Origin of the sequence: Anthropogastromicrobium aceti (assembly GCF_020687335.1) — a bacterium.
Classification (GTDB): domain Bacteria; phylum Bacillota; class Clostridia; order Lachnospirales; family Lachnospiraceae; genus Anthropogastromicrobium; species Anthropogastromicrobium aceti.
Genome location: NZ_JAJEQN010000009.1, coordinates 1 through 57,671, shown reverse-complemented (window position 1 = coordinate 57,671; position 57,671 = coordinate 1). Strand labels below are relative to the sequence as shown.

52 protein-coding genes and 1 CRISPR repeat array (1 of these 53 running past the window's edge) are annotated in these 57,671 nt (G+C 41.1%); of the genes, 4 read left to right on the top strand and 48 right to left on the bottom strand.

The features are described 5' to 3' along the window. The 6 genes in view from LKD48_RS05130 to LKD48_RS05105 are tightly spaced (at most 36 nt apart) and all read right to left on the bottom strand, a layout consistent with a single transcriptional unit that may run on beyond the window. Positions 1-219 carry the start of a stage III sporulation protein AF gene (locus tag LKD48_RS05130; protein WP_308731415.1) on the bottom strand. Its footprint begins 300 nt before the window's first position, so only the first 219 of its 519 coding nucleotides appear in the window; its start codon is at positions 217-219; the stop codon falls past the left edge of the window. Positions 220-245: 26 nt separating this feature from the next. Further along, positions 246-1,436 carry a stage III sporulation protein AE gene (locus tag LKD48_RS05125; protein ID WP_118612914.1) on the bottom strand — a complete coding sequence of 397 codons (1,191 nt, stop codon included), beginning with the start codon at positions 1,434-1,436 and terminating at the stop codon, positions 246-248. 36 nt (positions 1,437-1,472) lie between these two features. Beyond that, a complete protein-coding gene (locus LKD48_RS05120) occupies positions 1,473-1,850 on the bottom strand; it encodes a SpoIIIAC/SpoIIIAD family protein (protein WP_118612913.1) in 378 nt (125 codons plus the stop codon). Between the two features lie 8 nt (positions 1,851-1,858). Further along, on the bottom strand, positions 1,859-2,053 hold the full coding sequence (gene spoIIIAC / locus LKD48_RS05115) for a stage III sporulation protein AC (RefSeq protein ID WP_066558867.1): 195 nt from the start codon (positions 2,051-2,053) through the stop codon (positions 1,859-1,861). A 15-nt stretch (positions 2,054-2,068) separates the two neighbouring features. Beyond that, complete coding sequence (locus LKD48_RS05110; RefSeq protein ID WP_308731414.1) at positions 2,069-2,578, bottom strand: stage III sporulation protein AB; 510 nt, start codon at positions 2,576-2,578, stop codon at positions 2,069-2,071. Further along, positions 2,575-3,534 (bottom strand): AAA ATPase domain-containing protein, encoded by a 960-nt coding sequence (locus tag LKD48_RS05105; RefSeq protein ID WP_308731413.1) that lies wholly within the window; start codon positions 3,532-3,534, stop codon positions 2,575-2,577. The genes LKD48_RS05110 and LKD48_RS05105 overlap by 4 nt, the downstream gene beginning before the upstream one ends. 156 nt (positions 3,535-3,690) lie before the next feature. Between LKD48_RS05105 and LKD48_RS05100 the strand changes: the two genes are divergently transcribed. Further along, positions 3,691-5,055, top strand: coding sequence for an MATE family efflux transporter (locus LKD48_RS05100; RefSeq protein ID WP_308731412.1), 1,365 nt, complete (start codon positions 3,691-3,693; stop codon positions 5,053-5,055). On the opposite strand, the gene LKD48_RS05095 is transcribed toward LKD48_RS05100, so the two are convergent. Continuing rightward, complete coding sequence (locus tag LKD48_RS05095) at positions 5,052-6,005, bottom strand: AraC family transcriptional regulator (RefSeq protein ID WP_308731411.1); 954 nt, start codon at positions 6,003-6,005, stop codon at positions 5,052-5,054. The two genes, LKD48_RS05100 and LKD48_RS05095, sit on opposite strands and share 4 nt — an antisense overlap. A 215-nt stretch (positions 6,006-6,220) precedes the next feature. Here LKD48_RS05095 and LKD48_RS05090 point away from each other — a divergent pair, with 215 nt between their 5' ends. Beyond that, complete coding sequence (locus tag LKD48_RS05090) at positions 6,221-7,738, top strand: serine hydrolase (RefSeq protein WP_308731410.1); 1,518 nt, start codon at positions 6,221-6,223, stop codon at positions 7,736-7,738. A 5-nt stretch (positions 7,739-7,743) separates the two neighbouring features. Here the strand turns inward: LKD48_RS05090 and rlmH are convergent, their stop codons facing one another. From rlmH to LKD48_RS05015, 15 genes are all read right to left on the bottom strand, one after another. Further along, positions 7,744-8,223 (bottom strand): 23S rRNA (pseudouridine(1915)-N(3))-methyltransferase RlmH, encoded by a 480-nt coding sequence (gene rlmH, locus LKD48_RS05085; protein ID WP_308731409.1) that lies wholly within the window; start codon positions 8,221-8,223, stop codon positions 7,744-7,746. A gap of 56 nt (positions 8,224-8,279) precedes the next feature. After that, positions 8,280-8,876, bottom strand: coding sequence for a 5-formyltetrahydrofolate cyclo-ligase (locus tag LKD48_RS05080; protein ID WP_308731408.1), 597 nt, complete (start codon positions 8,874-8,876; stop codon positions 8,280-8,282). Positions 8,877-9,020: 144 nt separating this feature from the next. Next, positions 9,021-10,604 (bottom strand): NAD(P)/FAD-dependent oxidoreductase, encoded by a 1,584-nt coding sequence (locus tag LKD48_RS05075; RefSeq protein WP_308731407.1) that lies wholly within the window; start codon positions 10,602-10,604, stop codon positions 9,021-9,023. Beyond that, a complete protein-coding gene (locus LKD48_RS05070) occupies positions 10,601-11,842 on the bottom strand; it encodes an aminoacetone oxidase family FAD-binding enzyme (protein ID WP_308731406.1) in 1,242 nt (413 codons plus the stop codon). The genes LKD48_RS05075 and LKD48_RS05070 overlap by 4 nt, the downstream gene beginning before the upstream one ends. After that, positions 11,748-12,272, bottom strand: a complete 525-nt coding sequence (locus LKD48_RS05065) for a hypothetical protein (RefSeq protein ID WP_262535728.1) — start codon at positions 12,270-12,272, stop codon at positions 11,748-11,750. The genes LKD48_RS05070 and LKD48_RS05065 overlap by 95 nt, the downstream gene beginning before the upstream one ends. A 74-nt stretch (positions 12,273-12,346) precedes the next feature. Next, a complete protein-coding gene (locus tag LKD48_RS05060) occupies positions 12,347-13,984 on the bottom strand; it encodes a putative polysaccharide biosynthesis protein (protein ID WP_308731405.1) in 1,638 nt (545 codons plus the stop codon). A gap of 42 nt (positions 13,985-14,026) precedes the next feature. Beyond that, on the bottom strand, positions 14,027-14,524 hold the full coding sequence (gene ybeY, locus LKD48_RS05055) for an rRNA maturation RNase YbeY (RefSeq protein WP_118612955.1): 498 nt from the start codon (positions 14,522-14,524) through the stop codon (positions 14,027-14,029). A gap of 10 nt (positions 14,525-14,534) precedes the next feature. Next, positions 14,535-15,548, bottom strand: a complete 1,014-nt coding sequence (locus LKD48_RS05050) for a PhoH family protein (protein WP_308731404.1) — start codon at positions 15,546-15,548, stop codon at positions 14,535-14,537. A 16-nt stretch (positions 15,549-15,564) separates the two neighbouring features. Continuing rightward, positions 15,565-16,770 (bottom strand): sporulation protein YqfD, encoded by a 1,206-nt coding sequence (locus tag LKD48_RS05045; RefSeq protein ID WP_308731403.1) that lies wholly within the window; start codon positions 16,768-16,770, stop codon positions 15,565-15,567. A gap of 35 nt (positions 16,771-16,805) precedes the next feature. Further along, positions 16,806-17,135 (bottom strand): YabP/YqfC family sporulation protein, encoded by a 330-nt coding sequence (locus LKD48_RS05040; protein ID WP_308731402.1) that lies wholly within the window; start codon positions 17,133-17,135, stop codon positions 16,806-16,808. 114 nt (positions 17,136-17,249) lie between these two features. Further along, positions 17,250-19,142: a beta-N-acetylhexosaminidase gene (locus LKD48_RS05035; protein ID WP_308731401.1), complete on the bottom strand. Its 1,893-nt coding sequence runs from the start codon at positions 19,140-19,142 to the stop codon at positions 17,250-17,252. A gap of 47 nt (positions 19,143-19,189) precedes the next feature. Beyond that, entirely contained in the window at positions 19,190-20,179 is a 990-nt protein-coding gene (locus LKD48_RS05030) for a glycoside hydrolase family 130 protein (protein ID WP_118612896.1), read from the bottom strand. A gap of 44 nt (positions 20,180-20,223) precedes the next feature. Next, entirely contained in the window at positions 20,224-23,346 is a 3,123-nt protein-coding gene (locus tag LKD48_RS05025; protein WP_308731400.1) for an alpha-mannosidase, read from the bottom strand. Positions 23,347-23,638: 292 nt separating this feature from the next. Continuing rightward, positions 23,639-25,963 carry a glycoside hydrolase family 3 N-terminal domain-containing protein gene (locus LKD48_RS05020; RefSeq protein WP_308731399.1) on the bottom strand — a complete coding sequence of 775 codons (2,325 nt, stop codon included), beginning with the start codon at positions 25,961-25,963 and terminating at the stop codon, positions 23,639-23,641. Positions 25,964-25,990: 27 nt separating this feature from the next. Beyond that, positions 25,991-27,319, bottom strand: a complete 1,329-nt coding sequence (locus tag LKD48_RS05015) for a glycoside hydrolase family 125 protein (RefSeq protein ID WP_308731398.1) — start codon at positions 27,317-27,319, stop codon at positions 25,991-25,993. 289 nt (positions 27,320-27,608) lie between these two features. Here LKD48_RS05015 and LKD48_RS05010 point away from each other — a divergent pair, with 289 nt between their 5' ends. Continuing rightward, positions 27,609-28,658, top strand: a complete 1,050-nt coding sequence (locus tag LKD48_RS05010; RefSeq protein WP_308731397.1) for a substrate-binding domain-containing protein — start codon at positions 27,609-27,611, stop codon at positions 28,656-28,658. Between the two features lie 41 nt (positions 28,659-28,699). Here LKD48_RS05010 and LKD48_RS05005 read toward each other — a convergent pair whose 3' ends face one another. The 9 genes from LKD48_RS05005 to LKD48_RS04965 form a co-directional block, all read right to left on the bottom strand. Next, positions 28,700-29,338: a cytidylate kinase-like family protein gene (locus LKD48_RS05005; protein ID WP_262535724.1), complete on the bottom strand. Its 639-nt coding sequence runs from the start codon at positions 29,336-29,338 to the stop codon at positions 28,700-28,702. A 98-nt stretch (positions 29,339-29,436) separates the two neighbouring features. Further along, positions 29,437-30,108: a phosphatase PAP2 family protein gene (locus LKD48_RS05000; protein ID WP_308731396.1), complete on the bottom strand. Its 672-nt coding sequence runs from the start codon at positions 30,106-30,108 to the stop codon at positions 29,437-29,439. Positions 30,109-30,128: 20 nt separating this feature from the next. Next, on the bottom strand, positions 30,129-31,055 hold the full coding sequence (locus LKD48_RS04995) for an RluA family pseudouridine synthase (protein ID WP_308731395.1): 927 nt from the start codon (positions 31,053-31,055) through the stop codon (positions 30,129-30,131). After that, complete coding sequence (gene lspA, locus LKD48_RS04990; RefSeq protein ID WP_227099871.1) at positions 31,048-31,563, bottom strand: signal peptidase II; 516 nt, start codon at positions 31,561-31,563, stop codon at positions 31,048-31,050. Before lspA ends, LKD48_RS04995 begins: the two co-directional genes overlap by 8 nt. A gap of 9 nt (positions 31,564-31,572) precedes the next feature. Continuing rightward, positions 31,573-32,670, bottom strand: coding sequence for a 3-dehydroquinate synthase (gene aroB, locus LKD48_RS04985; protein WP_308731394.1), 1,098 nt, complete (start codon positions 32,668-32,670; stop codon positions 31,573-31,575). Positions 32,671-32,686: 16 nt separating this feature from the next. Beyond that, on the bottom strand, positions 32,687-33,445 hold the full coding sequence (locus LKD48_RS04980; protein ID WP_308731393.1) for a YlmH family RNA-binding protein: 759 nt from the start codon (positions 33,443-33,445) through the stop codon (positions 32,687-32,689). A gap of 4 nt (positions 33,446-33,449) precedes the next feature. Further along, entirely contained in the window at positions 33,450-34,007 is a 558-nt protein-coding gene (locus LKD48_RS04975) for a cell division protein SepF (protein WP_118612886.1), read from the bottom strand. A gap of 19 nt (positions 34,008-34,026) precedes the next feature. After that, a complete protein-coding gene (locus tag LKD48_RS04970; protein ID WP_118612885.1) occupies positions 34,027-34,707 on the bottom strand; it encodes a YggS family pyridoxal phosphate-dependent enzyme in 681 nt (226 codons plus the stop codon). A 15-nt stretch (positions 34,708-34,722) separates the two neighbouring features. Further along, positions 34,723-36,153, bottom strand: a complete 1,431-nt coding sequence (locus tag LKD48_RS04965; RefSeq protein ID WP_308731392.1) for a biotin/lipoyl attachment domain-containing protein — start codon at positions 36,151-36,153, stop codon at positions 34,723-34,725. Positions 36,154-36,319: 166 nt separating this feature from the next. Between LKD48_RS04965 and LKD48_RS04960 the strand changes: the two genes are divergently transcribed. After that, entirely contained in the window at positions 36,320-36,532 is a 213-nt protein-coding gene (locus LKD48_RS04960; RefSeq protein ID WP_118612883.1) for a DUF378 domain-containing protein, read from the top strand. A 97-nt stretch (positions 36,533-36,629) separates the two neighbouring features. On the opposite strand, the gene LKD48_RS04955 is transcribed toward LKD48_RS04960, so the two are convergent. The 17 genes from LKD48_RS04955 to LKD48_RS04875 form a co-directional block, all read right to left on the bottom strand. Beyond that, positions 36,630-37,049 (bottom strand): twitching motility protein PilT, encoded by a 420-nt coding sequence (locus LKD48_RS04955; protein ID WP_118612882.1) that lies wholly within the window; start codon positions 37,047-37,049, stop codon positions 36,630-36,632. Between the two features lie 121 nt (positions 37,050-37,170). Next, positions 37,171-38,145, bottom strand: coding sequence for a D-alanyl-D-alanine carboxypeptidase family protein (locus LKD48_RS04950; protein WP_308731391.1), 975 nt, complete (start codon positions 38,143-38,145; stop codon positions 37,171-37,173). After that, positions 38,142-38,543: a methylglyoxal synthase gene (locus LKD48_RS04945; RefSeq protein WP_066564330.1), complete on the bottom strand. Its 402-nt coding sequence runs from the start codon at positions 38,541-38,543 to the stop codon at positions 38,142-38,144. The genes LKD48_RS04950 and LKD48_RS04945 overlap by 4 nt, the downstream gene beginning before the upstream one ends. A gap of 39 nt (positions 38,544-38,582) precedes the next feature. Next, complete coding sequence (locus LKD48_RS04940) at positions 38,583-39,764, bottom strand: FtsW/RodA/SpoVE family cell cycle protein (RefSeq protein WP_308731390.1); 1,182 nt, start codon at positions 39,762-39,764, stop codon at positions 38,583-38,585. A 27-nt stretch (positions 39,765-39,791) separates the two neighbouring features. After that, complete coding sequence (locus tag LKD48_RS04935) at positions 39,792-40,049, bottom strand: cell division topological specificity factor MinE (protein ID WP_308731389.1); 258 nt, start codon at positions 40,047-40,049, stop codon at positions 39,792-39,794. 6 nt (positions 40,050-40,055) lie between these two features. Continuing rightward, positions 40,056-40,853: a septum site-determining protein MinD gene (gene minD, locus LKD48_RS04930; protein WP_118612876.1), complete on the bottom strand. Its 798-nt coding sequence runs from the start codon at positions 40,851-40,853 to the stop codon at positions 40,056-40,058. Between the two features lie 55 nt (positions 40,854-40,908). After that, entirely contained in the window at positions 40,909-43,782 is a 2,874-nt protein-coding gene (locus LKD48_RS04925) for a penicillin-binding transpeptidase domain-containing protein (protein ID WP_308731388.1), read from the bottom strand. Then, positions 43,775-44,305: a rod shape-determining protein MreD gene (gene mreD, locus LKD48_RS04920; protein WP_118612873.1), complete on the bottom strand. Its 531-nt coding sequence runs from the start codon at positions 44,303-44,305 to the stop codon at positions 43,775-43,777. Before mreD ends, LKD48_RS04925 begins: the two co-directional genes overlap by 8 nt. A gap of 23 nt (positions 44,306-44,328) precedes the next feature. Beyond that, positions 44,329-45,204 (bottom strand): rod shape-determining protein MreC, encoded by an 876-nt coding sequence (mreC, locus tag LKD48_RS04915; RefSeq protein WP_118612872.1) that lies wholly within the window; start codon positions 45,202-45,204, stop codon positions 44,329-44,331. Then, a complete protein-coding gene (radC, locus tag LKD48_RS04910; RefSeq protein ID WP_118612871.1) occupies positions 45,201-45,881 on the bottom strand; it encodes a RadC family protein in 681 nt (226 codons plus the stop codon). Before radC ends, mreC begins: the two co-directional genes overlap by 4 nt. 143 nt (positions 45,882-46,024) lie before the next feature. Then, positions 46,025-47,299 (bottom strand): methionine gamma-lyase family protein, encoded by a 1,275-nt coding sequence (locus LKD48_RS04905; RefSeq protein WP_308731441.1) that lies wholly within the window; start codon positions 47,297-47,299, stop codon positions 46,025-46,027. Between the two features lie 29 nt (positions 47,300-47,328). Then, on the bottom strand, positions 47,329-48,291 hold the full coding sequence (gene miaA / locus LKD48_RS04900) for a tRNA (adenosine(37)-N6)-dimethylallyltransferase MiaA (RefSeq protein WP_308731387.1): 963 nt from the start codon (positions 48,289-48,291) through the stop codon (positions 47,329-47,331). Between the two features lie 58 nt (positions 48,292-48,349). Beyond that, complete coding sequence (gene mutL / locus LKD48_RS04895) at positions 48,350-50,356, bottom strand: DNA mismatch repair endonuclease MutL (protein ID WP_308731386.1); 2,007 nt, start codon at positions 50,354-50,356, stop codon at positions 48,350-48,352. Positions 50,357-50,378: 22 nt separating this feature from the next. After that, on the bottom strand, positions 50,379-50,594 hold the full coding sequence (locus tag LKD48_RS04890; RefSeq protein WP_308731385.1) for a hypothetical protein: 216 nt from the start codon (positions 50,592-50,594) through the stop codon (positions 50,379-50,381). Between the two features lie 80 nt (positions 50,595-50,674). Continuing rightward, complete coding sequence (gene mutS, locus LKD48_RS04885) at positions 50,675-53,335, bottom strand: DNA mismatch repair protein MutS (protein ID WP_308731384.1); 2,661 nt, start codon at positions 53,333-53,335, stop codon at positions 50,675-50,677. 109 nt (positions 53,336-53,444) lie between these two features. Further along, positions 53,445-54,926 (bottom strand): tRNA (N6-isopentenyl adenosine(37)-C2)-methylthiotransferase MiaB, encoded by a 1,482-nt coding sequence (miaB, locus tag LKD48_RS04880; RefSeq protein WP_331466797.1) that lies wholly within the window; start codon positions 54,924-54,926, stop codon positions 53,445-53,447. A gap of 193 nt (positions 54,927-55,119) precedes the next feature. Next, positions 55,120-55,386, bottom strand: a complete 267-nt coding sequence (locus tag LKD48_RS04875; protein WP_308731383.1) for a hypothetical protein — start codon at positions 55,384-55,386, stop codon at positions 55,120-55,122. Positions 55,387-55,500: 114 nt separating this feature from the next. Beyond that, positions 55,501-57,664: direct repeats of the CRISPR family, unit length 32 nt; unit sequence ATTTCAATTCACGCCTCTACATGAGAGGCAAC. Positions 57,665-57,671: the final 7 nt, after the last annotated feature.

Sequence of the window (57,671 nt, the reverse complement as noted above, 5' to 3'; positions counted from 1 at the left end):
AGTTCCTTCTGAGAAAAAAGCTCCAGCCTCTAACCAAGTCTGACCAACCCGCTCAGCTGAAATGGACAAAATCGGAGAAACAAACAGCAATACTAAAAGAAGATTTAAAAACAAGCGAATATATGGACCATATTCTTTTTTTGCAACAAGATTTTCTACTAACACTGATAAAATAAGATAACCCGCGATCTGACGCAGATAATCACGAATTGCGGTCATAATAATCCTCCTCTGATAAGCTTTTCTTACAGCACACGATTCGTAAATGCGCATATTACTGCAATTGTAATCAGGAATAGAAAAATCGCCATACAAAGCGTTTTTAACAGCATACGATTCGTAAATGAGACTGCCTGAAGTGCTGTGATCATACGCTTATCTGAGATAGGACTGGCAACTGCTGCAATCCCATAATAAATCAGAACAATAGCTGCCATCTGCAAAATCGGATATATGCTTACAAGTATTAAAACAATACACCCTGCCATACCAATTCCATTTTTAATCAGCGTACCTGTTCCTATTATTATTTCAGCTGTACTCTTTATACCACTTCCAATTCCAGGTATGGAGCCAATCAGCTTCTGAGCAAATGCCGGTCCTGCACTAGAGGCAAGCGGTACAATCAATCCCTGAATCACCTGCAGACCAACAATTACAGCACAAAGTGTTTTCATTGACCACTCATAGATCATCTTTATCAGCTCCTCCATCCCGGCAAAACGATCTTCCCCTGTAAGCCCGTTTAAAATTGATACGCCAAAATACAGCTTAATAATAGGTATCATTGCATAAACAAGAACTGCATCTATCAGTCCAATCATGCCAAATGTTGCCTGATAATACAAACTTGATGATGCCGCACCTGTTATACAAACCATTGACAAGCAAAAGGCAGGCAAAAGCATTTTCATAAATGTAATCATAAGATTAAGACAATTCGTCACAAGACGACAACTCTGAACAAATCCTGCAAGTGCAGAGGCTGTAATCATCAAAAATACAACAAACCATGCTTGTCCCGCGATCTGATCACTGTCAAAAACAGATGCTATGCTGCTAAGAACTGCAGAGCAAACCACAAGCAGCAAAATAGAAACTGCCTGTGTACGATTTTCCTGCACCTCTCCAATTAAAACTGACGCGATATCTGATAAAAGCTTTGAAAATGATATTGGCCTGTCTGCATGAATCAAATTCCTAACAAGCTCACCAAAACCTATATGTGTCTTTGAAAGATTATCAGATACAAACTGCTCCAAATCAGATAAATCAAGCTCTGACAGTGCCTCATCCATGTCTTCTGCAAAGTCGCTTTCTTCTGATTTCTCCTGTAATAACTCTGCATGCACCAACTTGCAAAAACTGCCTTCTGCTATAATAAACCACAATGTCACAAATAATACGATACAAAGCTGCCTGCATCTTTTTGCCATATGCTCCCTTCTATCCACAACACATTTTTGTTATGTTCACATCAGCTTAGAAACATTTTTTAAAACAGCCAGCACAATCGGCATGCTAAAACCAAGAATTGTAAGTCGTGCCGCCATTGAAATCTGACGTCCAAGTGCCTCTTGTCCGCAGTCTTTACAAAAATCACATGTAAATTCGCCCAAACATGTAATTCCTATCATTTTAAGAATGCTTTCCATATAAATGTTGTCAATTGAAAGATACTGGCGAAGCTGATTCATGCTCTGAATTAAATAGCGAATCTGTTCAAGAAGATAATAGCCAAAAAACAATCCTGCAGCTAACATCAGATAAGTACGATACTCTTCTTTTATCTGTTTCAGGCAAACCGCTAACAATGTAAACGCAATACCTGCTGCCGCAATCTTCCACATGCGCCCTCCTACAGTGCAAATAGATTTCGAATACTGTCAAACAATTCACTGATATAAGGAATCAGCCAAAACAGTACAAGAATCAAACCAGACAAGGATACCAAAAATGCCTGCTCGTCACGGCCGCTTTGCTTTAATACCTGCTGTATGATTGTTACCAGGATTCCGACAGCCGCGATCTTAAAAATCAGATTGACATCCATTCTGGTATCCCCCTTTTACCATAGCAAAATAAGAAGAAAAGCTGCCGCGCAAAAACTAAGAACGCGGCATAGCTTACACTCATTTCCAAGCTTCGTTATCCGCTTTTCATACAGCTGTGAAAGCTGATTTGCATCAAAGAAAAGCTGCTCTTTTACCATTTTTCTTTCAAATAAGAGAAAATCAGATGCACAATGAAGAATCAATTCCTCTTCCTGCTCATTCCAACCCATTTTCCTATATACTTCGTTTACAGCATGGCTCCACTCCTGCAAAAAATCGCCGCCTTCTGCCATACGTTTCGCCATCCTGCTTACTAGTTCTTTTGTCGCCCCTTGCGTGATTGATGATGCTTTTGTAAAAACATCCTCCAATATGCTGCCTCTTATTTCAATCTCCTGTCCGGCAAAGAGAAGGAAACGAATCAATTCCTGCAGCTGTTTTGCCGTCTCCTTTCGTGATGTTTCCATACAAAATCCAATGGACAACAAAGTTCCAGCTATTATAACAGCTGCTGCAAGTTTCATTCATAACTCCTTTCAATTTCTACAGTCGTCATAAGTTGCCTATTCTGATCATAAATCAAAACATTTCTGGAACAGTCATTGTCTATTTGAATTTCTATGTACCGCGAAAATAATCCAGAAATCTTTTGATCAAAAAGATGCTGCTTTATTGTTCCGTGCGCTGTCGTTAAAAGCGCTGTTCCCCACTTTTTTGCCTGTATGAATATCTTTATGTCCTCTTCTCCTCCAGCCTCATCTGCAGCTAACACCTGCGGTGCCATTGTACGAAGAAGCATTATCATCGTATCTGTCTTACTTCCGCCATCCATAACATCTGTGTTTTGTCCAACATCATTTTGCGGAATACCGCTTATACAGGCGGCCACTTCTCCTCTCTCATCTGCCAAACTAGTGGTAAGAGGACGATGAATACCTGTTCCATCTGAAATCAGACGAACAAGGTCGCGAAGAAGAGTTGTCTTTCCAAGCCCTGGCGGTGATACTATCAGCGTATCTAAAAATCGCTCTTTCTCCCACAGCCATGGATAGATTTCTCTGGCACAGCCGCGTACTTCCCTAGCCATTCGAATATTATACGAGCTGATCTTACGTATTCCCTGGAGCTTTCCATCACTAAGTATTACCTCTCCACAAATTCCAATGCGGTGTCCCCCCTGAATAGTCAAATAGCCCTGACGAATCTGTTCTTCGGCTGCATATACAGAAAAACGACTTGCATTTAATAAAATCTGCTCCATCTCTGCCTTTGACGAAATAACGAGTGACATTTCTGGTGATAGAGTTTTTGTAAGACTCCCGTTTTGATTCAAATAAAAAAGATTCATTTTTCTTCGCACCGATACAGGCCTCTGTGTACGGATACGTATTTCTTCAAATGAATCAAGTGAAATGCCTCCTTTTTTTAATGCCTCTTTTATAGATTGTGGCAAAATCTGCCAGATGGCATCTGTCTGCATTGACATCACCTCTAACACAACTATATGCAAGTCCATAATCTTTATGCAAAAAGTCGCTAATTTACAAATTATCTCTCTGTGTTCCATTCTCTTTTTTATCTGTTGATTTATAATAACAGTAAATGCATACTTAAAAATCGGGAAGGAGCAATTAAAATGTTGTTTTCTTATGACAAAACTCTTGGAACTGTTGAAACCTCTCAGGGTACAATGACACTTACGAAGGTATTCATTCCGTTTTTTCTTGAAATGTTTTTGATGAATTTCATGCAGACGGTCAATACCTTTATGCTCTCTTATTTTTCGGATAATGCTGTTGCCGCCGTGGGTGCTGCCGGTCAGTTTTCCAGCATGATCTATACTTTTTACTCCGTCATTGGAACGGGTGTCTCCATTGTTTTATGCCATCATCTTGGCGCAGGAAAAAAAGAACAGACCTCAGAAGCTGTATTTTCAGCGCTTGTCTTTGGTGCTACCCTAAGTGCAGTTATTAGTATTTTAATGTCTATATTTGCTCGTCCATGTATGACACTTCTTAATATAAAGGGAGATGTTTTAGATGATGCTGCAAAATATTTTTCGATCTGCATGCAGTTTTCATTTCTGCCAGCACTTTTTGTAATTATATCCTCAATCTTTAAAAGCTACGGTTTTCCTCAGATTTCCGTTGGCATTTCTCTTGGTATGAATATCTTAAATGCTGCACTGAATTATCTCGTTATTTTCCAACCATTCCCATTCTTTCTTAAAGGCGTATCGGGAATTGCATGGTGCAGCAATATAAGCCGTGGTGTTGCTCTTATCTGCATTATAATTTGTCTGTTTCGTCTTCCGCTGCAGCTTGATTTTCACAAGATGAGGCCAAAGAGCTTGTTAAAGATTAAGGAAATTCTGCGTGTTGGTCTTCCAGGCGGAATCAGCTCACTCTCCTACAATGTATCGCAGACTGTAACTACATCTGTTATTGCACTAGTTGGCGTCTCCGCGATTTCAACTAAAATATATGTCTCCAATCTTGTTTTTTATGTTTATGTGCTTGGCCTTTCCCTTGGAATGTCAACATCACTTTTGATTGGATGGCTATGCGGTGCCAAGAAATACGATCAAGCATATAAGCTGAATCTGCAAAATTTAAAGGTCACGATTTTACTAAATGCTACGCTGTCGATTTTACTGTTTCTATTTGGCCGTCCGCTTCTTTCTCTTTTTACAAAAGACCCTGATATTCTTAAGGTTGGCTGTGCACTTTTGTTTTGGGATATTTTCGTTGAGATTTTCCGCGGTTTTAACCATATCGAAGAGAACTCTCTGCGCGGTGCCGGTGATGTAGTCTTTCCAATGATTGTCTCTATCTGTTCTTGTTGGGCAATGAGCGTACTATTTTCTTACATACTAGGCGTAAAGCTCGGACTTGGACTGACAGGCTGTTGGATCGCCTTTGCCATGGACGAAGCCTTCCGCGGAATTAACTACTTCTTCCGTTGGAAATCAAAAAAATGGATGAAGAAGACAGTTGTTTAATTGTGTTGTGCTATTTCCTGTGTTTTGGCATAATCTGCAGGTGAAACGCCTGTCTGCTTCTTAAAAACTTTACTGAAATAGCTTTCATCAGCAAAGCCAACACACTCACTGACCTCCATTATACGCATGGAGGTCGTTGTTAGCAGCTGCTTAGCATGCGCGATGCGAATGTCACGCAAATACTGAAATACCGTTTTTTTCATATTCTTTCTAAATAGACGGTTCAGATAATCAAAATTGATATCAAATTTTTCTTCCAGATAATCGCCCGTGAGCGGTTCCTTGTAGGCTTCATGCAAAAAACTTTGCACTTCAAGAACTTTCTTATAGCCACGGGCGGTTATCATTTTATTTTCCTGCAACGCAAATGTCAGACTGGCACGTGAAAGCTGAATTAAAAATGCTAGAAATTGCGCGCCGCTCAAATCCTTATAATATTCCATATGGTCGGAATTTGCCGATACCACTTGCTGAATTTGCTGAATCAGCGCTCCCCAAACTGTCTCATCCTGAATATTGCAATACTTAGGAAGCATAAGCTGATGGCTCTTTTCATTAGGTGCTTCGCTTGAATCACTCTGCATTGCTGCACAACGAAGCTGAAGCATTTGTTCGTGCATTTTGGACTCGTCTATTTCATTATTTTCGCTTTCTTCCAACATTGGATGAGTCATCAGATGAATCATATCATGCTGAAAATGAATGTAATAATATTCGCAGTAAGTAATCTGCTTTCCCTCATGATATTTATCAGGATCCAAAAGAATAAAATCGCCTGGGTGCAGATGATATGTAATTCCATCCTCTGCCAAATAAAGCTCTCCCTTTTGAATCAAGTACGCTATATATTCATGCGGTACACGCTTTTTATGCGCACACGGCGGTTTTAATATCCAATAATCAGCCAGATGTATCTGCGGTACGATTCTGCTGTCCATCACATAATACATATTTTCACTCCATTCCGAATAATAATTCATTATAATGCCAAAATGGATGAAATGTCAATATTAGCACATCTGTCTATCTTTTTCTTGTAAAAAATGAGTAAAAAAGTTTTGAGGAGAAATTTTACCAATGAAAGAAATCTCCATTTTCTTGACAAGATAATATGGTATACTATTATCAATATATACATAGCAACTTTTTAAATGGAGGTAACGATATGTCAGATTTTGATTTATGTAAAGAAACTCTTGTAGGAAAAAGAATTATTTTTCTTGGCAGTTCAGTCACTTATGGAGCCTGTGCCATGGGGCAATCATTTATCGAGGCTTTAGAAGAAAAAGATGGAATTATTGCCATAAAGGAAGCTGTAAGCGGAACGCTTCTTGTTGATGAGGATGTTGCTGATGGCAAATCGTACATTGCCCGACTAGCGACCATTGATACAAACATAAAAGCAGATGCGTTTGTCTGCCAGCTGTCTACAAATGATGCCTCGCACAACAAGCCGCTTGGAATAATTTCTGATTCATATGCAAAGGAAAATTTTGATACTAAAACCATAGCAGGTGCTATTGAATTTATTATTGCATATGCTAAGCAGACATGGCATTGCCCTGTAATTTTTTACACTGGAACTAAGTATGACAGTGATCTTTACAAAAAAATGGTTGAACTGCTGCTTTCAATACAAAAAAAATGGCAGATTGACGTGATTGATTTATGGAATGATATAGAAATGAATCAAGTTTCACCAGAAAATTACAAACGTTACATGTCTGACCCAATTCACCCATTAAGAGATGGTTATCGCGAATGGTGGCTTCCAAAATTTGAGGAAGGTATCACGCTTGCTTTGACTAAAAAACATACAATTGAAATCTCAAGTTTTGTTGAGAAAGCTAAGACTCTTGGCGTTCTTGGTGTAAAGGTTACTCAGCATAATGAGTTAAAAGCAGAGTGGTTAAGTGAAGGTGAATGCCGCAGAAATATTTATTCGGCGACAAAAAGTTTTACGTCTTGTGCGATGGGATTTGCCGTACAGGAAGGACTAATTTCGCTTGATGAAAAGCTTACCGATGCATTCGCAGACGATATTCCAGAAAATCCAGATGAGAATCTGAAAAAAGCAACAGTCCGTGATCTTTTGACGATGTGTCTTGGACAGGAATCTGGTCATTTAATGGGAGATCAGAGACCGCTCTATAAGGAAGACGATTGGGTTAAGATGGTTCTTTCTATTCCATTTGTCTATGAGCCTGGAACACATTTTGTCTACAATAATGTAGGTCCATATCTGGCAGGCATCCTTGTTCAGAGACGCTCTGGAACCGATCTTGTATCTTATCTTATGCCGCGACTTTTTAAACATCTTGAAATTAAGCGGCCAACCTGGGAAATTGATCCTCTTGGCAATACATTTGGTGCGGGCGGACTGTTCCTTACTCTTTCTGAGCTTCACAAATTTGGTCTGTTCTATTTGAATAAAGGAAAATGGAATGGAAAACAGCTGTTAAATGCTGCATGGATTGAGGAAAGCACAAAGCCATCAGACACAGAACAGTATGGTTATCTGTTCTGGCGTGGAAAATATAATTCCTACCGTGCCGATGGCAAATATTCTCAGCTTTCCATTGTACTGCCTGACGCAGATGCCGTCGTATCCCTTGTCGCAGAATGCCGCAACGGAGAAGAACTGACGCAGGCAATAAATGACCTTATCTGCGCACAGTTATAATTCTGTTACTTGTGATATGGCTCATTTTTCTGAATGCGAAAACAGCGATATATCTGCTCAAGTAAAATCACACGCATCATTTGATGTGGAAATGTCAGTGCCGAGAAGCTAAGCTTCTCATCGGCACGGGCAAGTACCTTTTTACTAAGACCAAGGGAGCCTCCAATCACAAAAACAAGATGTGACCGCCCTGTCACTGTAAGTTTTTCTAAATGCTTTGATAATGCAACTGAATCATACTGTTTTCCATCAATAGCTAACGCGATCACATATCCATCCTTCGGACAGCGGGCAAGCAGACGATCTCCTTCTTTATCTTTGATTTGCTCACAGAGAAGATCGCTTGCCTGATCCAAAGTTTTTTCATCCTCGACCTCAACAAGCTCAAGCTTCGTATACAGTCCGAGTCGCTTTGAATATTCCGCAATGGCCTGCTTCCAGTAGCTTTCCTTTAATTTTCCAACGGTTAATATCGTAATTTTCAACTTCTGTACCTTTCTTTCTGTCATGTTTTAATTGATGACCATGTTTTTGATTTGGTCTACATTCTGCTGTACTCTGCTTCATAGCAATCTTTCTGCGTCACAACAAAATCAAGCCGTCTGTCATGTGCTTCACTTGGAATTGCATCGAAAAGCTGTTCCTCAAATGCATAGCCAACTGTAACTGCTTCCTTATACATTTGCAGGTAGCGGTCATAGTAACCGCCGCCGTAACCCATGCGCAGCCCATCTCGTGTGAATGCACATCCTGGTACAAGAATCAAGCTATTCTCGTCTGCCCGAACTACCTGGCAGTCTTTTTTTGGCTCTAAAATGCCATATGTCCCTTTTACACAATCATCTAATGACATAATACGGCAAAACACCATCTTGCCGCTTCCCTGCTCTCCATCCAAAAGGACTACCCTTGGAACAGCAACACATTTTTGTTCAGCAAATGCATGCTCAATGACAGGCATTGTATCTGCCTCGCTGCGATATGCCATATAGGCAAAGATCATGCTGGCATTTTTGTAAGCTTTCGTATCAAATAAATTTTTCGCAATCTGCGCGGATTTTTCCTCTCTATTCGTAATTTCAGCACGTTTTTTTAACGCAGATTTTCGAAATAAGCGTTTTTCTTCTTCTATTGTCATATGAAGCTCCTTCTTGCAACTTCTTTTTGTTTCTTCACACCTTCGCCTGACTCCGAGAGCAGACACTTACAACCGCAATGCCGTAAAGCGAAGCGGTCAGGCTTGCGGTGTAAGTTGTCTGTCGAGGAGTCTCGCAACATAGTATCACGGACAGAAACGTGCCGCAATCCACTCTGCTGCACGAATGCCATCCATCGCTGCTGATGTGATGCCGCCTGCATAGCCTGCGCCTTCACCGCACGGATATAGTCCACGCACATTGCTCTCTCCATTTTCATCACGTACCATACGAAGCGGTGATGAGGTACGACTCTCCACACCAAGCAAAAGCGCATCCTCTCTTGCAAAGCCATGAATTTTGCGGTCAAATGCTGGAATAGCTTCGCAAAGTGCCTCAGTAAGCGGCTTTGGAAGCACCTGATTTAAATCGGCAAATGCATATGCACCCTTTGTGCATGGCTTGACTTCTCCGAGGCCAGTTGAGATACGTCCTTCTTTAAAATCACCAAACAGCTGAAGCGGAATTTTGCTGTTTCCTGCGCGGTATGCTGCCTGCTCAAGTCTTCGCTGGAAGGCTACGCCGCCCATATAAGACGCATCAGGAAAATCCTGCGGTGTAACAGTGACAATAAGTGCTGAATTTGCATTCTTACTGTCACGCGCATGGTAGCTCATTCCGTTTACGGCAAGACCGCCCTTCTCACTTGATGCATTGACCACAAAGCCTCCTGGACACATGCAAAAACTGTACACACCACGACCGTTTTCTGCCTGATGCGTCAGCTTGTAACTGGCTGCGCCAAGTGACGAAACATGTGCGGCTCCATATTGTGAGAAATTGATCATCTCCTGCGGATGCTCAATACGCACACCGACAGCAAATGATTTAGGTTCCATATGAATATGCTTTCCAAGCATGGCAAATGTATCGCGCGCACTATGTCCTGTTGCAAGGACGAGTGTCTCACATGCAATATACTCGGTCTGATTGACCCATATTCCAGCTAGTATGCCATCTCTTACATCAAGATCTGTCATACAGCTGTCAAAACGTACTTCTCCGCCATACTCTAGGATGCTCTTTCTCATACTTACAATTACATTCTTTAACACATCAGTTCCAATGTGAGGCTTTTGCTGATATAAAATTTCTTCCGGTGCACCATGCTCAACAAAAATTTCTAACACCTTGCGATTTCTCATAAGCTTATCTTTGACAAGTGTGTTTAACTTTCCATCTGAGAATGTACCTGCGCCACCTTCTCCAAATGAAACATTTGTCTTCTCATCAAGCTCTCCTGTTTCCCAGAAATGCTCAACTTTTTTAGAACGATTATCTACATCAGCGCCCCGCTCCAAAAGAATAGGACGATATCCGTGCTGCGCGAGCAGATAGCCACAGAAAAGTCCTGCCGGTCCTGTTCCTATGATTACAGGGCGATGTTTTTGCTGCAGTACTCCTTCCTTTGGAAATGTATAGGTCTGCCCAGAGGCAATCACAATTGACGGATTATGCAGCTTTTTTACAATTGTCCGTTCATTGTCCACCTCTGCCTCGATAAGATAGACAAAGAAAAGCTCTGGCTTTTTTCTTGCATCAATAGACTGGCGCAGAATCTTCCAGCTCTTTAAATGACTGCGTGATATTTTAAGCTGCTTACATATTTTTTCTTCCAGCTCTTCTTTACTGTGACCGCATGGAAGCTTTAATGAATTGATCTGTATCATCTATTTTTCCTCTGTTTTCCAATTTTATTTGCCGCTGCTTTTCCGGCAAGTGTGCCTGTCGCCCATGCCCAGTGCAAATTGTAACCGCCGCAGATTCCATCCACATCAAGAACTTCTCCTGTCAAATATAACCCCGGCACATTCACACATTCCATTGTTGACGGATCAATTTCTCTAAGGTCAACGCCGCCAGCACATACCTGTGACTGACTTACTGGGTTAGTTTTCGTAATTGTAATGCGATATTCTTTTGCAAGCGCTGCCAGGTTATCGCAGTCTGCCAGCCTCATTGGTCTGTCAATTGCAATTCTTGCCTTTTTGCAAAGTGCATGTACAAGCTTTGAGTTCCATAATCCACAAAGCTGTCCCTGTGCACTTCGCTCTGTAAAGCCTGCACGCACACGAAGCTCCTCTAACAGCTCATTTCTTGTCATGGATGGCATAAAATCAATAACCGCTTCTGTCTTTTTCCTTTTTAACAATGAATATGATGCATAGCGGCTAACCTGAAAGACCGGGATTCCCGAAATGCCATAATCTGTCAGTTGTACTTCTCCCTTATCCTTACTCATACACTTTCCATCAGAAATAAGTGACACAGCTGCCTGCACGCGCACACCGCTCCAAATCTTCCCAATCGGATCTTTTTCCTGAACAAGTGCCGTGAGCGCCGGAACTGTTGGCTGTACTTTTAAGCCAAGCGTGCGGCAAAAACCTTGGGGATCAACAAGCTTTCCTTCCTTCATTCCGGCAAGACTTCCTGCCGCAATTATCAATACACGGCTCTCAAAATGCTCTCCCTGTGACGTAGCGGCTATAAATTCGTTATTTTTATTTTTTACCTGCGTAACAGGTGAATCTATATGTATCACAATACCAAGCCGCTTTGCTTCCATCAAAAGACATTCTGCAACTGATGCTGCCTGTCCAGATGACGGATAATAATAGCCATCGCGTTCACTTGGCCAAATGCCAAGCTCCTTCAAATAGGTAATCGCAGCAGACGGCGGATACTGTGAAAGCACCTCTTCTGCCTGACTGATAAAGGCACTTCTATAACAGGAAAGTGCCATTTTTTCATTTGTATAATTACATTTTCCATTTCCTGTCGCCAAGATTTTTTTTGCCGGGCGATCCTGTGCCTCAAGAATATGCACCTTGCATCCGCCGCGAGCGGCATATATCGCAGCCGTCAATCCTGACGCGCCCGCTCCAATGACAAGCACCTGTGTTTTCATTAAAGTTTTCCTTTCCATGTACAAATGTATTTTGACTAGTTACATATTTCCTAATCCTAAGTGTACACCAGTCCATCTCAATAAGCTCACACCTAATACATCCTCGTATATCATCTTTTTCTTCCATTTGAGACGGATCTGATAAAAAAAGACGAAGTTCCTCTTCATTCATCCCTGCCAAACGTATATCCCAATATGGTTCTACAAAAAGCAGCTGCCCTGTATCGACACTGTACTCTTCCAGAAAAATATCCATCTGTGCATTCACGCGCACCTCACTCTCTGATTTTGGAGGCAAACGCATTAAAATTTCTTTTTGTTCTTTATCTGCCAACATATTTTTTGCTGCATGCCTTGTTATAAAAAAGCTTGTCTGCTCAATCATTAGAAAGAATGCCGCAACAGAAAGAAAACGAATTGCATACTTCACACAAATACTCCTTTTGCCAAGTTTTATTTTTATGTAAAGTATGGATTCGTTTTCATTCATTTATTCCTATAAACTTACATCAGCCTGCATTTTTTTGCAATGCGAATCAACATGCTTCCCTTTGGCAGATCTCTCATGACGCTCTCGGTAAGAAGCTTACATTTAACTGCAACTGCAAAATACACAACGACTGCTACTACTACAGATATCAGCATCGGAATTGCTTTTCCTAAAAACTGATACAGCAGCTGATAACATCCAAAGCATACAATGCCCATAATTCCAGAGGCAACTGCCGGCTTTACAAATAATGTAATCACATCTGGGCGATATTCCAAAATCTTGCTGATAGAATAGAAATTCAGGATTGTAATCACAAGTGCATAGATCACATAGCTGATAATAACGCCGTAAATACCCATGTTAAAGCCAAGACAAAGAATTAATAATACCACAACATGAACTGCCATCGCAATCAGAGAGTGGCAGACTGGAAGATTCATTCTGTCAATTCCCTGAAGAATTGAGTTTGTGATGGTAGAAAATGAGAATGTGATAACGGCTGGGCAGACAACCTGAAGATAAGTGCTTGCTGCGCTTGTGTCACCAGAAAATAATGTTTTTATAATCGGATTTGCTAGTACAAGCAAACCAACGGCAGACGGAAATGCCAGTATCGAAATAAACCTAAGAATTGCATGAACTTTTGACTTTGCAGTCTGCTCATCTCCAAGAGCATATGCAGCTGTCAGTGTTGGAACAAGCGATACTGCCATTGCTGAGGAGATAGATACCGGAATATGAACTAAAAGCAGAGCCTTTGCATTATAGGCTCCCCACATGCTGTCCTTTACATCCTCCATGCCCTTTGAAGCCATGATGTTATTAAACAAGCTTCCATCTACCAGCTCAATCAAGTTATAAAGTGCAGTGCTTAAGATAACTGGAAGTGCAATAGAAAGCATAAGACGAAAAATATCGCCATACTCCTGCTGTGTTCCTGTCTTATCACGGCTAATATTAACTGCAAGAATTTTTCTGTATGCCACAAACAAAATAAAGCAAAAGATCAAGCCTGCCAGTGCACCGGCACCAGTTCCTATTGCGCCGCCTGCTGCACCCCATGCGTAGCCTAAATCAGTCGTACCGCTTGCTACATCCATTCCGTGACCAAAATCAAACAGAAAATATGCAAACACAACTGACATGATCGCATTGATCAATCCCTCTACAATCTGTGAAACTGCTGTTGGAAGTGTATTTTGAAGTCCCTGGAAGAAACCACGAAATACACCAAGAAGCGCCATAATCAAAATGGTCGGTGCCATAAAACGAAGCGCAATAGCCGCCAGCTCACTGTGGAAAAATACCCTTGTAAAAAGCTGCGCACCAATTAATACAATCAAACCAAATGTAGTACCAATACCGATTGCAAATGCAATTGCACATATAAATACTCTCTTTACATTGCGCCACTGACCCAATTGTGCCTTTGCAGAAACCATCTTTGACACGGCAAGCGGAAGACTGTATGAGGACAGCAGCAGTAAAATTGTGTAAACGCTGTACGCATACGAATAAAATCCGTTTCCCTTGTCTCCAATAATCGCCGTCATAGGAATACGATAAATCATTCCCATTACACGCACCAATATTGACGCAATCGCCAGAATACTTCCCTGTGCGATAAAATCATTTTTCTTTTTTTCCATTACAAAATCTTCCCTTTCCTGCCGCCAATCTTTCTTTTAGGCTTATCTGAGAATTGATAATCCGTTCAATATTTCTCTTTGGCGAGCCTCCATCTGCTCGCGTTCTTCTTCTTCCATATGGTCATAGCCAAACAGATGAAGCATACTATGTGCCACTAAAAAGCCCAGTTCGCGCTCTAATGAATGGCCATAGCTTTCAGCCTGCTCATATACCTTGTCCACTGATATGATAATATCACCAAGCACAAGCTCTCCCGTTTCGAAATTAAAATAGTCCTCTGACGCATTTTCCAACGGATCAAAATTCGCCGGCTTATCATAATCGACCATCGGAAATGATAAGACATCTGTTGGACGGTCAATTCCGCGGTATTCCTTATTGATCTTATGAATTTCCTCATTATTTGTCAATAATACATTGACCTCTGCCTCATACGGGCACTTCTCATAATCCATGCAGCCCATAACAACACGTTCAATTAACGCCTTGTAGTCAAATGGCAGCTCCTTTGAAGCTTCATTCTCAATTGTAATTGTCATACTCTCTCCATCAGCCTCTTGGCTTTCTCATTTTTTCTTCATGCTCTTTCGCACGCATTTTGCTGTTTTGCTTATTTTCGTAATCCTCATAAGCTTTTACGATTTTCTGAACAAGCGGATGACGAACAACATCGCGGTTATCAAGATAGACAAATCCGATATCATCCACATTCTTTAAAACCTTAATTGCCACATCAAGACCAGACGGCGTACCTGCCGGAAGGTCTTTTTGCGTCATATCTCCTGTGATAATAACTTTTGACCCAAAACCAATACGTGTCAAAAACATCTTCATCTGAGCAGGTGTCGTATTCTGTGCCTCATCCAGTATAATATAAGAGTTATCTAGTGTACGTCCTCTCATGTAAGCAAGCGGTGCCACTTCTATAAGGCCCTTCTCCTGATTGTTTATAAAGCTTTCTGCACCCATAATCTGATATAATGCGTCATATAACGGACGCAGGTAAGGATCTATTTTACTCTGCAGATCACCAGGCAAAAATCCCAGCTTCTCACCAGCCTCAATTGCCGGACGCGTCAGAATAATACGGCTGACCTCCTGCTTTTTAAATGCATCAATTGCCATCGCCATTGCCAGATATGTTTTTCCAGTTCCTGCCGGACCAACGCCAAACACAATCATTTTGCTTCGTATTTCGTCAACGTACTTCTTTTGTCCAACGGTCTTTGGCTTTACTGGCTTTCCAGAGATCGTACGGCAGATGATTTCCTTATCAATCTCAAGTACATCACTGCTTTTCTCGGAAAAAGACATTGAAATCGTATAATCAACATTCTGCTCAGTCACAGTGTTTCCTCTTCGTGACAATTCAAGCAACGTATCCACAACACTTCGCGCCTTACCAACTGCCTCTTCTGTTCCTGAAAGACGAATCGTTTCACCCCGGTTTACAAACGTTACACCAAAGGCACGTTCAATCTTTTTTATATTACAGTCAAACTGTCCAAATACATTCAGCTGATGGGCAGCCGGTATTTCCATAACTGCTTGCGCAACACTCATACATTAACCTCACTTGTTACTCTTGTTTTTGCAGTTCCTGCACTTGCGATTCCAGAGTACATTTCTCTGATGCGTTTGCTTCAAGAAGAAACTGCACATTCATTCGATAGTCTTTCGGACCACTTTCTATTGTAACATTATTTTCAATTATTTCCACCCCTAATTTTTCCAATTGAATAATAAATTCAAGATATTTTTGGTCTGCCTGTTTTTTAAGGCTCTCATCATCGTAGCAAACCGTCGCGTTTTCGTACTTCATAAGACAATATTCTTCGTTATAAAAGGGCAAGTAGAAATGTTCAAAAAGCTTCCATTGATGCTGCTCAATATACAATTCTTCCTGATCTGACGCCATAAGACTTTGCGGCAGACAAAAGCGATGACCGAACAAAACAAGACCAGAATGCACCTGCTTTGACGTATAATGTCTTACAGTCTGACTTCGGGGTATTGTAATTTCAATATTCTCCTCATATTTAATCCACACATCAGCTGAGGCGTTTGTCTTCTCATACCCAACAATTTCCTGTGAATCATTGTAAATAGGAAGCAGTCCAGACACCAAAAGATCTCCTTTTTCGACTTGATCTCCCTTTTTGACAAGCGGCGTTCCCCGCCTTGTGATCATCCTCGCAATAATTCCACTTTTTGATGCCTTAAGACTGCATGGTGTTTGCTCCTTTTCTTTTGCTGAAGCAGTATTATTTTCTTCTATCTCTACAACAAGTCTCGTGCCTTCTAAACGAGCCGATACCCATGTAATATCATCAAACTCATTGCGAAGCCGCTTTTCCAGTCTGTCACAAGCCACACTTGAAATCTTCATACCTGGTTTGTAGCCCTCATTTTTGACAAACTGCAAAAGATAGCTGTCTGTGTAGCGCATATTTCCTGCAAAATCAATATCCCATACAAACAAGGACATAACATATAAAGCGGCAAATGCCAGTATGCCACAGCAAATTCCCACACGGCTTTTTCTCGTTTTCTTCCATAAAAAATATGGGCCTCGCTTTTCAAGAATACGGATAGAAACATCCGCCTTTGTACGCAGACAGCACAGTTTCAAGAAATCTTTCGCCTTCACATCTGCCTCTATACCTGATGGTTTTCTGCGTACCTGATACAAAACTAAACCATGAAACGATACTATATTTAAAAAGCGTTCTGTTTCTGATCCGCTTATGCTGATCAAAACATGATTTGACCATCCATTTCTCAACTTCTCACCGCCATTTCAACCCTGCTTTTAAATGCTCATTCCTCGTAGCAGATTGATGTAATGCACCCCGTCACCTTAACCTCCTCTGATGCAAAGTAGGCCATTGCCAGGCAGCGCCCTGTTATTCTAATTCGATGTCTTCCTGTCTGGATACATATCTCATTTTCCTGACATGAAATAAGCTTTTTAAAATTTCTCACCTGCATTTCACTATTTCCTGACAACTGCGTCAGTTCTGCCCTCATCACTACATCTTTAGGCAAATGAAGGCAATCCACCACATGCTCCGCTCTTTGTTTTTTCACATCACGTCTTATCTGATACTTTTTCTGCTTTGGCATCCTTTTTTTCGTGTTTCGTTTCATGGCAATGACCTGTTTATTTGTTCTTACGCCAATCTATGCGCCCCACAAATAATTTATGCCAGACTTGAACGGACAATATTTCCGAACCAAGCCTGGCATATTCATTATTTTAACTTACAGTTCTCTTATATAATCTGCTAACCAGAAAATCAATTCACCAATACGGTACAGCTCACTCTCACGGCTGATTTTGTGCCACTGTCTGCGATACTCATAGTACCAGATCTCAAAAGCCTCAGCAAGTGCTCTTTTATCTATACACGGATTTTGCTGTCCATCATGCACATTCTTAATCACGCCAAACATAGTATTGATCAGAATCTGACCTTCTGCCATATGAAGAATTGGAGCAATATACTTGCGTTTTCCTTCCTCAATTCCAACAAGAAGTGCAGATACCTTCGCCATGTCATTTCTAATTGCTTCGTTGCAAAATTCAATCTGCTTCTGTGAATTTTCGGTCTGTTCGTCATATTTCTCCCAAAAAGCAGTTACTTCTCTTTCTGCGACCTGATAACGGCAATTTTCCAGAATACGTACAAACTCTCCCCAATTCACAACTGCCTGATTGCTCATATGACTTATCACTTCAACAAGTGACGCAGAACGATCACCATATTCAATTACTGATATATCAGCATTTATCGCTGACTTTTCCTGAATATCGCTGTTCCAGCTAAATGCAGCTCCATAAACGATACCTACCATAGAAAGTTCTGGATGCTGGAAATGACCAAAATCACCCCAGTCAGTATTTAAAAGGCCTTCACCATCATACTTATGCGCAAATGCTGCCATCTGCTTGATATTTTCATAAGCATTATCTAACTGGTGAATTGCCTGATTCCATCCCTGAACACCTGGACACAGATATTGATGCGCACCATTCTCCCAAAGCTTTTTCACATTGATTTCTCGTGGTGTCGGACTATAATCCCAAGTCATGCAGATTACATCCTCTGGCAGTTCTTTAATAGCTTCAGGATGTGCAGCAATGATATCTCCCCAGAACATCGGACGTTTTCCAAGTGCCTTCACATGCTCACATACGCGGTTAACCCACTGAACATACATTACATGAGAGCCAATTTCATCTGCTCTTTCTTTTCCTCTTCCTCTTCCAAGGTCAAAGGTTTCATCGCAGTTGATATTAAAAAGGTTAGAACGAAACAATGGACTATACTCATCAATTAAACGGCATACTAACTCATATGCTCTGTCATCTGTGCTGTTTAATGTATGATGGCACATGCGCTCATAAAATGAAAATGCTGTACCCTCTGCTTCTTCCACTTCTGAAAGCTCATGGAATGTTTTTGTACGAAGTACCTTATACAGATGACCAAATGTAGCAACAGAAGGAACAAGTTCAATATTTCTCTCTGCACAATATGCATCAAATTCAAGAATATCCTGCGCTGTAAGCGGTGTATCGTCTCTCCAAACCTCACTCAAACCATCAAATAAAAAGGTGTGCTCAATATAAAGATGCAGCTGATTAATCTTATAAAGACTACAGCGATCTGCCAGTTCCTTTAAATAGGCCATCTTTGGAATACGGCCTCTTGTTACATCCATAAACCAGCCACGCACGGAAAGTTCCGGATAATCCTCGATATACAAACATGGCAAAGAACTTCCATACTGAATAATAAGCTGGCGAAGCGTCTGAACACCATTAAAAAGACCTTCTTTTTCTGCTGCGCATACAGTTACGCCCTCTGGTGTGATTTCCAGACGATATGCTTCTTTTTCCTTTTTATTTTCTCTTGTAATTCCTGCTTCCCCACTCATGCAAAGCACAATGCCCTTATGCGCACCTGATGTACGTCTGTCAATCAACAGTTCAATACCTGATGATTTTTTAAGCTGCTCTGCAAGCTGTGATGCATAAAAAAATACTTCTGATGGGCAGCTGCTGTCCATTGTAATTCTGCAATGGTAATCAAGAAGCAGTCTTCCCTCTCTTTCTTCGATATGCTGCGGTCTAGGCAGTATGCGTATCATTTCTTCTTCCTCCTTTTGCGTCCCTTACTATTATAATTAGCGACTGGTTACAGTGAATTTGTCTTCATCCATGTCATCAGTTCATCAATTGTTGTAAAAGCAAGTCCTGTTACTGTATCAGCACAGCCATAATAGATTGCAATTCTGCCTGTTGCAGAATCAGTAAGTGTTGCACATGGGAACACAACATTTGGAACATCACCTCTAAGCTCATAATCAGTTGCCGGTCCTAAAATATAATACTTGCTGCGATATTTTACCTTCCATGGCTGCTCAAGATCAAGAAGTGCACAGCCCATACGATATACAAAGCCGCTGCATGTTCTAAGAACGCCATGATAGATCAAAAGCCATCCTTCATCTGTCTCAATCGGAACTGGTCCTGGTCCGATCTTTACAGACTGCCATGCTGAAGCATCTCCTCCATATGTTCCCATCACGAAACGATGGCGGCCCCAATATTCAAGATCCGGGCTCTGACTATAGAAGATATCACCAAATGGTGTATGTCCTGTATCACTCGGACGAGACAGCATTGCAAATTTTCCATCAATCTTTCTTGGGAAGAGAACGCCATTGCGGTTGTATGGTAAAAATGCATTTTCAAGCTGTACGAAGGTCTTAAAATCAAATGTATATGCAACACCGATTGTCGGACCATGATAACCATTACACCAGGTAATATAGTAACGATCTTCAATAAAGCACACTCTTGGATCATAGCGATACTCTCTATTTAAAATCTCTGGATCAGCTCCCTCAAAACGAATCGGCTCATGATTGATCTCCCAGTGAATAGCATCTTTACTAAAGCCTGCATAGATATCCATGCTCACGCCAAGGCTGTCGCAGCGGAATACACCTGCAAATCCATCCTCAAACGGTACTACTGCACTGTTAAAGATACTGTTAGATGTTGGAATTGCGTATCTGTCAATAATCGGGTTTTCTGTGTAACGCCATACTGGGCGCGGGTAATCCTGTGGCTTTTCTTGCCACGGTATATTTGCTAATTCTTTTCCTATAATCTTTGCCATTTTTTCTTCCTTTCCAATCTTACTTATTTTTTATAATACTTTTCTTAGAAACGAACACGGTAGGTCTGAATCTCATATGGTTTAACTGTGATTTCAAATCCCTCTCCATCTGTTTCTATTGTTTGTTTTATCTCTTCCAGACAATTGCAGCTTTCTACTGAGGAGATCTTTTCTCCAAAGAAGATATGTGCCTTTGTCTTTGCATTTTCAGACTCATACAAACGCACAATAATGCCATCATCATCCTCTGCCATCTTTACTGTTTCAATGATAACATTTGACTTGTCCACCCATACAAAGCTATTCTGACATCCTGCATGTCCGCCATCTTCACTAAGAAGCGGCTGATTCAGTTTCATAGCCTCCTGTACTGTATTAGCCTGTCTCCAGCCTTCTGCATGAGGATATAATGCATAAGTAAATGTATGCTCTTCCTGATCTGCCGTTGGATTTGGCTCAATTCCTGACTTAATCAATGTCAGCGTCATAACGCCATCAAGTGCTGAATGACCATACTTGCAGTCATTTAACAAGCTGACACCATAATGTCCCTCTGACATATCCATCCACTTCTGTCCGCAGCTTTCAAAACGAGCTTCATCCCAGCTAGTGTTGCGATGAATCTTTCTTGTCAGATTTCCAAACTGAATATCAAATGCAGCTTCATCTGTATGAATATCAACCGGGAAGTGAACTTTAAGCAGATGCTGATGCTCCTTCCAGTCTACATAAGTATCAAAACGAATTACTGCGCTGTCTGCATAAAATGTAACCTTCTGACGAATTACTGATTTACTGATTCTTCTTTCAAGCACAGCGCAGACACAAACATCTCCAATGTCTGTCCACTCAAAGCTTGTAAGATCGGAAGCTTCCCATCCCTTTTCCGTATAGTACATATCAATATCCCAATTGTCAAAGTTCATTGGTTTATCCTCGTACATAACCATACGATTGCCCTTCTGGCCTTCTTTCAATACTTCACGCTCATTCTTCTTATCATACAAACGAGCAAGCATTCCATTCTCATCAAACACAACTGTGTAAAACGGTGTCTCAAGCTTTTTGTTTCCTGCTGTATTCTCAATTGAATACCACAATTTTGATATATCTTTTTCAATTTTCGCTTTTTTGTAAACACGGCTTCCTTTTGATGGCAGTTTCTTTAATGATACAACTGCACCATCATTTGTGTGCTGAACTGGATAGATGACACCGTCAGCATCCTCAAGCGCCTCTGCATCGCAGCCCTCTGGAAGACGTACCACATCATCGCGTGTAAAGCCAAGTGTATTGAATACGGTAATGCCATCGCCATCACCAGCAAGTGCCTTTGTGCGCTCACCGATCAGCTCATGTGCCTCACAAAGAAGCTCTTCATACTCCTTCTTTGATACCTCATAAACCTCATGAATGGCAGATCCTGGTAAAATATCGTGGAACTGATTTAGTAAAATAACCTTCCACATGCGCTCAAGCGTTTCCTTTGGATAAGAAATTCCCTTCTTCTTTGCAAGCAACGATAACAGCTCTAAATCCATCATTGCAAGCTCGCTCTTTCTATTTCCCTTTTTATTTCTTCCCATAGATGTAAGGGTTCCTCTGTGATATTCAAAATACAGCTCACCCTCCCACTGTGGAAGACGCTTATGATTTCTGACACGCTCGTCAAGACGCTCAAAATACTCAACTGGACTTTCCTGTACTACCTTTGGAATGCCAGCTATTCCCTGTTCTAAACGAGAAGAACACTCTAACATTTGTCTTGTTGGACCGCCGCCTCCATCGCCATAGCCATAGCATATCAGCACTTCATTATTAAGATCCTTATTCTGGTAGCGTTCCCACGCACCGATAACGGCATCTGCATCAAGCATACCATTGTACGTTGTAAAATGAGTATTTTTAATATCCTGTCCGACACCAGGAGTTGTAATCAAATGGGTCAGGATACCTGTTCCATCAATTCCTTTCCATAAAAAGGTATCGTTAGGGAATTTATCAATCTGATTCCATGCAAGCTTTGTTGTCATAAAATACTCAATTCCACATTCCTTCATAATCTGCGGAAGAGCACCGCTGTATCCAAACACATCTGGCAGCCACAAAATCTTGCTGTCAATGCCAAATTCTTCCGTAAAGAACTGTTTTCCGTAAAGAAACTGTCTGACAAGTGATTCTCCAGATGTCAAATTGCAGTCAGCCTCCAGCCACATTCCGCCTTCTGGAATCCATCTGCCTTCCTTTACACGCTCCTTTACCTTTTCATAAACCTCAGGATAACGTTCCTTTAAGAACACATAAAGCTGCGGCTGACTTGACATGAATTTGTAATTCGGATACTCCTCCATCAGCTTTAACACTGTAGAAAAGCTTCTTGCTGTCTTTTCTCTTGTCTGAGATACTGTCCACCACCATGCAACATCAATATGTGTATGACCAATACTAGATGCTATAATATCATCATGACCAGACAATTCAGGATTCTTGTATAAATTCTCATTTATGTATTCTTGCGCTGCTGCAACAGATTCATCAAACTTTGGAGAATGCGGTGTGCGAAGATCCAGCAAATTCAATGCACCATTTAATGCTTCAACAATAAGGCTTTTTGTACGTCCCTGCATCATTCTATTGTAATGATATGCATCTGCCGGTGCCTTCAAATCATAATAAAGCTTTAATAAAGCAAGATCTGTCTCTGACGCTGTTACCATCAGAGAAAACTCATTATGAAGTATTCCTGTATAAGCCTGCAGATCAAGCGTATACGTCTCTCCTGCTTTGGCGCAGTCTGTAAGTCGAACCTCCCTATGGTTCATATCCTGCCCCTGCGTCACTTTTCCATTTACAAACAGTAAAAACTGCGGATTGCGTCCGTCATCCCATTCCTCGATTTGTGTATGAATTTTTAAGAGAATACACTTTCCATCCATCGACTGTGGAACTGTAAATTGAGAACGAAACCAATAATATGTATCCTTACCGTACCATCTATCCTTTACACTGTCAAAGTTTTCCCACGGTGTCTCATCATTATCCGCTTCACATGGACGCATAAAAAGCTTCTTTTTTATCTTCCACTTTGTAATATCAATATGCTGGCGATCAATAAGCGGTCTTAGTTCATTAAGAATTACCCAGACACGCTCATCCAAATATCTCATGCAGTATACCATTCCTTTCTATAATCGTTATCGTTTCGCAATGTTAACAGATGTTAATTCTGTTATCAAAATATGTTTCTTTGCTTCTTAACATATTGCGAAGATTGTTTCTTTATATTTCATATAATAGTATAGGTTTTTTCATATGTCAAGGCTTTTTTTGTTGATTTTATATATATTTGCGTAACAGTGCTATAACACAAGTGTATTCTTTCTTTTAACAATATGTTACTTTGGATTTTATATTAAAAGCAGGGTAAACTAACAATTTACCCTGCCTTTCTTGTTTTTGTTAAAGTGTGATTGTCTGTCTGTCCCAGATCTTTCCCTGATCCATCAAAAGAATTTCAAATTCGCCAGGTTCCACAACCTGTTTCATCTGAAGATTCCATATCGTAAAGGCATTCCTATCAAGCAAAATTGAAATCTGCTTTGTCTGTCCTGCCTTTAGACTTGTCTTTGTAAATCCCTTCAATTCACGTACACGCCGTACAGTGCTTGCTGCAATATCACGCACATAAAGCTGCGGAACTGCAAAATCATCTGCATCTGAATTATTTGACACAGAAAATGTAATCTTATATGCAAAGCTGCCATTATCTATTTCTTTTTGCAGTGTCATATTTTCATACGAAAGCTGACCATAGCCAAATCCCTCGCCAAATTCATACAGCGCGTGATCTTCTTCATCCCAATATTTCATCGCCTCATATGAGCGTTTTGGATTGTAATAAACAGGCAGCTGACCTACATGAGCCGGTATGGAAATCGGAAGACGTCCAGACGGACTTTCCTGTCCATAAAGAAGCTGCGCTAATGCAAGTCCACCATATGGGCCAGGATAAAAGCTGTAAAGAAGCGCATCTGTCTTCAATGCAATCTTTGAGATAGCATATGGTCTTCCGGCAACTACAATGCTAACCAGCGGTTTCTTTGATTCTCTCACAAACAAAAACCAGTCTAGCTGATCACCCGGAAGAGAAAGTGTACTGCTGTCCATACCCTCTCCGCAGTCCATAGCCCACGCTTCTTTATTTTTGCGGACTAAATCACTATCAATAGATATATCTTTTTGTGTGCCCTGTACAACAGCCGCTCCATTGTTATCAAACAATGCTCCGCCAAATCGGCTTGATGAACCGCCAATTGCCAGAATCACCACATCTGCCCAGTCTATAAGTTCTTGAACTTCTTTTTTCTTTTCTTCTGTCAGAGCTGTATAGCTGCAGGTTTTAATTATTCTGTCGCCTGCAAGATATTCTAATCCCTTTAAAAGTGTAAAGCTGTTTTCATCGCTTACCGGAGGCGTATAATCGCCAAGCATTCGATAGATATCATCTGCACTCGGTCCAAGAACAAGAATCTTTTGATCCGAAGTCTTCAGCGGAAGCACATTCTTATTTTTTAACATTACAACAGATTCTCTTGCCAGCTGTAAACTCTGTGGGTACTTTTCCATCGTATAGTTCTCTTCTTTAGAATCCTCCGGCAGATATGGATGTTCAAAAAGCCCCTGCTCAAATTTTAATGTCAGAACCCTTTTCACAGCCTCATCTAAAAGTGCCTCATCTAAAAGTCCGTCCTTAACAGCATCTTCAAGATATGGAAAAACATTATCCCACAAGCTTACATCGACACCTGCAGAAAGTGCCAGTGCTGCTGCATGCGGCTCATCTCCAACTGCCTCCTGCAAACGATCCAATGCGACACCATCTGCCATGACGATTCCATCAAAGCCAAATTCATCACGAAGAATTTCTGTCAATAAATGATGATTCATATGACAGTAAACACCATCAATTTCATTGTATGCTGCCATAACACCTTTAACACCAGCCTCGCAGCATGCCTTCGCTGCCGGAAGATGAATCTCACGCAGTTCCCTCTCTCCAATGCGTGCTGCGCTGGCATTGACGCCTCCTGTTGTCTCTCCCTGCGCACAAAAATGCTTTGCCACCATTGCAACACCTTCTGACTGTGTGCCCTCTACTGCTGCTTTTGCAAAACAGCTGCACAGATATGGATCCTCGCCAAAACATTCCTCTGTGCGTCCCCATCTGGGATCTCTTGCTACATCAAGTGCCGAAACAAGAGACAAATTAACACCCATCTGTTTTAACTGATGCGCACAAACACTCACTGCCTCTTTATAAAGCTTAGGATCAAACGTAGCTCCTGCTGCCAGATTAACAGGCAGCAAATATCCATCAAGTGCCTGATGGCCATGTGGACACTCTGAGCTTAGTAAAAGCGGAATGCCAAGACGTGAATGTTCCAGACAGCAGCGCTGCAGCAAATTATAGCCTTTTATGGCATATTCTTTTGAGAGACCGTTTTCTGTTGTCTTTGCTGACCATGGATCTGCACGATACAATCCATACACAACACCAAGTCCGCCAAAATATTTAGCTTCCTCAATGGTTTCTTTTGTAAGCGTTATCTCATCGCCTTTTCTTTCATATGCACGAAATCCATACAGGCGCTGATTCAGCTGTCCTACCTTCTCACGAAGCGTCATGTGTGACAACAGATCATTTACACGCTCTTGTGTCGGAAGTGACGCATTCTTATAACGAAACATCTGTGTTTTTTGCTCTTCTTTTTGAATCTCACCCATAGCTTGATGCTCCTATCACAATGATTTTTAATCGCGATTTGTCAGTCCACAATACTCCATTGCATATAATGCAAATAATGAATTTGCCCATGCAAACCACTCTCTTGTAAATGCTGTTGGATCATTGCTGTTAAATCCTTCATGCATAAGGCGTGTTCCTGCATCAGTCGCAAGAAGCGTCTGCATAAGACCTGTCTTCTCTCCTTCATCATTTGATGTAAGTCCCTGCATTGCAAGCGCAATGTGCCAGATGTAACCAGAAGGTGTATGCGGACTTCCCACTCCCTTTGCCGCACTTCCTTCATAATAAAATGGATTTTTACTGCTTAATACCCACTTTCTTGTATTCTGATAGCGCTCATCGCTTGCATCGCACCAGCCAAGCCATGGCATAGACAACAGATTCGGCACGTTTGCATCATCCATCCAAACATCATTGCCATATCCATCTGTCTCGTAAACGTATGTTTCTCCAATACCCTCAAGATTACGTACTGCATAGGAATCAATACCCATTTCAATCTCTTTTTTGAGCGTCAGAGCTTCTTGTGCCATCTCTTCATCATGAAATTTGTCTGCTGCATATTCTGCCAGATAGCCAAGAACAACACTTGCAAACATATTAGATGGCACAAGATAACCATAACGGCAGGCATCATCACTTGGACGAAAGCCAGACCATGTCATACCAGTGTAAGCAGTAGGCTCGCCTTTTCCATCATTTGAGAGAGTATCCGTTGGCGGACAGTTTATTCTTCTAAAATAGTAAGAAGATTCGTTATCGTGATGCTGCTCAGTCTTCCATGTATCTAAAATGCGGCGAAATGCTTTCTTTACCTCTGGTGAAAAAACAGTTTCATCGCCTGTTGCCTCGTAATAACTATTAAGCAGCCACAATGGATAACAAAGAGAATCAACCTCATATTTTCTCTCCCACTCCCAATCATTAGACTCAGTATCGTCCTTCTCCCAACAATGACCATTTTCCTCTTCATTAAAGGCATTTGCATAAGGATCGATTGTAATATAACGCATCTGTCTTTGAATCAATCCTGCAATCATATGTCTGATCTGCAAAAACTCTTTTGCGAATGGCAGATAATGTACAACCTGTGCAGATGAATCTCTAAGCCACATTGCCTCAATATCACCTGTAAATACATACGTTTCTCCATTTTCAAGCAGTTTGGTTGTGGTATCCGCTGTACTCACAAAACATTTCTGAAACATTTCCTCAAAAATTTCCTGCTGCTCCTTTGTAAAACCCTTCTCACATAAAACTTCTTTTCCTTCCTGCGCAAGTTTTTTTGCCAGAACTGAAATTTCTTCTCCCAGCTGAATCTTCTGTGTTAACATTTTTATACGTTTCTCCTTTCGCTTCCAAATAAATTGCAATGTTTTATTAAATAATTGCTATTTATGGAGAGTATAACAAGTTTTTTCCTGTTATGCAACAACATTTTGTTCATTTTATTTGCTTTTTTTTATTATTTTAATGTACTTTGTTTACAAAATGTTACCAAAGCAGTTGAATTTTTTTTGAAAATGAATTACAATAACATACAAGAGTTATATAATCTTTTTAATTCCTGTTTATTAGCTTTAATGTTTCACGTTATATAAAAACAAAGAAAGGATTATTTATATGAAAAAAGTTACTTATCAGCAAGTTGCCGATGCACTTAATATTTCAAGAGTAACGGTATGGAAAGCTGTCAATGATAAACCAGGCATTGCTCCTGATACAAAACGCAGCATTCTGCAAAAAGCCGTTGAGATGGGATACCCTATTTCGATAGCCGATTCAAAGAATATTAACGTTGTGACTGCGCCGCCAAAAGCATCCTCACCTAGTATCAAAAACTGTAACGTGGCCGTTGTAGTATCACGACCAGAAACATCTACTTTCTGGATGAACATTATTCACCATCAGGCTATAGCGCTTGCAAGCCATGAAGTCAACATGATGTACGTCTATCTTCCACCAACCTACAGTGATGACTTTACACTGCCAAACTGCCTGACTGACAGTTCTGTAAGCGGTATTATCGTAATGAACATTTATGATCCAAGGTTGTTTCTGGCATTAAACAATCTTGAACTTCCAAAGGTATTTCTTGACTGCCCGACGAACACTAGCTTTTCATCATTAAATGGAGATCTTTTTCTGATCGAAGGACGTGCCAACACTGAAGAAATTGTAGAACGAATGATTGCATCTGAAAAAAAGAGAATCCGTTTTATCGGAGATATCGCCTATGCTCAGACAAACAAAGAGCGCTACCTAGGCTATCTTAAAGCCATGCAGCGCCACCAGCTTTTTATAAATGAATCTGAAAATCTTACACAGTCAATGGGACTTGACCAGTACAAGCCTCTTGTTTATGAATATTTGGATCACATTGCAGCAAGCTCTGATGCCATTGTATGCGTAAATGACCACATTGCCTCTCTTGTTCTTTCATATTGTCAGGAACATAATATTCGTGTTCCTGATGATTTATATGTTTCCGGCTTTGATGATAATCACGAATTTAATAACAGAATTACACTTACAAGTGTACACGTAAACACAGAGCACATCGGAACGCACTTGGCAAACCGCATAGTCTATCGTTTGATGCACCCTGAAGACGACTATGAATATACATATATTCGCAGCCGCACCATTTACAGAGAATCTACGAACGATTAAAAAAGAGGCAGGCTGCGCTTTGCAGCCTGCACTTTTATTTTTTACTTTCCTGCTCGATTTCTCTCACGAAGCTTGATAATCTCCAAAATTGCATCTACGGTACCCTCTGGTCCAAGTACGCTGCTGTTTAAACAGACATCATAGCTTCTGGCATCGCCCCACTTCTTACTTGTATAATAATTGTAATAGTTGGAACGCTTCTTATCTGTCTTAACAATGATATCCTTTGCCTTTTCTGGTGTCTTATCATACAGCTTAGAAATGTACTTGATCTTCTCATCCATGTTGCCGGAGATAAATACGCTTAACACATTTGGATACTCTGCCAGTGCATAATCTGCACAGCGTCCTACAATTACACAGCTCTCTGTGTCAGCTAAATGCTTGATTGTATCAAACTGTGCCAGAAAAACCTTGTGATTTAACGGCATATCAATAAATGATGATGTAGAATATCCCATTGAATAGCTGTCCATTACAAGAGAATAAAGAAAACTGCTGGTTGGCTTCTCATCGTGACTCTCAAAAATTTCCTCGCACAGTCCGCTCTTCTTCGCCGCCAGTGTCAGCAATTCCTTATCGTAACACTTAATATTCAATTTTTCTGCAAGACGATTTCCGATCAATCTTCCGCCGCTTCCGCACTCTCTGCCTATTGTGATCACTAAATTACCTGTCATAATGCTCACTCCTTTCAACTTTCAAAATCTTATGATGGTATTATACAATATTTCAGATTAAAATGCAACTTTTTTCGTACAATTCTTTTAAGTGCGTATCACTCTGCAAAAAAGCCATTAAGATAATCAAATGTTTTCTCAAAGCATCTCCATATGTTTGTCTTCTGCGCAATCAAGTAGCAGATTTGAGCAAGTACTACACCTCCAACAACATCCACAATCACATGTTGTCTTGTAGTAAGTGTTGAGACAAATACTGCCACGGCAATCAAAAAAGACATCACCTTATACCATTTTGGAATTTTTCTGTCACTTATAATACCTATAAAGCAAAACCAACTGACAAGGCAGTGAATGGATGGAAAAAGATTTGTTGGCGCATCGATTTTGTAGAGAAAGCGAATGGCATCATAAAAAATCCCCTCACCTTCTACAGCAGGACGTACCAGTGTAGTCGGATAACATAGAAAAAACACAAGACACACAATTCGTGATAAAAAATCTGCGACAAAAAAACGGTAGGCATACTCTCTGCTTCTTCTGTAAATCAAAATATAATTGATAATCCAAAAAATATAGCAGCCAAAGTAAATCACTATTGTCCACGGGATCAGTGGAATCTGCTTATCAAGTGGAATTGCAAGACTATGAAGATTCCAGTTTCGTGTAAGCGCATTGCAGCCGCTATATACAACAAAATTGCACAGCAATGCCATAATAAGCGGTACAAGTCCCCACGGTGAAAAGATTTTTGCAATTATTTTCTTCATACTTTTTTATCCTTTTATTTTTATCCTGCGGATGATTGGCGAAGCTTTTTCAGAAGATCTTCAAAATAATCAGGAAGCGGTGCCTGAAACTCCATATATTCCCCTGTAGACGGATGAATAAAACCTAACACATACGCATGCAGTGTCTGACCCTGAAGCTGATATGGGCATTTTGCAGGCCCGTAAAGAGCATCTCCCAACAATGGGTGACCAATAGATGCCATATGGACTCTAATCTGATGTGTACGGCCAGTCTCAAGGCGGCACTCTATCCATGTAAAGCGCCCAAATCTCTCCAGTACCTTATAGTGCGTTACTGCATCTTTTCCATTTTTATGATTGATTGCCATGCGCTTTCTATTATTTGGATCACGGCCAATCGGTGCGTCAATCACTCCCTCGTCTTCTTTTAAATTGCCGTGAACAATGGCATAATAACGTCTTGTGATTGAATGCTCCTTTAGCTGCGCTGCAATGCAGTTGTGCGATGCATCGTTTTTACAGGCAATTATAACACCTGTCGTATCCATATCAATTCTGTGAACGATTCCAGGACGAATCACTCCATTGATTCCTGAAAGACTGTCTTTACAGTGATACAGAAGTGCATTCACGATTGTACCAGATGTATGACCCGCCGCTGGATGCACCACCATACCCTTCGGCTTATTAATTAAAATGACATCGTCATCTTCATACAAAATATCAAGAGGTATATCCTCTGCAACTACCTCAAGCGGCTGCGGCTCTGGGAGCGTGACAGAAACTTCATCATTCTCCTTCAGCTTTATTCCACTTTTTTTAACAGAAATACCATTTATTGATACATTTCCCTGGTCAATCAGCTTTTGCAGAAAAGAACGTGTATATTCCTCATACTGATCTGCCAGGAAACGATCCAGGCGAGTATTGTCCTGCTCACTTCCTACAATCAGAAGTTCACTCATGTTTTTTTCCTGCCTTTCCTGATGGTTTTAAAAATGAAAAGTCATCATCCTGGTAGCAGAAAAAGAGTGCGATTAAGAGAATGACTGTTGACACAGTAATATAGCAGTCTGCCACATTAAATACTGGGAAATTGATTGGCACAAAATAAATCATATCAACTACATAGCCTCTGAATATGCGGTCAATCAGATTTCCAAGTGCTCCTGCCGTGTACGTAACACAAAGCATTCTAAGAATACGATATGACTTTTGATTAAGCAGCCGTACATAGCAGTATGCAAATACAGCAATCATCACAGCTGTGATCAAAAAGAAAAAAATCTTTTTATTTTGGAAAATGCCAAATGCTGCACCTCTGTTCTCTACATAGGTCAATGTAAGCACGCCTGGAATTACCACAATGTCATGTACCTTAAGCACAGACACGGTTAATGCCTTTGTGATCTGATCTAATACAATAAGCAGCGTACATAAAAGGGCTGCAAAACCAGCTCGTTTCTTTTTCATGTACTCACCTCACGCATCCTGACACACAAAGTCAAGTGCCTCGCGCATCTCATCCATTGTAACAGTCTTATCAACAACGGCCTCTCCAAGAGACTTTAACAAAATAAAACGTATCTGATTGCCCTGCATCTTTTTGTCACTTTTTGTTGCTGCAAGTGCTGCCTCTTTATCCACACCAGTCACTGTTATTGGAAGCTTAAATGATGTGAACGCATCAAGTACAGTCTGAAGCTCATCTTTTGTAAGATAACCCCGCTTCATACTAATATAAGCTGCGGCTGCTGCACCAATCGAAACGCACTCACCATGATACAATTCTCCTGCCTTTTGCTTTTCAATTGCATGACCAAGTGTATGACCAAAATTTAAAAGACTGCGGATTCCCTGCTCGGTCGGATCTTCCTCTACTACCTCTCCTTTAATACGGCAGTTATGATAATCCATCTCAATCAATGTCTCATTATCCTGGCTGCAGATTTTTTCATGGTTTATTTTCAGCCAGTCAAAAAACTTTTTATCGCGAATCAGACCATGCTTTACAACTTCACCCATTCCAGAAAGATAATCTCTTTCATCCATCGTAGATAATGTGGAAACATTCATATATACAAGCTTTGGCATGCAGAATGCACCAACCATATTTTTATAACCATCAAAATCAACGCCTGTCTTTCCTCCGACACTGCTGTCTGACTGAGAAAGAAGTGTTGTTGGAATCTGTATAAATGAGATTCCTCTTAAATATGTTGCCGCTGCAAATCCGGTAATATCACCTACAACACCGCCGCCAAGCGCTGCCAAATAATCCTTACGGTCAAAATGAGATTCTATCAGCTCTTTATAAATGTCGCGAACTACATCAAGTGTCTTATGAAGCTCTCCTGCCGGAAACTGGAAGGAAATCACCTTCGCAGATACAGGCTCTAACACCTTTCGTACCTTTTCCCCATATAGGTGGCTAGTGTTGGAATCCATTACTATGCAGACCTTTCTCCCCTCAAGACCGATCTGCTTTACCTTTTCTGCCAGTTTTTCAAACGCCGTCTCAAAGACGATCTCGTAAATCGGCTCATGTGCCTGATTATTGATCATTAAACTTTTTGACATTGTACTCCTCTCTTTCTTATACAAAAACTTCTACTGATGCCATAAGTCTTCCTTTTTTGGTAACGGCAGAGGTTCCCTTATAGCGAAACTTTCCAAGACCACGCACAGAGATCAGATCATTTTCCTTTAAATTATAAGCATTTGATGTAATCACTTTTCCGTTTACCTGTACCTTCTCCTCACTTATATAACCAGTCAGCTTACTTCTTGACTGAGAAAATGCCAGTCCAATCACTGCATCAAGACGTACAGATGCGATGCTTCCCATGACCTCCTTCACCTGCGGCTTATAGTCAAACTCCTGCCAGTCAATCTGCCTGCACATAACACTTGTATGACGGATTCTGGTCAAATTTTCACAAATGTAATCTGCAATCAACTCTGATACAATAAGATATGCCTGCTTATCCTGCACGATTATATCGCCTGTTTTTGTTCTTGAAATGCCAAGATTCATAAGTGCACCCAGATAGTCTCTGTGTGTCAGTTCTTCTGAAAACTTCTTCATTAAAGGCTGAACCGATAATAAAGAGATAGGAGCCGGGTATTCCTCCCCAACTCCTACTAGCTTGTAAAATATAATCTTTCGTTCTGCAAGTTCATAGCCACCACACATCTCCATAGAAACAGGCGGAAGCTTATCCTTTGAGAAAGCCAAAAACAGATTCTGCTCATTGAGCGTCAGAAAGTCGCTGCCCATAGGGTATCCTCTTCTGTCGCATGCCTCTGCCAAATCCAGCAGATGACTGCAAATCATCTGTTCTTCTTTGTTCATCTCATCACACCTTCAGACTATAAGAGCTGATATCGGTTGAATCATCGTCACCAAGAAGCTCAGTGAAATCACCAGAAAGCTCTACATTGCTTGGTGTTGCAATGATGATCTTTTTGGAAATCTTCTGCAGATTGCCGCCCATTGTAAAGCATGCACCAGATGTAAAGTCAATTACACGCTGTGCGGTATCAAAGTTCATTGCTTCCATATTAAGCACTACGGTCTTTCCTGAAAGCAGGATCTCAGCGATATCCTTAGTATCGTTGTACTCCTTTGGAATGATCATACATACTTCTGACTGTTTCATAACACCATTCATAGAAACCACCTTGCTTGAGGTATTTTTTGCTGACTTCTTGCGGAAGGTTGCTGTAGAAGAAGCTGGTGCAGACTCTGTCTTTGGAGTCTCCTGATCAGCCTTCTTTTCCTCAGCTGCGCTAGCTGCGGTTTCTTCCTCCTCTTCTTCGTTTTCTTCTGTCATATCCATATCGTCATAATCTCCATCGTACTCGTCGGTGGTAGAAAAATTCATCTTATTTAAAAAACCGTCTAAAAAACCCATTACTGTTCTCCTTCTTGTGTTATCGTGAACCAAATATGCCAGTTCCTACCCGGACAATCGTTGCACCCTCTTCAACAGCTACAACATAATCTCCAGTCATACCCATAGATAGCTCTCTCATTGATATATTATCAATGTTTTTACTCTGAATGTCAACTGCTAATTCATATAATTTTTTAAAATATTTACGATTATCCTCCGCGTTCTCTACAAAAGGAGCACTTGTCATTAAACCTTTCACACGGATTCCAGGCATCTTGGAAATTTCTCTGCAGGCATCCTCTGTTTCTTCTGTAAAAAAGCCAAACTTGCTTTCCTCTCTTGCTACATTAACCTCTAAAAGCACTGGAATCTCAATTGATTGTTTTTGTGCCTCATCTGAGATTTGCTTTGCCAGACGAATACTGTCCACAGAATGAATCAATTCAACCTTTCCTGCGATATATTTTACCTTGTTTCGCTGCAGATGACCAATCATATGCCATTTTATATTGTCTGGAAGCACTTCCATTTTATCACACATTTCCTGAACCTTGTTTTCCCCGAAGGTATCCTGACCAGCTTCGATTGCCTCCTCAATTAAAGAAATCGGCTTTGTCTTGCTGACAGCAACAAGACGCACATCTTTGGGATCTCTTCCAACTCTTTTACATGCTGCTTCTATATTAGCTTTTACCTGCTCTAGGTTTTCACTTACCATTTTCAATTTCTCCTTTTAATAGATGATCTGGTTTTCGGTTACAAGACCTGCATTTAAAATAATGCGATCGTAGGCGGACAATCCGTAGTAGGTACCCGTATTAATAATATAGTAGTTATGATCGCTCGTCTCACTTAAAATATCAATCTGGCGGAAAATACAATATCCTCTGTTTACACTGTACACACCAGTAAGCGGTGCTGACACAGCAATCAAATGGCGATTTGTTGGATCAGTTGTAATTGTTTCAGATGTGCCATCCTCACTTTTTTCTACACTAGCACCAATCAGATAATCCTCCGTCGTAAGTCCAGATGCAGAAATATAATAGCTGTTTCCCTGCTTTGCATAAATAGAAACTTTTGTAAATACAGCCTTTGCACTGCCGTCAGACTGAATTACTTCCTTATATACACCTACACCTTTTTCTTCTGAATTGATAACATATTGTTCTGGCACAACAAGAAAATCCTTGCTAAGCACTGCTGACTTTGGAATCTTGTAGCCTTTAATATCATCCTCTGCAATCTTAAAATCAAGATAACGCTCCGTCAGATAGCTTGAACCATATTTATTTAATGAAACTGTTGCCATTGAAGTGCCATCAGATGCAGTGTGAAGATAAAAGCTTCCATTTACTGTTACACCAATTGATGTTAATTTAATAGAAAGATATTTTTTATTTCTATAACGGACAGCATCAGTGTCGCTTATTGGAAATGTAATGCAAAAAGAATCATCAGAAACAAGCTTATAGGCAAAATCGCCTTTCTTTCGCTGTTCTCCATTTGCGTACACCTTCATAGAATATGACTCTTCATCGAAACATGAACGCGTCACATCTTCTGGTGTATATCCATCATATGTATCTGTTCTAAATAACACATAACCACTTTGATCGCTCTTGACACAGTATGCATCTTCTGATGAAAAGCTGTCAAGTGCATCAGATGCTACCATCAAATATGCATCCAGAACGGAAACTTCCAAATCATTTTTGTCCTGATAAGCTAGTGAAAAATTAGAATCAAGATCATGCCGCGCTGCCTTTTCAAGCTTTGTTTTTAACGTACTGATACTTGAGGTGCTTAGTATCTGCGCACTGCTGTATTCCTTTAAAAGTGCATCAGTAATTGCACTGATATCCTGAGTCGTGTAAATTGTGCTTCCAAGCGCTGTCTTTAGTCCTTCGCGAACAGAATAGTTTACATAAGCATCATTTTTCAGTGTAACAATCTGCTCATCTCTTGTGATAAAGCCTTTGTAGTCAGTTGCTATTGAGTAGAGTGCTTTTTCCTGAACCTCAAAAATACTTATTTTTTCTTTTGTAAAGAAAAAATAAAGCTGAACTGCCAAATAGATGAAAATAAAAAGGAAAAGGAATCCTATTACACTGCCATGCCACCGGTTTTTGTAATGGATCACCTTATTGTTTTTGTCTGCCATCCAGTTTCCTGCCTTTCTCTTCCGGTACACCTGTACCGGACATAGCTATTATTATAGCATTTTTCTTAAAAAAAGAAATAGTTTTTTTAAAGATGTATAAAATACTTCTGTTATGAAAAAATAATAGCGTATAACAAAGCCATTTTTGGCAGAATGAGAGGTTGCTATGAGTTCAAAAGTATGGGATTATATTGTACTGACTGTTGTCGTAATCGGTGCTATAAACTGGGGATTGATTGGTTTTTTTAAGTTTGATCTGGTTTCGTGGCTTTTTGGCAGTATGTCACTGTTAACTCGGATCATTTATGCCATCGTAGGTCTTGGCGGACTTTATCTTCTTTCCTTTTATGGCCGCATCCGCGACTTTTCCCAAGAATAAAAAAGTTTGTAAAAAGGAGTCGGGTCAACCGGCTCCTTTTAATCTGTACTATGTACTTTTTGTTAAAAACTGATACACTCTGGCAAGAATATCATCTTTACAGAGATACGATGATGTGAGATTTTACTTCATCGGACAACTCCGTAGCATCTGCTGAAACACTCAAAACAAAATCAACTCCAAATTTTGCAGAAATCGCTTCAAGCGCCTTGATTGCCTCTGTAATATCACTTCCCTCAAGACAGGAAATCTTTAAGAAGCTATCAAAATACATTTTCTCAAGATCATGATCCTGAGAAATGATTCCGCTGACAAATCCGATAAATGCATCATAGGAATTGATTCCATAATCAGAAACATTAATCAAACGAACCTTATTGCTCAGTTCGTACATGTGCTTTGCTGTCTTATCCAAATATACTACACTTCCCTGTGCAGACGCAACAGCACCGTTTACACTGTCTAACAGATACTTTGTTTTTCCTTTGCCCTTCTTGCCTGAAATAATCTGAACCATATGCTCGATCCTCCTTATATGAATTAGTCTTTTACACTTAAGACCAATGGTAGTTCTTGCGTATAGTATAGTATATTTTACCGAATAAAGCAAGTCATAAATAGAATTTTTTATAAAATTATCAAATTTTCGACAGTAATGTATTCATCTGGTTGTATAGTTCGTCTTTTGTTGCTGCACCAAGAATAACAGCCACATACTCCTTGTGATGGCTGTCCTGGACGAGCACTACCAGGTTATATCCGGCTGTATTTGTATGACCTGTTTTTCCGCCAATGACAGTAATGCCGTCTGGCGGCGTATAAGCACCTACCAGATACTGATTAGTGCTATTAAAGTTCTTCGTCACATTCTCTCCTGCTGCATTCGTGTAATAGCACAGAAAAGATCCACGCGCTATAATATCGCGAAACGTCGGATACTTTAAGCATTCCTGAAACATCAAATAAACATCATATACTGAAGAATAATGTTTAGACTGTGTCAGTCCTGTCGGATTGGCAAAATGTGTATGACTAGTCATCAGTTCCTTGCTTTCCTGATTCATCATATCTACAAATGCTTCCTGTGATCCTGCAACAGCAATAGCAATATCAATAGCAGCATCGTTTCCAGAATAGATAAGTGCTGCACTCAGCAAACTTGAAAGCATCATCTTATCGCCCTGCTCAAAACCACAAAGAACAGCACTGCTCTCAAGTCCCTCCGGAGTATACGAAATAGTTACTTCCTGACTTAAATCAGCATATTTCATAGCAAGAAGAGCCGTCATAATTTTTGTGATACTTGCAATTTCGCGCTCATCATTTGCATTTTTGCTGTACAATGTTTTCTGATCTGTAATATTAAATAATGCACCAGCCGGCGCTTCTATGTCATTTTCAGAAAATTCATCTTCATTTTCTATTACACACAAATCTGCTGCAGCTCCATCCATTTTTGACAGCTTATCTTTTGATGTCATAAGAGTATCTAAATGAGTACCAAAGCTATCAAGAAGGGCTGGAGAGGATTTGCCGCAGCCTGCTCCCACACTAGCGGCACTGCACATTAAAAGCACTGCCGCCAGCGTGTAAATGAACCGTTTTTTTCTCATGAACGGTATGCCTCTCTCCACTCTAAGTCACCAGAGTCAAGTGAACGAATCAAAAGCTCTGCCGTTGCCAAATTAGTTGCCAGCGGAATGCTGTAAATATCACAAAGATGAAGCACTGTCTGTACTCTCCTTGTATTGGTTGGGCTCACTTCGTTTGGATCACGAAAGTAAAATACCAGATCCATGCTATTATTTTCAATCTGAGATGCAAACTGCTGTGCACCGCCTAACGATCCCTCAAGAAACTTATTGACAGTCAATGTCGTTGCCTCCTCTATCAGTCTTCCTGTTGTTCCTGTTGCATAAAGGCTGTGCTTATTCAGAATGCCTCTGTATGCGATGCAGAAATTCTGCATCAGTTTCTTTTTGGAATCATCTGCTATAAAACCGATATTCATTTTGATACCTCCACTATAATAGTTACTTTGTAAAACTTATCAGAACACTTTCATTTTTCTGTGCATACTTATGTTCAGCATAATTCCCATCATAATATACGTGCTTATCAGTGAACTCATTCCTGCGCTGATAAATGGAAGCGGTGTTCCCGTATTTGGAAGAAGCAGCATGGCTACTCCCATATTGATAAAACACTGGATTAACAAAATTGTGACAAATCCGCTTGCAAGAAGTTTTCCCTCAAGATCAGGACTTCGTCCTGCAACCCTTAGGCCTTCAATAAATAAAAGCAGATATATCAATATAATAAATGCACTTCCTGCAAAACCCAGTTCTTCTCCTACAACAGCAAAAATGAAGTCACACTGTTCCTCTGAAAGAAAATTTCCATTCTTAACAGATTCATAAGTAGAATTATTTAATCCTTTTCCCAAAAGCTGACCGCCGCCAATAGCCATAACTGAGTTTAACTGCTGACGCGTCTGATCAGGGTAATCCTCTGGAAAGAAATATGAGTTAATACGGTTTACCTGATATTGCTGAAGGATATCCTTCTCAATAAACCAGTTGAGTGTCTTTTGCTCAGGCTCATAAATACAAAACAAAAGTGCGCCCACAAAAACAGCTACTACACCAAGAACACCGCCTACCCACTTCCAACTTATTCCTGTCACAAAAACCATTGCAACAAGCGCAAAAACGATAATCATTGACGTAGATAAATCTGGCTCTACATAAATCAGATACACTGTTATGCCCGTCAAGGCAAAATATCCAATAAGATACAGCACATTGTTTATATGTTTTTGGATACGTGTAAGCACAAAGACTGCCATCAAAACGACTGCAACCTTCGAAAACTCAGACGGCTGAATCGTACCAAACCCCGGTAGATGCATCCATCGGTTTGCATTACTGATATTTAACGGATTGATGTATTTTACATAGATTAAAAGTGCCATGCTGATCACGTAAAATACAATTGAATATTTAATCAGCTTATGGTAATCAATACATGTCAGAATCATCATAAGAACAAGTCCTATGACCATTCCAAGGATCTGCTTTTGTGTTGTTGTAATCATACCTGTCACAGCTTCATTCTGTGTTGCACTGTGCACCATAAATATACCAATGATACTCAGTATCAGCGCATATATGATGATTTTAAAATTAAGATTGCTCAGATGCAGGTTTTGTCCTGTTTTTCTCTTGCGCATGCCGACAGACCATTCCTTTCTTTATCTCTATCTGCTTTTTTTGACTGCTGAAAGCTCCGTCACGGTAAATAAAAGAATTTTACCGGCATTTCGCTTCAGATACAGACAGATGTTTTTTTCAGATACCGGCAGATATTTTGAAATAGTTTTTGTAATATCATGCTCCATACAGCTTAATGTCTCTGGAGTGCACTGCGTATGCTCCTCAAGCATCATTTGTATCAGCCGCTCCTTCGCTGTCTTTCCAGAGCGAACTGCCTGACTTTGTAATGAATGCCTGACCATATTACTTTATTTTCCTTTCTTTTCCAAAATACTTTTCAGCCTTTTTATCAATCCCTTCGATACAGACGGCTGTGCAACCGGAATATCTTCACCCATAATTCTTCGACAGATATCAACAAATATCTGCCCTAACGGTGAATCCTTTCCGGCAACCGGCTCTCCGTTATTACTGGAAATGACAATCTCTTCCTCATCCGTCACCGCACCAATAATAGGAACGGTTAATATTTCCTGAATGTCTGAAAGTGACATCATGTCGCCTCTTGCTACCAGATCTGGACGAATGCGGTTAATAATCATCTCAATCTTTTCCATCCCATCCGCTTCAAGAAGTCCCATTACGCGATCTGCATCACGAATTGCAGATACTTCTGGCGTTGTGACAACAATAGCTCTTGATGCTCCTGCCACGGCATTTTTAAAGCCTTGCTCAATGCCAGCCGGACAGTCCAGAATCACATAATCAAACTCCTCTGTCAATTCCTGCGTCAGCTTTTTCATCTGCTGCGGCGTCACACTCGATTTGTCTCTCGTCTGTGCCGACGGCATCAGATACAGGCCCTGATGATTTTTGTCTTTGATCAGCGCCTGCTTTATCCGACAGCCTCCCTCTACTACATCCACAAGATTATATACAATGCGGTTTTCCAGTCCCATCACAACATCAAGATTTCGAAGACCAATATCGGTATCAATCAAAACAACTTTATTTCCAAGAAGGGCAAGGCCACAGCCAAGATTTGCAGCCACTGTCGTTTTTCCTACACCGCCTTTTCCTGATGTCACAACAATCACTTCACTCATGATATTCCCAAACCTTTCTGATCCTCTCTCTTATCCCTGTCTTCTGTAGCTTACATCAGTCACTGTACGTAGCTGACTCTCCAAGTGTATTGTAGGATTTATCCAGAATGTCTTCCATATCAATGTAGCCAAAGTAATACTGATAAATGTAACGGCAAACTACTGCGGCATTGTATGCCATGTAACCATGCGGGATAGCAACCGTTACGGAAATCTTTGGATCGTTGTACGGACCATATGAAATGAAGGTTGCGTGGTTCGCACGTGAAAGATTCTCCTGTGCGGAACCAGATTTTCCAGCAATGTCGATCTGCAAACCGGTAAACGCACCTGCCGCTGTACCAGCCGCATGGACAACTCGGTACATACCTTCCCTCATGACATCGTAGGTTGACTGTGAGATGCCCTCGATCTGCTCGCCCTCTGGGATGAGTTCTTCAATCACATTTCCGTTTGCGTCACAGATTTTGCTTAACAGACGGAATGTATAAAGTTTACCGTCCGTTGCAAGTGCGGTCACATAGCGCGCCAGACTGATCGCAGTCATGTTGTTTGTACCCTGTCCAATTGCAGATGTCGCCGGGTATTCTGTTGAAATCTGTGACAGATTTTCTGCGACTTCCACACCGCTCTTCTCACCAAACCCGTACTTTTCGGCGTATTTGCGAAGCATTGCAAGACCACGCTCCGCGTCATATTCTCCGTTTTCATTTAAGCTTAAACGGTAGCCAACTTCATAAAAATAGAAGTTGCACGACTGCTCAATAGCCCCCACTGTGTTTAACGGGCCATGCTCACCGCCAGTCTCTCGAGCGATCCAGCATCGCGGATGATCCAACTTGTCGAAAGTACCAATACAGTTAATATACTCTGAGCTGTCAATTACGCCCTCCTCGAGTCCTGCACTTGTCGTAACAAGCTTGTAAACAGAACCTGGCGCAATTCGTACCTGCGTCGCCTTATCATACAGCGGCTCTGACTGATCATTAATAAGCTTATTCCAATATTCAGCATCAACTGTTCCAGAAAGCTTGTTCAAATCATAGCCTGGGTAAGATACCATTGCTAACAGCTCTCCTGTCGTCGTATCAGTTACAATCGCAGAACCACTGCACGGATCAAGCGCGATCTGCGCCGGCGTCAGCTCAGTATTTCCAATTTTCTCACGAATAAAGGTAAATGCAGTCTGCGCATCTCCATTTTGAAGTTCTTCATAGGACGCATTGTCGGCATCTAAGATGCCCTGATCAATCAACGCCAGGCAAACCAGATTACCTGAAAGCTGCTCATTATGAATCATCTTTTTATATACAAGTTTACGAAAACCACTGTCAGCTGAAAGATTTTCTTCACAGAAGGATAGGATCTGGCTCATAACCTGGCTGGAATCCGAGTATGCAGACTCCGCACCAAGCTTTGAGGAATCAATCCATCCCTTTGAAATCACATATGACAGGAAATCATAAAATGAAATCTCTGTATTTTTCCATGCGAGGAAGGTCTCATCTGAGGTATCAATCTCACTTGCGGTAATAACCCCCTTTTCTCGTAAAAAGGTATAGACATATTCCATGTAGTCTTGCATGTCTTCTGTCAACTCAGACTGAATCGTTGCACCCGGTACCATTTCCTCCAAAATATGACGAATAGCAAGTGTGGACTCTCCCTCATACAAGGAAAGAATCTGTTTTTCGGCCTCGGAAGCACCATCATCTGAAAAATGCTTTTCATCTAAAATATTGTTGTTAAACATCTGATAGTAAACATCTTTTACCGAAATCTGGAACTCGCTTGCAAGTGTTGAATCATCTGCCTCGAAATCCTCGATTGTAAGCTTTCCGACAAGGACATCCGCAAGACGCTGCTCCACAATATGATACACGGCAACCTGCAGATCATGGTCAATAGTCAGGTATACATCATTTCCGCGAACCGATGGCTCACTGTCGATTGTATCAAGAATCTGACCAACATTGTTTAAATATACAGTATCGTTGCCCTTTGTTCCTGCAAGTTCACTCTCGTAATACTGCTCGAGTCCATCCTTTCCGACCATATCCGTTGCCTCATAGGTGGAATCGCTCTCCTGAAGTGTCTCAAGCTCCTGTGTACTCGGCTTTCCTGTATAACCAAGAATATTTGAAAAATACACGCCATCCGGATAAACACGGCGCTCTGACTGCTCCACCTCGACTCCGAGCAGCTGCTGTTGATTTTCAAGAATTGCTGCCTGAAGCTCTGGCGAAATATCAGAACAAATAGTGGTAGACTTATACTTTGCGTAAGTTGTCAGACGCATAGCATATCGTATATTGCAGATTGCCAGTGCATCTTCCTTGCTGATCGTTTCGGCATTCTCCCATCTTGTTGTAAAATTATAGGAAACCTTCATAAGACGTTTCATTACAGTCTCTGCGTCATAAGTGTAGACATCCTCACCTTCCTTACTTTTTTCTTCAATGTAGGAAGTTCCATATACATCGCGAATAAGCTGACGGATCGCACTATCCTTTCCACTGTAAGCAAACTGCCCATCATCATCAATAATCACAGGAAGTTCTGTCACAATGGTTCCATCATATTTTTTCACAATTTCAATCAGGCGAAGAAGCATCTCATTGAAATCACCGTTTGCCTTTGTATATTCGCTAGTATCTTTTACAGTCAGGTTATAGACTGCCTCATTTCCGGCAAGGACGACTCCATTTCTGTCGTAGATAGTACCTCTTGTAGCAGTTGTCGTAATCTCCTTTTTGGTGCGGGAAACGTATGAATCATAATAAGCTGCTCCATCCAGAATCTGGAGCTGGAACAGCCTCACCACCAGGACTGCCAGAAAAAGCGTGCACACAATACCAAGCCAGAAAATTCTGGATCTTAATGTATTTTTTACCCATTCCCTGAATAAATCCCAATATTCCTTAAGCAAATCTCTTTTCTCCTTTTTTCTCTGCCTCTGTCAGATGTCTGTCAACCGTCATGATCACACCATATACTATAATCGTAGCGATTGCTGTCATCAACAGCTCCGGAAGTGCCAGATTTTTAATATAGTCTGCAATATTTACCCGGCCGAATAATAGGAAGCTGAATACATAAATATAAACACTGTAAATCAGCTCATTGGCACTGCATAACAAAACAGGCATCACAACCATATCATGCGCCAGCACCCTTGTAAAAATGCCATTGAAATAGCCAATATAAATAAAGATAAGCGTATAATACCCCAGTACACCTCCGCTGAATGAATCCAGCAAAAGACCGCACCCAAGTCCTGTAAGCATTCCCCACATCCTGCCCTTTAAAAAGCCAACTGAAAATGTGACAATTAACAACAGATTGGGCGCTGCAGTCAAAATTGGAATAATCCTTGTAAAATTTGACTGCAGCATAAAACAACTGACGGCAAGTACTATACATAAAACAACTCTGAGTATCTTAATCTTCATCTGTTTTTTTCTCCATCCTTTGTTTACTCTGCAGACTGCTTCTGTGTCGTAACTACAAGCACGTTGCGTATGTGTTTGAAATCCGCTGCCGGCTTCAAATAACCAGATGCAGCCAGCCCATTTTCATCCACAGTAACATCCTGCGCATAGCCAATAACAAGTCCTGGAAGATAGCGGTCTGAAATATTGGATGTAACAATTACATTGTCTCTGCTGATATTAAAATCGGTATCCATATACTGAAGCTTCAAAAGACCATGCTCCTTCATATAAGGAAGATCACCGGTAACAACACAGGCATCTCCTGTTGTAGACTGCATTGCACTGACATTTACATTATCATTGATAATCGAAGTCACAACTGCATGACCCTTTGCTATATCCGATATGTAACCGACAAGTCCGCCGCCTGAAAGTACATTCATGCCTACTTCAAGGCCATCATCTGTACCTTTGTCTATCGTAAATGTAGAGAACCAGTTTCCTGTCATATCAGAAAAGATCACAGTTGCCCCAACAGTATCATAATCGGCATACTCACTTTTGAGTTCAAGAAGTTCTCTCATATCCTGATATTCCTGAATCTTCTGATCATAAGAAACCATCTGCTCTTTGAGTTCTTTATTTTCATCTTCAAGCGACTCAATCTTTGCCATCGCCTCCTCTTTGCTCAGTCGTTCCTGATCAAAATTAAAGAAAATACTGCCAAGCTTGTTAACACCCTTCTGCACCGGAACAGTGATTGCCCCTGCTACCTGTCCGACTGACACGATGTTTTCTTTTTTGATGTAATAATACCCCATAGAAATCACACAGCACGCCGTCAATATAAAAAGGATCAGCTGCGGTCTTCTTGTAAAAGGCATTTTTACATTGCTGTTTTGATTGCTGCTTTTCATGAAATATATCCTCGTTCTTTTAAACTGATAAATCTGCCGTCACCAATGATGATATGATCAAGCAAAGGGATGGCGGTAAGCTCTCCCGCCTTTTGAATCTGCCGCGTCACCGCAACATCTTCCGCGCTCGGGGTTGGATCTCCGCTGGGATGATTGTGAATCAATATAATTTTGACTGCCTGATAACGAAAGGCCTCAATAAAAACCTCTCTCGGTGACAAAATTGTCTGATTCACTGTACCTTTAGTCAGCACCAGATCGCGAATCAGTGCTCCCTTATTATTTAAGAACACAAGAAGTACCTGTTCCTGACGCTCATCTTTGAGACGGTTCATATAATAGTTTCCGACTGCCTGAGGACTGTCCAACACAATCCCCTGCTGTCTTGACGCACTAAGACGCCTTGACAGCTCACCAATACACTGAAGCTGTATTGCCTTTACCTTTCCGATTCCGCGTATCTTAGTCAACTGAGCTACAGTCATAGACACAAGCCCTGAAAGACTTTCTATCGCAAGAAGCCTTGAGGCAAGCTCAAGAGAATTTTCGCCAACGCTTCCTGTTCTTAAAATCACGGCAAGCAGTTCGGCATTGTTCAGTGCACCAGCGCCCTGCTCCATACACCTTTCGTACGGTTGGATATCTTTGGGCAGCTGCTTTGAAATATCATGTTTCATAATCGTTCCTTACTTCCAGGTATCGAAACCATTATGAACTTATTTTATCACAATTCTTTTTTAAAGTATAGAAGAAATTTTCGAATATTAACAAATCCGTATGTCAAAAGCCGACAGTTCCTGCTCTGACATACGGAAATTTCTTATAAAGTGACAATACCTGCCTGAACCAGTTTTTCAAGTGCCATCATAATTCCATACTTTGCATGATACCAGGTAAGACCTCCCTGGAAATAAACTGCATATGGCTCCTTTAGAGGACCATCTGCACTCAGCTCAATCGAAGAACCCTGGATAAATGCACCGGCTGCCATAATAACCTGTGAATCATAGCCTGGCATATCCCATGGTTCTGGTGTTACATAGCTGTCAACCGGAGCTGCTGCCTGAATACCCTGACAAAATGCGATCAGCGCCTCAGGCTTTTTAAGTGTAACAGCCTGAATAATATCGTATCTAGGCTCTGTACCGTTTGGAATTACATCATAACCTAATTTTTCAAATACGTTTGCTGCAAAAACTGCTCCCTTAAGCGCACCTGCCGCTACTGTCGGTGCCAGGAAAAATCCCTGATAGAATGACGGAAGAACGCCCAAAGATGCACCAACCTCCTGACCAAGTCCCGGAGCACTAAGACGATATGCACACTGCTCAATACATGCTGCTGTTCCGCAGATATAACCGCCAATCGGTGCTAATCCGCCGCCTGGATTTTTAATAAGAGAACCAACTGTCATATCTGCCCCAACATCAGATGGCTCAATTTCTTCGATAAATTCACCATAACAATTATCTACCATACAGATCACGTCTGGCTTAATTGACTTGATGAATGAAATCAGCTCACCGATACGCTCAACTGAAAGTGTCGGTCTTGTCTGATATCCCTTAGAACGCTGAATAGTTGCTACTTTTGTCTTCTCATTGATTGCAGCGCGAATACCTTCCCAGTCAAAGCTGCCATCACTAAGCAGATCTACCTGGCGATATGAAATATTATATTCTCTAAGAGAACCAACAGACTGACGGATTCCAATTACCTCTTCAAGCGTATCATATGGTTTTCCCACAGGTGAAAGCAGCTCATCGCCTGGACGAAGATTTGCAGAAAGTGCAAGCGCAAGCGCATGTGTTCCACATGTAATCTGTGGACGAACCAATGCCGCCTCTGTGTGGAATGTATCAGCATATACCTGCTCTAACGTTTCTCTTCCCATATCGTTGTATCCATATCCAGTTGTTGCTGCAAAGCAAGCTTCACTTACATGATTTTTTTGCATTGCACCAAGCACCTTCATCTGATTCTGCTCTGCAACTTTATCAATCTCGCAGAAACGTTCTTTAAGATCCTGCTCGATTTTCTCACAAAATTCATACGTCTTTTCACTAATCCCCATGGACAGGTAAGTTTCTTTCATTGTCATTTTTCTTTCTCTCTTTTCTATTTTTACTCTATTTTTGATGCGGCATGTAAATTGTTTACACACTGCTCTGTCAATATGTTTATAACATCTTCGTTTTTTGCTCCATCAATATCAAGCCATGTTACATCGCGTTCTCTGCGAAACCAGGTAAGCTGACGTTTTGCAAAATGTCTCGTTGACTGCTTAATTTGACTTACCGCATCATCTAATGTACACTCGCCATCAAGATATGATAAAAGTTCCTTATAGCCAAGTCCCTGCATTGAGACATAACTTCTGTCATAACCCATCGCCTTTAATGTTTCCACTTCCTTAAGCAGTCCCTGCTCCATCATCTGATCCACACGCAGATCAATTCGGCGATACAGCTCTGCGCGATCTCTGTTCAGGACAAAATAGCAGAAATTGTATGGTGACTCTTTCTGGCGCTGTTTCTCATTATGTTCTGAGATTGGACGGCCTGTCAATTTAAAATATTCCAGTGCACGAATCAAACGCTTCGTATTATTTGCATGAATTGCCTCTGCCGATGCAGGATCAACGTTTCGCACTTGCTCTAACAGCCATTCATTTCCAAGCTCTTTTGTCTTATCTTCAAGCTGTGTACGGTACGCAGTATCCTCGCATGTATCTTCAAAATCAATATCATACAAAAGTGCCTGAATATAAAATCCAGTTCCGCCTACCACAAGCGGAATATGACCATTAGCATAAATTTTTTCCATTGCCGCCTTTGCCATCTGCTGAAAGCGCACTACGGAAAATTCATCACCTGGCAGCAGCTCATCCACAAGATAATGAGGAACGCCCTGCATCTCATCAGGCATAATTTTTGCAGAACCAATGTCCATATATTTATAAACCTGCATAGAATCTGCACTAATTATCTCGCAGCCAAGCGATTTTGCCAGTCCAATTGAGGCGCTTGTTTTTCCCACAGCCGTTGGACCGGTCAATATAATAAGTGGTTTCTTATTTTCTATCATATTTTATTCCTACCTATTGCTCGTTGCAGTTTATTGTTTGCTATTCAAAACTATACAATCACACAATTCTCTTAAACTTTTTTTCAAGTTCATATTTAGTCATCGTGATAATCGTTGGTCTTCCATGAGGACACGCATACGGATTTTCAAGTGTCAATAGCTGTGACACAAGCGCATCTGCCTCTTTAAACGAAATCTTCTGACCTCCCTTAATAGCTGCCTTACACGACATCGACGCAAGCTTTGATGCAATCAGTTCGGATGGCTGCATGCTTCCTCTATCCTCAAGATCAGACAGCATCTCCAAAAACAGATCCTTTTCATTGATTCCATAAAGATTTGCCGGAATCTCACTGATTGCATACTCGCGCCCGCCGTATGGTTCAATTGTAAAACCAATGCGTTCAAATTCACTTTTAAATTCTTCTAAAATCGCTTCCTCTGCCCTTGTCAGTGAAATAACCATCGGCGGACTCACAAATTGAGTAATACGCTCCTTTTTGCGGTATGCTTCCATAAGCCGCTCATAGTTTACCTTTTCATGTGCGGCATGCTGATCCATTATATAAAGTTGATTTCCATACTGAATCAGCCAGTATGTATCAAACAGCTGTCCAATCAGACGATGATGGATTCTTGCCTTCTCCGACAATAACGGCTCCGTAAACAGCGTTTGCTGTTCTGGTTTTTCTAATTTTTGTTCTGGCTGAGTAGGCATCTGATTAACAGTTTGAGATACATCCTGTCCAATACGTTTGTGTATTCCAGAGGCAGATTCCCACTTCGAATCAGAATCCTTTATTGTCTGCTTTTTTTCTGCCTTATATTCGCAAACAGGCTCAGAAAGTTTTGACGACACTTTTGGCTGTTCTTCGTTTCTTGGCAGCTTTTGTTCACTCTGAGTTTTATGTTCTGCTGATGGCTTTTGTTCATTTTGAGTTTTATGTTCTGCAGGTGGCGGTGGAATAATCTCCTTCATCGCCTGAAGACGTCTCTGCTCAAAAGGCTCTGGCAGCTTTTGCTTTTCCTGCACCTTCTTTTCTGCCTTGCCATCATCACTTACATCAGGAATAAATTCTTTGCCGCGAAGTGTATTTTCAATTGCGCCTGCTAACAGCTCATAGATTTCATTTTCCTGCTGAAAGCGCACTTCCATCTTCGCCGGATGAACATTTACATCAATAAGCTCCGGCTTAATTTTAATATGAAGCACTGTAAACGGATAACGATGCTGCATCATAAATGGCTTATACGCCTGCTCAATTGCAGCAGCAATCAAACGACTTTTTACAAAACGGCCATTTATATAATAGTTTTCAAAAGTTCTATTTCCTCTTGAAATAATTGGCTTGCCAATATAACCTGTCACTGCGAATAGAGGACACTCATAGTTGATCTCTAACACATTAGATGAAATTTCTCTTCCATAAATTGTATAGATCAAATCCTTCAAGCGACCATTTCCACTCGTATAAAGCTTATTCTGTCCGCCATTTATAAAGCGCATAGATATATCCGGACGAAGCATAGCCATGTTTTCCATCAGCTGATTGATATAATTTCCCTCTGTAGCTGCTGTCTTTAAAAACTTCTTTCTGGCAGGCACATGGTAAAATAAATTGCGCACGAGAATTGTTGTGCCGTCTGGTGCACCTATCTGTGTTAAACTTTTTTCTTCTCCGTCTTCAATCTGGTAGGAAATGCCAAGCATTGCTTCAGGCGGTTTTGAAATGAGCTCCACCTGTGCGATAGCTGCAATACTCGAAAGTGCCTCACCACGAAAGCCAAGTGAACCAATATCTAACAAGTCATCAATTGTATGAAGCTTACTCGTTGCATGACGCAAAAAAGCTTTACGCACCTGATCCTTTTCAATTCCGCAGCCATTATCGGTAATGCGAATAAAGCTGATTCCACCATCTTTGATTTCCACAGTAATCGCTGTTGCTTTCGCATCAATAGCATTTTCCAACAGCTCCTTTACAACAGAAGATGGTCTGTCAATAACCTCTCCTGCTGCAATCTGATTAATCGTTGCCTGATCGAGCAATTGTATTTCGGGCATTGCAGACCTCCTTTGTATGTTTTTAATTTTTATATTTTTGATGCTTCCCACGGATTGCTACGCAGCTTCGCTGCTCTCGCAATCCTGCTTTCATTCGGATTCGCAGATTTACTTCGTAAATCGCTGCCATCCTATTTTTATATCTTTGATACTTCCCACGGATTGCTGCGCAGCTTCGCCGCTCTCGCAATCCTACTCCCATTCGGATTCGCTGATTTACTTCGTAAATCGCTGCCATCCTCATGGGAGTGCAGGTTCCAAGCTCAGATATGATTTCCTGCAAGCAGGAATCAATCTGAGTTTGGAACCTTGGAAGCATCAAATGCGATTTTTTAGTGTTGCCTGCATACGATACAGCGTATTAAGCGCATCGAGTGGCGTCATGTTTGCAATTTCTAGTTTTTTGATTTCCTCTATTATAGAATCATCTTTTACTGTATCAAAAAGTGTCAGCTGATTTGCATCTACTTCATCTGGGCGTGATACGCGCTTTTTAGATGGTGTTGACTGCATCTGGGCAATCTCTCTTGCACGAGCGGCAATGTCAGCATCAGTCAGTTCCTCAACCAGTTCCTTTGCACGGTTTATAACGCGATCTGGAACACCTGCCAGTTTTGCAACCTGGATTCCATAGCTTCTATCTGCACCACCCTTAACAATCTTTCGCAAAAAGACAATATCGTCACCCTGCTCCTTCACGGCAATGCAATAATTATTTACACCATTTAATGCGCCTTCAAGCTCCGTCAGCTCATGGTAATGCGTTGCAAACAGCGTTTTTGCACCAAGCTGTCTGGTATCCGCGATATATTCTACAACTGCCCACGCAATGCTCATACCATCATATGTACTAGTTCCGCGTCCGATTTCATCAAGAATAATCAGACTCTTTTTTGTCGCATGACGAAGGATGTTCGCCACCTCATTCATCTCTACCATAAAGGTACTCTGACCAGATGCCAAATCATCAGAAGCACCTACTCTTGTAAAAATACGATCACTTATACAGATATTAGCCGATTTTGCAGGAACAAAGCTTCCAATCTGTGCCATAAGCGCAATCAATGCGACCTGACGCATATAAGTCGACTTTCCAGCCATATTCGGACCTGTAATAATCGAAATGCGATTCTTTCCATTATCAAGCAGCACATCATTTGCTACAAACATATCATTTGGAATCATCTGCTCAACAACAGGATGACGGCCATTTTTAATGTCAAGAATTCCTCTTTCGTTAATCTGCGGTTTAACATAATTCTGACGTTCCGCAACAAAAGAAAGAGATGCGATAACGTCAAGAAGCGCAACTGCACGCGCTGTTTTCTGAATACGTTCTACCTGCGATGCCACACGATCTCGCACATCACAGAACAATTCATACTCAAGCGCTGCCAGCTTATCCTCAGCACCAAGAATTAAATCCTCAAGCTCTTTTAACTCCTGCGTGATAAAGCGTTCTGCATTTGTAAGTGTCTGCTTTCTTGTATAATCATCAGGAACCATGTCCTTAAAGGAATTGGTTACTTCAATATAATAGCCAAACACCTTATTGTAACGCACGCGCAATGTCTTAATTCCTGTGCGCTCACGCTCCTTTGCCTCTAGCTCTGCCAGCCAGTTCTTTCCCTCTGTCTTTGAACGGCGAAGCTTATCTACATCCTCATTATAGCCATCCTTAATGATTCCTCCCTCTCTGATAACAAGCGGCGGATCCTCTATAATGGCACTGCTGATTAATGCTTCCAAATCGTCCAGAGTATCTAGTTCATCATACAATTCTTTCAGCAATGATCCCTTAAAATCAGCTAACTGCTGCTTAATCGGCGGCAGCATGCGAAGTGATGCCGCAAATGCCAAAAGATCTCTTGGATTTGCTGTCTTATAACTGATACGGCCTGCCAAACGCTCCAGATCATAAACCGGCTGCAAATACTCGCGAATTTCTTCTCTTGTCACATATTCGTTTAGCAGTTCTTCAATCGCTTCCTGTCTTTTTAAAATTCTCGCGCGATCAATAAGTGGCTGCTCAATAAAGCTTCGAAGAAGCCTTGCTCCCATCGCTGTCTTTGTCTTATCAAGCACCCAAAGCAAACTTCCGCGTTTTTCTTTTTCTCTAAGTGTCTCTGTCAGTTCCAAATTGCGGCGTGTCGATGTATCCACAATCATATAACAGCCTGTCGTATATGGCTGAATATTTGTAATATGTGGCATTGTACTTTTCTGAGTATCATACAAATACTGCATCAAAGCACCTGCCGATATCATTCCAGAATCATAATCCTCCATACCAATTCCAAGAAGTGAAGTTGTATGAAAATGCTCCATTAAAATCTTCTTTGCATTGTCTTCCTTATAATACCAAGAATCTGGCGTTGACACCGTAAAATGCAGCCTGTCTTTTAGTTCATCCAGATTTTCTCCGCTTAATTCAAACAAATCATTGCATATCACCTCTGCCGGTGTAAACTTAAACAGCTCATCCTCTAACTGTTCTTTTGTCTTTAATTCTGTCAGATAAAATTCGCCTGTTGATACATCGCATGTACTTACTCCGTAAATGCCACCCACATAAGCGATTGACATAATGTAATTGTTCTTCGTTTCATCAAGTGCCTTATTATCACAAATTGTTCCCGGTGTCACCACACGGATAACCTCACGCTTTACAAGACCCTTTGCAAGCTTCGGATCTTCCATCTGCTCTGCAATGGCGACACGATAGCCTTTTTTTACTAAACGATCTATATAATTGTCGGCTGCATGAAAAGGAACTCCGCACATAGGTGCCCGTTCCTCTAGTCCGCATTCTTTTCCTGTTAACGTAATCTCCAGTGCCTTTGACGCAGTAATCGCATCATCAAAAAACATTTCATAAAAATCACCAAGTCTGTAAAATAAAATACAGCCAGGATACTGATCTTTTGTCTCAAAGTACTTCTGCATCATCGGCGACAGTTTCGCCCTGTTGATTTCCATTTACTTATGCCTCTCTTACTGTAAATTGTTGCTGTCCTTTTGCAAAACTGCACACAGTCTGATAGCGGCTATCGTAACCGTCAGCCGCTATCTCCTCTTATCTTATGCGTTATTCCACAAGCTCTCCCAAATAGTAAAAGCCTTTGGACTCTATCATTTTTACTTTGCAGATTGTTCCGATCAATGAACTATCTCCCTTAAAATGAACCACTGTGTTATTGCTTAGACGTCCTGATACCATAGATGGATCTTTCTCATTAACCTCTTCTACCAACACCTCAAGTGTTTTCCCAGTATCGCGGCTGCACTGAGTTGTCGCAATAGACTGAACAAGCTTTAACAGGCGGTCAAAACGATCCTTTACCACTTCCTCTGGTATCTGATCATCCATTGCAGCAGCTGGTGTTCCTGTACGCTTTGAATAAATAAAAGTAAATGCACTGTCATACTGCACCTTGCGTACTACATCCATTGTATCTTCAAAATCTTCCTCAGTCTCACCTGGGAAGCCAACAATAATATCTGTAGTCAAAGAAAGATCAGGAATTTCGCGGCGAAGCTTTGCTGCTAACTCCAAATACTGTTCCTTGTCATACTTTCGATTCATGAGCTTTAAAATACGACTGCTTCCAGACTGAAGCGGCAAATGTAAGTGACGACAAATCTTTTTGGAATTTTTCATCACTTCAATTAATTCATCTGACAGATCCTTCGGATGTGAGGTCATAAAACGAATCCAACGAAGTCCTTCGATCTGCTCTACCTGCTGTAAAAGCTGTGCAAATGTAATCGGATTATCAAGTGTCTTTCCATATGAATTTACATTCTGACCAAGAAGCATAACTTCTACTACACCATCAGCTACTAATTGCTTAATCTCCTTTATGATATCCTCTGGCTGTCTGCTTCTCTCTCTTCCGCGCACATATGGTACGATACAGTAACTGCAGAAATTGTTGCAGCCATACATGATGTTAACACCACACTTAAAGGAATATTTACGGACAGCAGGAAGATCCTCTACGATTTGATCAGTTCCTTCCCATACATCAATTACCTGTTCTTTTTTAGTAAATGTCTGATATAACAACTCTGCAAGCTTAAATATGTTATGAGTTCCAAATACAATATCAACAAAACGGTAGCTGCTGCGAATCTTTGCAACCTCATCTGGCTCCTGCATCATACAGCCGCAGATAGCAATCATACGGTGAAGTGCTTTCTTCTTTCTGCTCTGGTACATTCCTAAATGACCGTATACCTTCTGGTTTGCATTCTCACGCACAGTACAGGTATTCATGATCAAAAAATCAGCAGCCTTTTCATCATCAGTTTCCTCATATCCGATTTTTTCAAGAATACCAAGCAGTTTTTCAGAATCTTTCGCATTCATCTGGCAGCCAAAGGTAGTAATATGAACTGTTAAGTTTCTTCCTAACTCTTCTGACTTTCTTTTCACATACTCTCTGCTTTTTGCCATAAAATAGAGCTGTCTGTTTGGTTCCATCTCCGGTGCCAAGGTGTTTGTATCTACCATATTGATGTCAATTCCGGTTAAATCGGAAACGTTTCTCAAATCTATTAAATCCATGTTATTCCTTTCAAGGGTTGGTTGTTTTGACTTTTTTGCCCTTCAAATGGCAGAAAAAGATATATTGTATATTACACTCAGCAATTTAAAATGTCAAGGGGATTTCCTTTGTGACCAGGTTGGCTAACAAACGGCCCTTCGGCGAGTGACTTTGTCGGCGTCCCTTGTTCCCGCGGCGCCTTCTGCATAATTTTTATCTCATCGCCTGTTTAGCTCTCTGGTACTCTTTCTCTAACTGACTCTTAAATACTTCAATTTCAGCCGGTTTCATGCCTGGTTCAGCTGATGCACAGATATCAGGTGTTTCATTCGCCAGTATTTCTGTTGCCTCTGGCTGTTCTCTGTACATCTCATCATAATCATCCACCAACATATCTTCAAGGATGATTGAGAACTCGTAGATATCTTTCGGGGTGTTCTCAAGAAATTCCTCGATCTGCTCCATCATCTCTTTAAACACTTTCCCAAACCTCCTTTTATAAAAACTTTGATTTTTACAACTATTCAGATCCGCGCAATATTATTTACATCTAAATAATAACGCAATATTTAATTGATGTTGCACGCAACTTTCATTTCAATTCGTACCTCTACATGAGAGGTGACCAAGAGTGCTGGATTCTTTGCTTTTCCTGAATTATTTCAATTCACGCCTCTGCACGAGAGGCAACATAGATTTCAATACACACCTTCCTTGCAAAAGGTATTTCAATTCACGCCTCTACACGAGAGGCGACGCGCCAATGGTTTTCATCATGCCATCCTTCATTCCATTTCAATTCACGCCTCTACATGAGAGGCAACGGTTTTGGTCGAAACTTTGCCAATAGTCCAATCATATTTCAATTCGCGCCTCTACATGATAGGCAACGCGTTGCGACCATTGTTCAGATTGCCACCACGCCAAACATTTCAATTCACGCCTCTACATGAGAGGCAACGGAAGTAACTGATGGAGCAGTATCCTATGAATCATTTCAATTCACGCCTCTACATGAGAGGCAACCAATACCATTCGTATACATTTTCGTTTGATGCACAGATATTTCAATTCACGCCTCTACATGAGAGGCAACAGAACCACGGCTGAAAACTGTTGCGCCATTGATATTTCAATTCACGCCTCTACATGAGAGGCAACCGCCGCCAATCTTTGGCAATGATAGCCGGATACCCATTTCAATTCACGCCTCTACATGAGAGGCAACTTTTGGCGGTGGCCCAGGATTGGAAGAAAGTAGTATTTCAATTCACGCCTCTACATGAGAGGCAACGCCAAGACTGGAGTTGTGGTTGATGTTGTGTTATCTATTTCAATTCACGCCTCTACATGAGAGGCAACTTTTACAAAGTATTCAAACGGAAACGGACAACCAATTTCAATTCACGCCTCTACATGAGAGGCAACTGTTTTGCTTAACTCGCCAGTCTGATTATTTAGTATTTCAATTCACGCCTCTACATGAGAGGCAACGTCTTACGCACAAGGAAACGAACTTTTGATTTGGCATTTCAATTCACGCCTCTACATGAGAGGCAACGCGGCGTATCCACGCTTAATCCCGGTTATAAGTGATTTCAATTCACGCCTCTACATGAGAGGCAACTCCCAACGCCAGCTCATTTTCTTTCAGTGCCTTTATTTCAATTCACGCCTCTACATGAGAGGCAACGGAGAAGACGGTGCAGGCGCAGCAGGTGCTTACGTTATTTCAATTCACGCCTCTACATGAGAGGCAACCGATCAGACAGGCGTAAAGGTCCGCGATAGATTTATTTCAATTCACGCCTCTACATGAGAGGCAACGTAGTCTGGCCAGCAGAAATACAGCTGCAACCAATTTCAATTCACGCCTCTACATGAGAGGCAACTTTTACGGTGCCTGCTTCTGGTATATGGGCCTTATTTCAATTCACGCCTCTACATGAGAGGCAACATGTGTACGAACAGAACCTTCCAGTCGTGACGGATATTTCAATTCACGCCTCTACATGAGAGGCAACAATCACGACGGAGAATACGTCAGGGGAAACCGTATTTCAATTCACGCCTCTACATGAGAGGCAACCGGAGGCCAGTCATACCAGATCGGAAGCCGAAAACTATTTCAATTCACGCCTCTACATGAGAGGCAACTCATAGGATTCATCCTCGAAGTGTACTGTGCGACCAATTTCAATTCACGCCTCTACATGAGAGGCAACTCAAGCAATTGCTCTTTAATCTCACGCTGACGTTATTTCAATTCACGCCTCTACATGAGAGGCAACATGTGTACGAACAGAACCTTCCAGTCGTGACGGATATTTCAATTCACGCCTCTACATGAGAGGCAACCAGCATGAGGGGAGGTGAGGAACATGAGCCTGTATATTTCAATTCACGCCTCTACATGAGAGGCAACCGCGATGGCAGACGGAATCAGCAATGGTGCTGCATTTCAATTCACGCCTCTACATGAGAGGCAACTCTGACGCAGACCTCAACTCTGGTCGAGACTTCGCTATTTCAATTCACGCCTCTACATGAGAGGCAACTCGGAGGCAACCGGACTCGATCTGGCACGAACGTCTATTTCAATTCACGCCTCTACATGAGAGGCAACAAGGCCCCACAGGTATTCAAGAATGCCGTGAACAAATTTCAATTCACGCCTCTACATGAGAGGCAACCCGGTCGGGTATTGGATAAGGCAGTACCAGATCATTTCAATTCACGCCACGACATGAGAGGCAACCGGTCGG

What these genes read in the sequence shown, in the direction of transcription:
- LKD48_RS05125 (WP_118612914.1), bottom strand. Translation starts at nt 1,436, where the DNA reads ATGGCAAAAAGATGCAGGCAGCTTTGTATCGTATTATTTGTGACATTG.
- LKD48_RS05120 (WP_118612913.1), bottom strand. Translation starts at nt 1,850, where the DNA reads ATGTGGAAGATTGCGGCAGCAGGTATTGCGTTTACATTGTTAGCGGTT.
- spoIIIAC (WP_066558867.1), bottom strand. Translation starts at nt 2,053, where the DNA reads ATGGATGTCAATCTGATTTTTAAGATCGCGGCTGTCGGAATCCTGGTA.
- LKD48_RS05110 (WP_308731414.1), bottom strand. Translation starts at nt 2,578, where the DNA reads ATGAAACTTGCAGCAGCTGTTATAATAGCTGGAACTTTGTTGTCCATT.
- LKD48_RS05105 (WP_308731413.1), bottom strand. Translation starts at nt 3,534, where the DNA reads ATGCAGACAGATGCCATCTGGCAGATTTTGCCACAATCTATAAAAGAG.
- LKD48_RS05100 (WP_308731412.1), top strand. Translation starts at nt 3,691, where the DNA reads ATGTTGTTTTCTTATGACAAAACTCTTGGAACTGTTGAAACCTCTCAG.
- LKD48_RS05095 (WP_308731411.1), bottom strand. Translation starts at nt 6,005, where the DNA reads ATGTATTATGTGATGGACAGCAGAATCGTACCGCAGATACATCTGGCT.
- LKD48_RS05090 (WP_308731410.1), top strand. Translation starts at nt 6,221, where the DNA reads ATGTCAGATTTTGATTTATGTAAAGAAACTCTTGTAGGAAAAAGAATT.
- LKD48_RS05080 (WP_308731408.1), bottom strand. Translation starts at nt 8,876, where the DNA reads ATGACAATAGAAGAAGAAAAACGCTTATTTCGAAAATCTGCGTTAAAA.
- LKD48_RS05075 (WP_308731407.1), bottom strand. Translation starts at nt 10,604, where the DNA reads ATGATACAGATCAATTCATTAAAGCTTCCATGCGGTCACAGTAAAGAA.
- LKD48_RS05070 (WP_308731406.1), bottom strand. Translation starts at nt 11,842, where the DNA reads ATGAAAACACAGGTGCTTGTCATTGGAGCGGGCGCGTCAGGATTGACG.
- LKD48_RS05060 (WP_308731405.1), bottom strand. Translation starts at nt 13,984, where the DNA reads ATGGAAAAAAAGAAAAATGATTTTATCGCACAGGGAAGTATTCTGGCG.
- ybeY (WP_118612955.1), bottom strand. Translation starts at nt 14,524, where the DNA reads ATGACAATTACAATTGAGAATGAAGCTTCAAAGGAGCTGCCATTTGAC.
- LKD48_RS05050 (WP_308731404.1), bottom strand. Translation starts at nt 15,548, where the DNA reads ATGAGTGTTGCGCAAGCAGTTATGGAAATACCGGCTGCCCATCAGCTG.
- LKD48_RS05040 (WP_308731402.1), bottom strand. Translation starts at nt 17,135, where the DNA reads ATGAAACGAAACACGAAAAAAAGGATGCCAAAGCAGAAAAAGTATCAG.
- LKD48_RS05035 (WP_308731401.1), bottom strand. Translation starts at nt 19,142, where the DNA reads ATGATACGCATACTGCCTAGACCGCAGCATATCGAAGAAAGAGAGGGA.
- LKD48_RS05030 (WP_118612896.1), bottom strand. Translation starts at nt 20,179, where the DNA reads ATGGCAAAGATTATAGGAAAAGAATTAGCAAATATACCGTGGCAAGAA.
- LKD48_RS05025 (WP_308731400.1), bottom strand. Translation starts at nt 23,346, where the DNA reads ATGAGATATTTGGATGAGCGTGTCTGGGTAATTCTTAATGAACTAAGA.
- LKD48_RS05020 (WP_308731399.1), bottom strand. Translation starts at nt 25,963, where the DNA reads ATGGGTGAGATTCAAAAAGAAGAGCAAAAAACACAGATGTTTCGTTAT.
- LKD48_RS05015 (WP_308731398.1), bottom strand. Translation starts at nt 27,319, where the DNA reads ATGTTAACACAGAAGATTCAGCTGGGAGAAGAAATTTCAGTTCTGGCA.
- LKD48_RS05010 (WP_308731397.1), top strand. Translation starts at nt 27,609, where the DNA reads ATGAAAAAAGTTACTTATCAGCAAGTTGCCGATGCACTTAATATTTCA.
- LKD48_RS05005 (WP_262535724.1), bottom strand. Translation starts at nt 29,338, where the DNA reads ATGACAGGTAATTTAGTGATCACAATAGGCAGAGAGTGCGGAAGCGGC.
- LKD48_RS05000 (WP_308731396.1), bottom strand. Translation starts at nt 30,108, where the DNA reads ATGAAGAAAATAATTGCAAAAATCTTTTCACCGTGGGGACTTGTACCG.
- LKD48_RS04995 (WP_308731395.1), bottom strand. Translation starts at nt 31,055, where the DNA reads ATGAGTGAACTTCTGATTGTAGGAAGTGAGCAGGACAATACTCGCCTG.
- lspA (WP_227099871.1), bottom strand. Translation starts at nt 31,563, where the DNA reads ATGAAAAAGAAACGAGCTGGTTTTGCAGCCCTTTTATGTACGCTGCTT.
- aroB (WP_308731394.1), bottom strand. Translation starts at nt 32,670, where the DNA reads ATGTCAAAAAGTTTAATGATCAATAATCAGGCACATGAGCCGATTTAC.
- LKD48_RS04980 (WP_308731393.1), bottom strand. Translation starts at nt 33,445, where the DNA reads ATGAACAAAGAAGAACAGATGATTTGCAGTCATCTGCTGGATTTGGCA.
- LKD48_RS04975 (WP_118612886.1), bottom strand. Translation starts at nt 34,007, where the DNA reads ATGGGTTTTTTAGACGGTTTTTTAAATAAGATGAATTTTTCTACCACC.
- LKD48_RS04970 (WP_118612885.1), bottom strand. Translation starts at nt 34,707, where the DNA reads ATGGTAAGTGAAAACCTAGAGCAGGTAAAAGCTAATATAGAAGCAGCA.
- LKD48_RS04965 (WP_308731392.1), bottom strand. Translation starts at nt 36,153, where the DNA reads ATGGCAGACAAAAACAATAAGGTGATCCATTACAAAAACCGGTGGCAT.
- LKD48_RS04960 (WP_118612883.1), top strand. Translation starts at nt 36,320, where the DNA reads ATGAGTTCAAAAGTATGGGATTATATTGTACTGACTGTTGTCGTAATC.
- LKD48_RS04955 (WP_118612882.1), bottom strand. Translation starts at nt 37,049, where the DNA reads ATGGTTCAGATTATTTCAGGCAAGAAGGGCAAAGGAAAAACAAAGTAT.
- LKD48_RS04950 (WP_308731391.1), bottom strand. Translation starts at nt 38,145, where the DNA reads ATGAGAAAAAAACGGTTCATTTACACGCTGGCGGCAGTGCTTTTAATG.
- LKD48_RS04945 (WP_066564330.1), bottom strand. Translation starts at nt 38,543, where the DNA reads ATGAATATCGGTTTTATAGCAGATGATTCCAAAAAGAAACTGATGCAG.
- LKD48_RS04940 (WP_308731390.1), bottom strand. Translation starts at nt 39,764, where the DNA reads ATGCGCAAGAGAAAAACAGGACAAAACCTGCATCTGAGCAATCTTAAT.
- LKD48_RS04935 (WP_308731389.1), bottom strand. Translation starts at nt 40,049, where the DNA reads ATGGTCAGGCATTCATTACAAAGTCAGGCAGTTCGCTCTGGAAAGACA.
- minD (WP_118612876.1), bottom strand. Translation starts at nt 40,853, where the DNA reads ATGAGTGAAGTGATTGTTGTGACATCAGGAAAAGGCGGTGTAGGAAAA.
- mreD (WP_118612873.1), bottom strand. Translation starts at nt 44,305, where the DNA reads ATGAAGATTAAGATACTCAGAGTTGTTTTATGTATAGTACTTGCCGTC.
- mreC (WP_118612872.1), bottom strand. Translation starts at nt 45,204, where the DNA reads ATGAAAAGCAGCAATCAAAACAGCAATGTAAAAATGCCTTTTACAAGA.
- radC (WP_118612871.1), bottom strand. Translation starts at nt 45,881, where the DNA reads ATGAAACATGATATTTCAAAGCAGCTGCCCAAAGATATCCAACCGTAC.
- LKD48_RS04905 (WP_308731441.1), bottom strand. Translation starts at nt 47,299, where the DNA reads ATGAAAGAAACTTACCTGTCCATGGGGATTAGTGAAAAGACGTATGAA.
- miaA (WP_308731387.1), bottom strand. Translation starts at nt 48,291, where the DNA reads ATGATAGAAAATAAGAAACCACTTATTATATTGACCGGTCCAACGGCT.
- mutL (WP_308731386.1), bottom strand. Translation starts at nt 50,356, where the DNA reads ATGCCCGAAATACAATTGCTCGATCAGGCAACGATTAATCAGATTGCA.
- LKD48_RS04890 (WP_308731385.1), bottom strand. Translation starts at nt 50,594, where the DNA reads ATGGCAGCGATTTACGAAGTAAATCAGCGAATCCGAATGGGAGTAGGA.
- mutS (WP_308731384.1), bottom strand. Translation starts at nt 53,335, where the DNA reads ATGGAAATCAACAGGGCGAAACTGTCGCCGATGATGCAGAAGTACTTT.
- miaB (WP_331466797.1), bottom strand. Translation starts at nt 54,926, where the DNA reads ATGGATTTAATAGATTTGAGAAACGTTTCCGATTTAACCGGAATTGAC.